Raw genomic sequence first — 55,397 nt, forward strand, 5'->3', positions numbered from 1 at the left:
CTGCATCTGCGCAGCAGCCAGCGGCATCTTAATTCAGCGTCGGCGCAGCAGGTGTTAAGCGAGGCGCTGAGTCAGCACGCCGGGCAGAGAGTTGAACTCTCGGTAGTTGAAGACGATAATTCATCGGTGTTGACGCCACTGGAGTGGCGTCAGGCCATTTACGAAGAGAAACTGGCGCAGGCGCGTCAGTCGATCACCTGTGATACCCACATCCAGACGCTACAGCGATTTTTCGATGCCGATCTGGATGAGGAGAGTATCCGACCTGTTTGAACACGCTGCTGCTATCGTCACGATAGCGTTGTAGCCTTAGCTGAGAGAGAAAACTATGTTTGGTGGTAAAGGCGGATTGGGCAACCTGATGAAACAGGCCCAGCAGATGCAGGACAAAATGGCCAAAGTTCAGGAAGAGATCGCCGCGCTTGAAGTGACCGGTGAGTCCGGTGCTGGCCTGGTAAAAGTCACCATTAACGGCGCGCACAACTGCCGTCGCGTGGAAATCGATCCCAGCCTGCTGGAAGATGATAAAGACATGCTGGAAGATCTGGTTGCCGCAGCGTTCAACGATGCCGCACGTCGCATTGACGAAACCCAGAAAGAGAAGATGGCTTCTGTCTCTTCAGGCATGCAGCTGCCGCCAGGCTTTAAGATGCCATTCTGATGCAAACCAGCCCACTGCTTGAATCATTGATGGAGTCGCTGCGCTGTCTGCCCGGCGTGGGGCCGAAGTCGGCTCAGCGCATGGCGTTTCAGCTGCTGCAGCGCGATCGCAGCGGGGGCATGCGGCTGGCACAGGCGCTGACCCGGGCGATGTCGGAGATTGGTCACTGTGCCGATTGCCGCACCTTCACCGAGCAGGAAATCTGCACGATCTGCGCCAACCCACGGCGTCAGCAGAACGGTCAGATTTGCGTGGTGGAAAGCCCGGCGGATATCCACGCCATTGAGCAGACCGGCCAGTTTGGCGGTCGCTACTTTGTCCTGATGGGTCATCTCTCGCCGCTCGACGGGATTGGTCCGGCCGACATCGGTCTGGATCGTCTGGAGCATCGTCTGGAGAGTGAAACCCTGCAGGAAGTGATCCTCGCCACTAACCCGACGGTGGAAGGTGAGGCGACCGCGAACTATATCGCGGAGCTCTGTGGCCAGTATGGCGTCAGCGCCAGCCGAATCGCGCACGGCGTGCCGGTGGGCGGTGAGCTGGAGATGGTCGATGGCACCACGCTCTCCCATTCACTGGCGGGTCGCCAGAAGTTTAAATTTTAATCACTTGCCGGTGTTGTGACAGACACCGGCTTGAAAATCCCCCCGTCATCCCCACATCAACCTCAACGTTTGTTCAACCTGTTTTGTTGAGGTAGCAATGACCATGAAAGGACAAGAGACCCGTGGCTTTCAGTCGGAAGTAAAACAACTTCTGCACCTGATGATCCATTCTCTCTATTCAAACAAAGAGATTTTCCTGCGTGAGCTGATCTCCAACGCCTCGGATGCGGCCGACAAACTGCGCTTCCGCGCCCTGTCAGATTCCAGCCTGTATGAAGGTGATGGCGAGCTGCACGTTCGTCTCTCTGTTGATAAGGACAACCGTACCCTGACGCTGAGCGACAACGGTATCGGTATGCGTCGTGATGAGGTGATTGAGAACCTCGGGACTATCGCCAAATCAGGCACCAAATCTTTCCTTGAATCCCTGGGTTCTGACCAGGCGAAAGACAGCCAACTGATCGGTCAGTTTGGTGTGGGCTTCTACTCCGCTTTTATTGTGGCGGATAAAGTGACCGTGCGCACCCGTGCCGCGGGCGCCTCAGCCGATGAAGGGGTTTTCTGGGAGTCAGCAGGAGAGGGTGAATATACCCTGGCGGAGATTGAGAAAGCCGACCGCGGGACCGCGATCACCCTGCATCTGCGCGAAGGTGAAGATGAGTTCCTGGATGTCTGGCGCGTTCGCAACATCATCAGCAAGTACTCCGATCACATCGCGCTGCCGGTTGAGATCGAAAGCAAAGATGAAGAGAGCGACACGACGCACTGGGAGAAGATCAACAAAGCCCAGGCGCTGTGGACCCGCAACAAATCTGACATCAGCGATGAAGAGTACAACGAGTTCTACAAGCACATCGCCCACGACTTCAGCGATCCGGTCGCGTGGAGCCACAACCGGGTGGAAGGTAAGCAGGAATATACCAGCCTGCTCTACATTCCGGCGCGTGCGCCGTTCGATATGTGGAACCGCGATCAGAAGCATGGCCTGAAACTCTATGTACAGCGCGTCTTTATCATGGATGACGCTGAGCAGTTTATGCCGAACTACCTGCGCTTTGTACGTGGCCTGATTGACTCCAGCGATCTGCCGCTGAACGTCTCCCGTGAGATCCTGCAGGACAGCCGCGTCACGCAGAGCCTGCGCGGTGCGCTGACCAAACGTACCCTGCAGATGCTGGAAAAACTGGCGAAAGATGACAGTGAGAAGTATCAGACCTTCTGGAAAGAGTTCGGTCTGGTGCTGAAAGAGGGCCCGGCAGAAGATCACGCGAATCAGGAAGCGATCGCGAAGCTGCTGCGTTTCGCGACCACCCAGAGCGACGGCGCGGCACAGACCGTTTCGCTGGAAGATTACGTCAGCCGCATGGTGGAAGGTCAGGAGAAGATTTACTACATCACTGCTGACAGCTATGCCGCTGCCAAGAGCAGCCCGCATCTGGAGCTGTTCCGCAAAAAAGGCATTGAGGTGCTGCTGCTCTCCGATCGCATCGACGAATGGATGATGAGCTACCTCACCGAGTTTGACGGGAAAACCTTCCAGTCAGTGAGCAAAGCGGACGAGTCGCTGAGCAAGCTGGCCGATGAAGAGACCGAAGAGCAGAAAGAGGCGGAAAAAGCGCTGGAGCCATTTGTTGAGCGGGTGAAAAATCTGCTGGGTGAGCGCGTGAAAGAAGTACGTCTGACTCACCGTCTGACCGACACACCCGCCATTGTCACGACCGACGCCAACGAGATGACCACGCAGATGGCGAAGCTGTTTGCCGCGGCCGGACAAGAGGTACCGGAAGTGAAGTACCTGTTCGAAATCAACCCGGATCACCCGCTGGTGAAACGTGTTGCCGATACTCAGGATGAAGCACGCTTCGGTGAGTGGGTTGAGCTGCTGCTGGATCAGGCACTGCTGGCTGAGCGCGGCACCCTTGACGATCCAAACCAGTTTATCCGTCGCATGAATCAGCTGCTGACGGCTTAAACCCTCAGACCGGTATTTTCACCGGTCTCAGTCGGCTGATAAAGCCAAAGCAGGATGATTCTGACCGCAACGCCTGCACCCGCTGCGCAGGGGACACGGTCAGAAGAGGAAAGCGTCCCGCGCCAGGGATGGCGCGGGTCGAGCGTGTCAGGGATGACGGCTTTTGCGTCTTTCCGATCTGACCGTGTTCCCTGTGCTAACTCGATCTGACAGCAGAGCAGAGCCGAGCAGAGTAGAGCAGGGCAGGGCAGAGCAGAGTCAACAACATCAAGCCGGTGATCATCACCGGCTTTTTTTATGGCTGTGCGGCATCCCGCAGCCAGTCCCGAAACAGGGTGATCTCGCTGTCGTCACGGCGACTCTGCTTCGTCATCATCCATGTTGCCCGATCGGTCGGGACAAAGCCGAGTGGGGCGATCAGCGATCCCTCCTCCAGCTCCCGCCGAACCAGCAGACGCGGCGCCATCAGCACGCCCAGACCACTGCGTGCCGCCTGAATAGCCAGCGTCAGCGTCTCAAAGTGCTTACCGCTGCTGAAGCGGCCGCTGACCCCTGCCTTTGAGGCCCACTCTGACCAGGCGTGGAGACGGGTATCCGCATGCAGCAACGGCATTGCCGATAAATCTTCGCCCACCCGCAGCTGTGAAGCGAAATGCGGAGCGCAGAGCGGTCCGATCTCATCCTCGCTCACCAGCATCGCGTCAATATCGGGTTCAGGTGACTCGCTATGGCTGAGGATCAGCACATCCACATGCTCGCTACGCAGTTGAGGAACCTGAGCCAGCGGCTGAAAGTGAACCTCAATCTCCGGATAGCGCTGATAGAAGCTGGAGATGCGGGGGATCAGCCATTGCGATAAAAAACTGGGGGCACAGGAGATGCGAATCTGCTGAAGCAGGCCGGTGCGGATATTTTCACAGCTGCTGCGTAATTCACTGAATGCCTGCTGACAGCTCAGCAGCAGCCGGTCGCCATGTGCCGTCAGCTTTACGCGGCCATTAGTGCGGACAAACAGCGGTTTACCCATCCAGCTCTCCAGCTGGCGAATCTGATGGCTGATGGCACTGTGCGTGACGTGCAGATGTTCAGCCGCCACGCTGAAGCTGCTGTGCAAGGCTGCCTGGTGGAAATAGTGCAGCGCTCTCAGTGGCGGCAGTCCGTTCATCCTTATCCCCTGTGCAAAAATCTAACAGGGATTGTCAATTTATATCATTTTAAAGTCCAGCCGCATTGGCCTACTCTACAGGACAAATTCTGGCGGGTTGACTCATCCTTATATCTGTGACTTTCCACAGCTATTCCGCCTGGCTTCACCTGCGTTCACGCCACACTATTATTCAAGCGAGACTGCCATGGCAAACGGCCCTTTATCCTCTGAAACGTCTGAAGAGGCGCGTCATCGGTTGCGCCTGGCGCTGTCACGTTATTATAAACTTGAGCAGTTTGACCTCTTCTTTACCCCCTCACTGCATGTGGCTCAGGTGCTGCTCTCTCAACTGTTTCTGCGCCAGGAGCAGACGCGCAATCAGACCCGCTACGCCTCACACTATCCGGTTACCGAACTCAGCGTTCTGCCCGCGATCCCCCTGATAGCCGGTAACATCACGCTGGTGCCGCACGTCGACTTACCGGATGGTCGGGTGCGCCCGTTGCGGGAGTGCCAGCGCCACGGCGTGACGGAAGCGAGCGAGAGCTTCGCCAGCGTGCTGCATCACAAACTGATCGACGAAGCCCGTCTGTTTGTGACCCGACTGGATCGGCATGCGGAGATCTGCAGCGATCTGGTGCTGGTGGCGCTAAGAACGCACGACTTCAGCACCCTGGTACGCAGTGAACTGCGTCTGTTTGAACAGGGGCTGACGCTGCCCGCCATCGACGAGGCGCTGCAGCGCCTCAACGATCCGCAGTGGCGGCCTTACAATGCCGCCACCGTCGATGCGCTTTCACTTTCAGGGCCGCTGTCGCTCAACTCCAGCCATCAGCCCGGTCTGCCCTTTGCCAGCTTTACGCTCCCGGCACCGCTGTTCGCCAGGCTGTCGGACGCCGATGATGTGGTGAAGTGGCCGCAGCAGGCGCGGCTGCAGCTGAATGCCAACGTGCGCGGCAGCGGTAAAAAAAGCGTGAATATGACCCATTATCTGAGCCGCCGGCTGCAGTATTTGCTCGGCACCGGCATGAAATCTGAAAAAGCGTCAGGCAGACCAGCCGGGTCTGGTTTCACGCCATAAAGCCAGTAAAGTAGCCCTGAGCGATCCGTGCCCTTCCTTGTGATGAGCGGGTCATAATGGTATGTTCTTCGCCTTCAAGATAGATCAATGCGATTCGCAAGGGGATTTACGCAATGCGTATTATTCTGCTCGGAGCTCCGGGCGCAGGTAAGGGGACTCAGGCCCAATTCATCATGGAGAAGTACGGCATTCCGCAAATCTCCACTGGCGACATGTTGCGTGCAGCAGTGAAAGCAGGCAGCGAGTTGGGCAACCAGGCGAAAGCCATCATGGATGCTGGCAAACTGGTGACCGATGAGCTGGTGATTGCGCTGGTTAAAGAGCGTATCACCCAGGAAGATTGCAAAAACGGTTTCCTGCTGGACGGTTTCCCGCGCACCATTCCTCAGGCGGATGCAATGAAAGAAGCCGGGATCACTGTTGATCACGTGCTGGAGTTCGCTGTACCGGACGAACTGATCGTCGAACGTATCGTGGGTCGTCGCGTGCATGCGCCGTCAGGCCGCGTCTATCACGTCACCTTCAATCCACCGAAAGTGGAAGGCAAAGATGATGTGACCGGTGAAGAGCTCACCACGCGCAAAGACGATCAGGAAGAGACCGTGCGTAAGCGTCTGGTGGAATACCATGAGATGACTGCGCCGCTGATTGCTTACTACAGCAAAGAAGCGGAAGCGGGCAACACCGCCTATCACAAAATCGACGGCACCCGTAAGGTGTCCGAAGTGAGTGCTGAGCTGGCTAAGATTCTGGGCTAAGCTCACCGGGGCCGGGATTACCGGCCCCTTTTGCAGTAATTGCTTTTACCTCCCACTAATTCCGCTACAATTTCCCTGTTTTCACGCATCCCCGTTGTTATCAAGGAACTCCAATGAGGCAAGATAAGCCCGGCGTGTTACTGGTTAATTTAGGTACGCCAGACGCCCCTACCACACCTGCTGTTAAACGTTATCTGAAACAGTTTTTAAGCGATCCTCGCGTGGTCGATGCGCCGCGCTGGCTCTGGTGGCCGGTTCTCAATGCCGTCATTCTGCCGTTTCGCTCACCGCGCGTATCGAAGCTCTACGCTTCGGTCTGGATGGAAGGGGGATCGCCGTTGCTGGTCTATAGCCAGCGTCAGCGCGACGCCCTGGCGGCCCGCGTCGATATGCCGGTTGAACTGGGTATGAGCTACGGCAATCCCAGCCTGAAAAGCGCCGTGGATAAGCTGATGGCGCAGGGCGTGACCCGCCTGATTGTGCTGCCGCTCTATCCGCAGTTCTCCTGCTCCACCGTGGCGGCGGTGTGGGATGGCCTGACCAGCGTCTTCAGAGCGTATCGCTCATTGCCTGAGGTGCAGTTTATCCGCGACTACGCCGAGCATCCGGCCTATATCGCCGCGCTGAAAGCCTCTGTCGAGCAATCCTTTGCGCGGCACGGCCAGCCCGATCTGCTGGTGTTATCCTTCCACGGCATTCCGCAGCGCTTTGCCAACGAAGGTGATGACTATCCGCAGCGCTGCGCGGATACCACAGCGGCCCTGGTGAAAGCGCTCGGCCTGCGTGAGGATCAGTACATGATGACCTTCCAGTCGCGTTTTGGTCGTGAGCCCTGGCTGATGCCTTACACCGACAAAACGATGGAAAGCCTGCCTGCGAAGGGGATTAAACATGTTCAGGTGATGAGCCCGGGCTTCTCGTCAGACTGCCTGGAGACGCTGGAGGAGATCAGTGGTGAAAACTGCGAAATCTTCATGCACGCCGGCGGCGAGAAGTTTGAGTACATTCCCGCACTGAACGCCGATGACGCGCACATCGACATGATGGTGCAACTGGTCAGCGCACGTCGTTAAAGCAGAGGCGGAGAGTGTGATATCATTCTCCGCCTGTTTTTCCAGACGGCACTCCCGATGAAATTTCCCGGCAAACGCAAATCTAAACACTACTTTCCCGTCAGCGCACGCGATCCCCTGTTACAGCCGACTCAGACCGACGTTGATGCGGGCAGCTGGGTGGTGGGTATCGACCAGACGCTGGTGGATATCGAAGCAAAAGTCGATGACGCTTTTCTGTCACGATACGGCCTGAGTGCCGGGCACTCACTGGTCATCGACAATGCTGTCGCGGAAGCGCTGTACAGCGAGCTGATGCGTGACGGGCTCATCACCCATCAGTTTGCCGGTGGCACCATCGGTAACACGCTGCATAACTTTTCAGTGCTGGCCGATGATCGCTCGGTCCTGCTGGGCGTGATGTGTAACAACATCCAGATTGGCGGCTACGCCTATCGCTATCTCTGCAACACCTCAAGCCGGGTAGATCTCAACTTCCTTCAGGGAGTGGATGGCGCGATCGGTCGCTGCTTCACGCTGATTGGCGAGCATGGCGAGCGCACCTTTGCTATCAGCCCCGGTCAGATGAATCAGCTTCATCCGGATAGTGTGCCGGAAGACGTAATTGCCGGGGCCTCGGCGCTGGTTCTCACCTCCTATCTGGTGCGCTGTGCCGAGGGTGAGCCGATGCCGCAGGCGACGCTGCGCGCGATTGAGTATGCCAAACGCCATCATGTGCCGGTGGTGCTGACGCTGGGCACCAAACATGTGATTGGCGACAACCCTCAGTTCTGGCGTGACTTCCTGCGTGACCATGTCAGCATCGTGGCGATGAATGAAGAGGAAGCGCTGGCACTGACCGGGGAGTCCGATCCGCTGCTCGCCGCGGATATGGCGCTGGAGTGGGTGGATCTGGTGCTCTGTACCGCTGGCCCAATCGGGCTCTATATGGCGGGGTACACCGAGGAAGAGTTCAAACGCAAAACCAACCATCCGCTGCTGCCTGGCGCGATTGCGGAGTTCAATCAGTATGAGTTCAGCCGGGTGATGCGCCAGCAGGATTGCCAGCAGCCGCTGCGTGTCTTCTCGCATATCGCGCCTTATATGGGCGGCCCGGAGAAGATCATGAACACCAATGGCGCGGGGGATGGGGCGCTGGCGGCGTTACTGCATGATATTACCGCCAACACCTATCACAGTCTGAACGTGCCCAACTCCAGTAAACATGCGCGTCCTTATCTGACCTACTCGTCGCTGGCGCAGGTGTGTAAGTACGCCAACCGTGTCAGCTATCAGGTGCTGAACCAGCATTCGCCGCGTTTAACCCGCGGACTGCCGGAACGCGAGGACAGCCTGGAAGAGTCCTACTGGGATCGGTAAAGCGGGTCGCGACAGGATATAAAAAAGGCCCTTCTGAACAGCAGGGCCTTTATGAACAGCAATCAGCGCACTACATCACAGGGCTGTAAATCCTCGCCCTGCGTCATCTCATCCTGCAGGATCTGCAGCATGCTGCTGGCGATCTCACGCTCACCCATCACGACGCGGGATGCACCGCGTTCCATGATGTATTCCACTTCATCGTCGTAGTGGGCGCGGGCGATAATCTCAATGTTCTGGTGTTTTTCGCGCGCGGCGGTGACCACTTCACCCGCCTCATAGCCATTCGGGATCGTGAGTAACAGCCAGCGGGCGCAGTCCAGTCGTGCCAGTTCCATGGTTTCAGCGCGGGCCGCGTTGCCCAGCACCGCTTTGATACCCTGCTCGCGCAGCGCTTCGACCCGCGGACGGGAGTTTTCAACCACCACCAGTGGTACATTCGCCTCCAGCAGCTTCTGACCAATCAGGCTGCCCACCCGGCCATAACCAACAATCACCGCGTGATTGCAGAAATCGACCGGAATCTGCTTCTCTTCTTCGATGGCCTCTTCCAGCGTCTGCTCTTCCATGGTTTCGGTTTTCGCCAGAAAACGCTCCAGAAGGGTAAACAGAATCGGGTTGAGCATAATCGACAGAATAGCGGCGGCCAGCACCAGGTTGCGCCCCTCATCGCTGAGCAGGCCGAGTGAGATACCCAGACCCGCCAGGATAAAGGCGAACTCACCGATCTGCGCCAGACTGACCGAAATGGTCAGCGCCGTGCGACGCGAATGGCCGAGCAGTGACACCAGCAGCCAGGCGGCGACTGACTTGCCGACCACAATAATCACCAGCGCACCCAGCACGGCCAGCGGCTGCGTTACCAGAATGGAAGGGTCAAACAGCATCCCCACCGAGACGAAGAACAGCACCGCAAAGGCATCGCGCAGCGGCAGGGTATCGCGTGCCGCGCGGTGGCTCAGTTCGGACTCGTTGAGCACCATACCGGCGAAGAACGCACCCAGCGCAAACGAGACATCGAAAAATTCAACCGCGCCAAACGCGATACCCAGCGCCAGGGCTAACACGGCCAGGGTAAAGAGTTCACGTGAACCGGTCGCCGCACTGCGGGCGAGGATCCAGGGCACAGCCCGGCGTCCCACGACCATCATCAGCACCATAAAGGCCGCCACTTTGCCGATGGTCCACAGCAGATCCCAGGCCAGCAGGCCGGCGCTGGCGTTGCCCTGTTCCATCATGCCGGCAATCGCAGGCAGCAGAACCAGCGTCAGCACCATTACCAGATCTTCAACAATCAGCCAGCCAATCGCAATCTGCCCGCGCTGGCTATCGATCAGCTGTCGCTCCTCTAACGCGCGCAGCAACACCACGGTACTGGCGGTAGAGAGGCAGAGGCCAAAGACCAGGCCGGTCATCCATGACCAGCCCAGCGTCCAGGACAATCCCATTCCCAGTAAGGTCGCGACGGCGATCTGCGCGATGGCACCGGGAATGGCGATCGACTTTACCGACATGAGATCTTTCATTGAGAAGTGCAGGCCGACACCGAACATCAGCAGGATAACGCCGAGTTCGGCCAGTTCAGGGGCCAGATTGGTATCGGCAACGAAACCGGGGGTAAAGGGGCCGGCCAGCACGCCGGCCATCAGGTAACCGACCAGCGGGGAGATACGCAGGCGATTCGCCAGCATCCCAAGGAGAAATGCCAGAACCAGCGCTCCGACAATGGTAGTGATCAACGGGGTGGTGTGATGCATGCCTGTCTCCTTGTATGCAAATGTATCCGCTTGTAACAAACGAGTTTAATGTAAAATCACACCTTCCGCTGAGCAATTTGCGGGAATAGCGTAAAAAAACCGGAAAAAAAGCCAATTACACAATCGGAAGGCCATTTCTGTTCATTATCAGCAATACTGGCTGAATTTGCGGTTCAGACAGAGCAGGATAAATAAAAATTATCATGAGTAAATGCCGGGAGTCTGACGCAAATAGCCGGTAAATGGCCTCTCAGAGCGGCTAAAACCCGTCAGCCCCTCTTTTTGCAGGAGTAAACAATCAGTTAACAATAGAGCGAACTGCCGGTTGAGGTGACGCTGGCAGACAGGGAGCCTGCGATACGGTGCCCGCTCCCGGTTCTGCTGGCGGCATTGCGCGGACCGGTGCAGCTGGCGTGATGCGCATTGGCCTTGAGTTCGCCGGGAGAATGTGCGACACAGTGGGGCAATGCGGCCGGGAATTCGGGCCAGGGGAAAATTAAGGAGAATATCAGTGGTGTTTTCAAAATGGACAGGGGCGGGCGTCGCGCTGCTGGTGGCGCTGTTTCCGCTGTTTTCACAGGCTGCCCAGGCCGATCGCAGCTATCGCTTCAGCGTGCTGCACACAAACGATGAGCATGGCCATTTCTGGTTCAATGAACAGGGCGAATATGGTCTGGCGGCACAGAAAACGCTGATGGACACGATGCGCTATGACGTGCAGGCCAGAGGCGGCGGCGCACTGATCCTCTCCGCCGGGGATGTGAACACCGGGGTGCCGGAGTCTGACGAGCTGGATGCAGAACCTGATTTTCGGGCGATGAACCTGATTGGTTATGACGCCATGGCGCTGGGCAATCATGAGTTTGATAAGCCGATTGCGGTGCTGCGTAAGCAGGAGAAGTGGGCGCGCTTCCCGCTGCTGGCTGCCAACGTCTATCAGAAAAGCACCGGTCAGCGGATGTTTAAACCCTGGGCGGTTTTTAACCGTCTCGGACTGAAAATCGCGGTTGTCGGGCTGATCACGCCTGACACGGCGAAGCTGGCTAACCCTGAAGGACTTAAAGATACCGACTTCCGCGATCCGATTGCTGAAGCCGTGAAGGCGGTGGCCGAACTGCGCGCCACAGAAAAGCCGGATGTGATTATCGCGCTGACCCATCTTGGTGACTATGACGATGGCGACCATGGCAGCAACGGCATTGACGATGTCACCCTGGCGCGCAGCCTGCCCGCCGGGACAATCAATCTGATTGTCGGCGGTCATTCGCATGACGCCGTCTGTATGGAAAAAGAGAACGTCAGCGTGAAAAATTATCAGCCTGGCCAGCCATGCCAGCCTGATAAGCAAAATGGCATCTGGATTATGCAGGCCGACAAGTGGGGCAGATATGTCGGACGCGGCGATTTTACCTTCCGCAACGGTCAGGTGACGCTGGAGGCGTATCAGCTGGTGCCGGTGAATCTTAAACACCGGGTGAAAAACGCCGATGGCAGCGAAACCTGGCTCACCTGGCAGGAGGAGATCCCTAAAAACAGCGCGATGATGAAACTGCTGATGCCGTTCCAGAAGCGGGCGGAGGCGAAGTTAACCGTCAATGTCGGCAGCGCCGACGGCGACTTCAGCGGTGAAAAAGAGCAGGTTCGCTTTGAGCAGACCAACCTCGGCCAGCTGATTCTGCGCGCCCAGATGGCGCACACGCAGGCGGACTTTGCCGTGATGAGTGGTGGCGGCATTCGCACCTCGCTGAAATCGGGCAAGCTCAGCTGGCGCGATCTGCTGCAGGTTCAGCCGTTTGGCAATCAGGTGGTCTCTGTCAGCCTGACCGGCGCGGAGATTAAAAAATATCTGGATGTGGTTGCCAATATTCAGCCGGACACGGGGGGCTACGCCCAGTTTGCCGGGCTCAGCCTGACCGCGGATGGAAAACAGGTCAGCGACGTCATGATCAACGGCAAGCCGCTGCAGGAGACGCAGCACTATCGTATGGCGACCAACAGCTTTAATGCGGCAGGCGGCGACGGTTATCCGCGTCTGGATAACCACGCGGGCTATCGCAATAGCGGAGCGGTGGATGCGCAGGTACTGCGTGAGTGGATTAGCGCCCATTCGCCGCTTAAAGCCAGCGACTATCAGCCCAAAGGCCAGATCGTACATCTGACCGATGAGCAGATCCGGGCGCGGGATGAGGCGGCCGAAAAAGCGCGTAAGCGTAACTACCCGAAAATGATTCTGGCGTGGATCTGGCCGTGGGGGAACGAAACAGCCCGCACGCATTGAACGCACCGGGAGGCGTCTGCGCCTCCCGATTTTCTCATGCCCGGCAGTGGCGACGCCTGAACCAGCGGGCGCGCAGCTGGTCCCAGCCCCAGTTATAAGCGAGGGTAAACGGCAGGAAGAAGAGGAAAAAGGCCACTTCTACCAGAAACGCCTGCCACAGGGTAATATCCAGCATCAGGGCGGCAATCGGCAGACCGATCAGGATAAAGCCGCCTTCAAATCCCAGCGCATGAACCGCACGCACGACAGGCCCGCGTTTCTCGCCCGGCGCATAGATCCGATCAAACCCGGCGTTGTAGATCATGTTCCACAGCATCGCCGCGGTTGAAAGCATAATTGCCAGCGATCCCATCTGAAACAGCGGCTTATTCATCACCCAGGCCGCCAGCGGCGAAACGGTCAGAATCGCCAGCGTCTCAAAACAGACGGCATGAAGAATACGTTCTTTAAGTGAGCGGGTACGCATTGTGTTTTCTCCTTCAATCATGCGGCGCATTTTCCCATCGCAGAATGCTAAGATAAAATGAACACCTATCGGAAAAAGCGATGGATCGAATGCGATACTCCCCGGAATCCCTTGAGGCTTTTATGCAGACGGTGGCGAGCGGCTCCTTTTCTGCGGCTGCGCGCGCGCTGGGCAAAAGCCAGTCCACCATCAGTGCAGCGGTGGCCAGTTTAGAAGACGATCTCGGCTTTGCGCTGTTTGACCGTGCCGGTCGTCAGCCCATCCTGACGGAACAGGGGCACCGCGTGCTGCCTCAGGTTCAGCAGATTCTGGCCGCCAGTGAACGGCTGGATGCGCTGGCGATACGCCTGTCGCAGGGGGTTGAGCCCCGGCTCAGTTTTGCCATGTCCGATTTCTGGCAAACCGATCATCATGAACAGCTGCTGAAACAGCTTGATGCCCGCTACCCGGAGCTGGAACTGGAGTGCATGATTGCGGAAGATGAGGATGTGCTGGACCTGCTGCAGGCCGGGCGGGTTCATCTGGGCGTCGTGCGGGCGCAACCCAATCTGCCGGTGGATATCGCGGTGGCGCGACTGCAGGTTGAAGCACAGATGGCCATCTTTTTACATCGCGATCACCCGCTGGCACAGGCGGAGATCCTCAGCGAAAGCCAGCTGGAGCCGGTTCGGCATCTGCGGCTTAACACCTGGGTTGAAGCGCACCAGCCGAAACCGATGGGGCGTATCTGGTCTGCGCCCACCTATCTGTTACTGCTGGAGATGGCGGAACAGGGATTTGGCTGGACGATTCTGCCGCGCTGGCTGGTGAAACAATTCGGGCATGGTGTGTTGAAAGAGCTGTCGCTGCCGGGCTGGCCGCAGCATATCGCTGTTGAGGTGGTCTGGTCACGCCGCACGCCACCCGGTCCGGCGGGGCGCTGGATGATCGACCAGCTCTGCGCTCAGCCACGGGTTTAATCGTGGCGGGCAATATCCGCAAACGGCGCATCCAGCAGTCGTGAAAGATCGCCGGGTGCCAGTTCGATATCCAGCCCCCGTTTGCCGCCGGAGATAAACATGGTGCTGAACGCGCTGGCGGAATGATCGATGACGGTAGGCAGCCGCTTTTTCTGTCCCAGCGGGCTGATCCCCCCCACCAGATAGCCGGTGACCCGTTGTGCCAGCTGCGGGTCGGCCATATCCGCTTTTTTTGCGCCCAGCGCCTTTGCCACCTTCTTCAGATCCAGCTGCGTCGAAACCGGCGTAATCGCCACCGCCAGCTGCTTCGCCTCGCCGTTAAGGGCGACCAGCAGCGTTTTATAGACCTGGCGGGCATCCAGATTGAGCTTGCGCACCGCTTCGTCTCCAAAATGGGTTTCGTTGCTGTCATGCTCATAGGGATGCAGGGTAAAACTGACCTTCTGTTTTTCCAGCAATTTTACGGCGGGCGTCATACGGGTTCCTTACTCAGAAAAATCTTATTACGCTTAATGATGGAAAAAGGTGGCGGAATTTTGTTCTTTGAGTGAAAATTGGCCGCGCGCCAGCAATTCGGTTGCTGAGCGATAACCAAAATCATAAACAAATTCCTCTTTGACGAGCCGATAATCTTATCGGCTCTCTTTTTTTTCAGGGCCTCTTCAGCATCTCAGGCAGGTTATCTTCGCCATAGAGGTGCAGCGCCCCCACCGCCACCACATAGTTGCCCGCCGCCAGACTCTGCAGGCTTTTACACCACTGCGCATTACGCTGACCGATCAGGGTATCGTTCAGCGTCTGGCTGAACGTGGAGGGCAGGGTGATATCTGGCTGACGGGGTGGCGTATCGAGCCACCAGCTCACCATCATCTGCAGCAGCCGGGCATTGGTGTGCCAGTGCAGCAGCGTATCCTGTAACAGGGCCATACCGTCATCGGGCAGCGCGGTCAGCAGGGCGATCTGCGCATCGGCGCCTTCCAGCTCAATCACCGGTTTGTTCAGACCTTTCGCGGCCTGCAACAGCTGATAATCAATGCCGTAATCTGGCCGTAATCCCAGCCTCTGCGCCTGCTGTGCCTGTAACATCAGCGCCACCTGCCACGCAGGCAGATGATCAAACTGGCTCAGCGTCAGACTCATCTCCTGACAGAGTGCGCTGAGCCTCTGCATCGCCTGGTCATCGAGCCGGGTGGCGAGGGCAGGGCGATCGCCAGCGTGATCAAAGGGTGAGCCGCCCTGGGTAATATCCGCTTCCACAATCAGCGCATCCGCCTGCTGCAGCTGACGCAACAGGCGGGCGGGCAGCGGCTGCATGTCGCGGGTCCCCATGTGGATGCTGCCAACCAGATGCAGCTGACGGTCGCCAAGCCGGACATCCATTGCCGGCCAGCGGTAACTGGCGGGGAAAAGCTGGCCGATAAAGCCGCGCAGTGAGCGCCAGAGGTTGCCTGTCATTCCCGGTCCTTTGCGATGTAAAACCCCATGCTAGCGACTTCGGCAAGGGAAAAACAGCGCCGGAACGACGATCACGGGCGCGGTGGCCGGTAACGCAGCAGGCGATTGGCATTGCTGACCACCGTAATCGAGGAGAGCGCCATCGCCGCACCGGCCACAATCGGACTGAGCAGCGTGCCGGTCAGCGGATAGAGCACGCCTGCCGCCACCGGAATACCGATGCTGTTATAAACAAAGGCTCCGAAGAGGTTCTGCCGGATATTGCGCAGTGTCGCCGATGAGAGGGCTAGCGCATCCGCCACGCTGTTAAGGTCAGCGCGCATCAGGGTAATCCCTGCGGTTTCGACAGCCACATCACTGCCGCCGCCCATGGCAATACCCACGTCGGCCTGCGCCAGCGCGGGCGCGTCATTGATACCGTCTCCGACCATCGCCACGCGATGCCCCTGCTGCTGTAACTGGGTAATCGCTGCCGCTTTGCCTTCCGGCAGAACGCCTGCAATGACCTCGTCAATGCCCGCTTCGGCAGCAATGGCGCGCGCGGTCGTTTCGTAGTCCCCGGTCAGCATCATCAGACGATAACCCTGCTGATGCAGTCGCTGGAGGGCGGCCCGGCTTTCCGGTCGCAGCCTGTCGCGCAGCGCGATTAATCCGACCAGCTCACCCTGTTCAGCCAGCAACACAGGGGTGACGCCCTGCTGCGTCAGGCGCACAATCTCTGCTTCCGCTATCCGGCAATCGACGCCGTTCTCCTGCATCAGTGCCGCATTACCCAGCAGCAGCGTTCTGCCATCCAGTATGCCGCTGACACCTTTGCCGCGTATTGTACGAAATTGCGCAACGGCAGGAGGCTGAGTCAGTTTCGCTTCAGCCACAATCGCTTTGGCCAGCGGATGCCCGGAGGTAAACTCCAGCGCGGCGGCGGCTGCGATCACCGATTCCCGGCTGGCTGTGCCCCAGGCCTGAACATCGCTGACCTGCGGCGTACCCGCGGTCAGGGTGCCGGTTTTATCAAATACCAGGGTGTCGATCTGGCTGGCGCGTTGCAGCGCATCGGCGTCACGAACCAGCACGCCCAGCTCAGCGGCGCGACCCACACCGGCAATGATCGACATCGGCGTCGCCAGTCCCAGTGCGCAGGGGCAGGCGATAATCAGCACCGTCGTCGCAATCACCAGCGTGTAGGCAATCTGCGGCTGTGGCCCGAACAGATACCACACGGCAGCGCTGAGAAGCGCAATCACCACCACCACCGGCACAAAGATGGCAGAGATGCGATCGGCCAGCCGGCCCACGTCGGGTTTACTGCTCTGTGCCTGCCGCACCAGCCGGATAATGCGCGACAGGGTCGTCTGCTCGCCGGTGGCTTTCGCGATGAACTCCACCGATCCATCCTGCACCAGGGTTCCGGCAAAAATCGCCGCACCCGGGCTTTTACTTTGTGGCACCGCTTCGCCGGTCAGCATCGCCTCATCAAACCAGCCTTCACCGCTGGCGATGTCGCCATCGACCGGCACCCGGTCGCCCGTGACCAGACGCAGCCGCATGCCGGGCTGCACCGCGCTGACCGGTATCAGCTGGTCACCCTGTTCGCCGACCTGGCGCGCCTGAGCCGGGGTCAGATCGAGCAGGCGCTCCAGCGCTTCTGACGAGCGCTGACGTGCGCGCTGCTCCAGGGCATGGCCCAGGTTGATCAGGCCCAGAATCATGACGCTGGCTTCAAAATAGAGATGGCGGGCCTGCGGCGGGAAGAAGCCCGGCCAGAGCACCACACTGAAAGAGTAGATCCAGGCCGCACTGGTGCCGAGTGCCACCAGCGTATCCATGGTGGCACTGCCGTTGCGCAGACTGCGCCAGGCACTGCGGTAAAAATGGCTGCCGGTAAGCACCATGATCAGCAGGGTAAGGCAGCCCAGCGTCAGCCAGAGAGTGTGGTTGCTGTCGGTGAGCATCATGTTGTCGCCCACCATGCCCCAGATCATCAGGGGCACGCCAAAGGCCAGCGCGACAGCCGCCTGCCAGCTAAAGCGGCGCATCGCGCTGCGGGCGCTCTGCTGCTGCTTTTCGCGCCGCTCCTGTTCATCATCAACCACCTGCGCGCCATAGCCTGCGGCATCGACAGCGGCCACCAGCGACTGCGGATCAGCATCACCCAGCACCAGCGCGCTGCGTTCACCGAGATTGACCCGCGCCTGAGTGACGCCGGCAACCTGCTGCAGTGCTTTTTCTACCCGGCTGACACAGCTGGCGCAGCTCATCCCGTCGATCAGCAGCACATGAGTGGGAGCGGTTTTTTCTGCCGGATGCGAGGCATTATCCGTTGTCAGCGCCTCCGGCGGCGGCTCCGATGCTGTCAACGGTTCAGACTTTGGGAAGGTGTCCGCCGGTTTCAGCGTCGCGTGATAGCCTGCCTGCTCCACGGTGGCGATCAGCGCAGCGGCCTCGGCGTGACCGGAAACCTGGGCTTCCTGCAGCGTGACTTCCGCGTGGTCGACGTCGTCGCGCTGTTCCAGTGCCTCTTTCACGCGTTTGACGCAGTGTCCACAGGACAAGCCGTCCAGGGCCAGGGAAAGGGTATGTGACATAATCAGCTCCTCAGGTGAACATATTTGACCGTTAAGCCAGTTTCGATTCATGCTTAAGCATAAACCTTCCATCAAGGGGAAGGTCAAGGGGATGAAAATGAACATCAGCGATGTGGCGAAAAAGACCGGGCTGACCAGCAAGGCGATCCGTTTTTATGAAGAGAAGGGGGTGGTCACGCCGCCAGTGCGCAGTGAAAATGGTTACCGCAGCTACAGCGGACACCACCTTGATGAGCTGAACCTGTTACGTCAGGCGCGGCAGGTGGGCTTTACGCTGGATGAGTGCCGTGAGCTGGTGGCGCTGTTTAATAATCCCTCGCGCCACAGTGCGGATGTTAAAGCCCGAACCCTGCAGAAAGCCGAAGAAATAGCCGCGCACATTGAAGAGCTGCACGCGATGCGGGCTCGTCTGCTGGCACTGGCAGACGCCTGTCCGGGCGATGAGAGCGCCGAATGCCCGATTATCAACAATCTGGCCGGGTGCTGCGCTCAGCGTGGCTGAATACGCAGCGTAATGCCTTCAATGCCAACCACGATCACCGGTGTGCCCGCCGGCAGATCCCGATCGGCCTCCACCCGCCAGCTGCTGTCTCCGATGCGCACGTGTCCGGTACGATTCTGCAAAGGGGTATCCAGCGTCAGGGTCGAGCCGATCATCTGACGACCCCGCTGATTCAGCGCATTCGGAGCCTGATGCGCTTCGCGGTGACGCATCCAGCGATACCATAAGAAGACGCAGACCAGCGTCAGCACAGCAAAAGTTGCCCCCTGTGCCGTCCAGCTGAGCGGAACAAACCATTCAAAGACACCGACCAGCACCGCCGCCAGCCCGATCCAGAGCAGATAACCGCTGGTGCCCAGCATCTCCGCCGCCAGCAGTAATCCTCCCAGCGTCAGCCAGAACCAGTGCGGATGCGCAATGATATCGACCAGCATCAGCGTTTCGACTCAGAGCGGGTTTCTTTCAGCAGTTCGCCGATGCCCGCAATCGAACCGAGCAGGCTGCTGGCATCCAGCGGCATCATCACCACTTTGCTGTTATTGCCTTCGCCGATTTTCTGCAGTGCATCGGTATACTTCTGCGCGACGAAATAGTTGATCGCCTGAATGTCGCCCGCGGCGATCGCTTCAGAGACCATTTTCGTGGCGTTGGCTTCCGCTTCTGCCTGACGTTCACGCGCTTCAGCCTGCAGGAAGGCCGAGGTCCGTTCCCCTTCGGCCTTGAGGATTTGCGACTGCTTATCCCCTTCAGCCCGCAGGATAGCCGCCTGACGCACCCCTTCGGCGGTCAGGATATCAGCGCGTTTGGTGCGCTCCGCTTTCATCTGCGCATTCATCGCGCCAACCAGCTCCTGCGGTGGACGGACATCGCGGATCTCTATACGGGTAATCTTGACGCCCCACGGATTGGTCGCTTCATCCACAATGTGCAGCAGGCGGGTGTTAATGCTGTCGCGCTGAGAGAGCATTTCATCCAGCTCCATGCTGCCCAGCACGGTGCGCATGTTAGTCATGGTGAGATTCAGAATCGCCTGCTCAAGATTGCTGACCTCATAGGCGGCGCGCGCCGGGTCAACGACCTGAATAAAGCAGACCGCATCGATGGTGACGTTAGCATTGTCTTTGGAGATGATCTCCTGGGAGGGGATATCCAGCACCTGTTCCATCATGTTGATCCTGCGACCGACACGATCCATGAACGGCACCACTAGGCTCAGTCCGGGTTGCAGGGTGCGGGTATAACGGCCAAAACGTTCAACCGTCCATTGAAAACCTTGTGGCACGACCTTGACTGTCGCCCAGACAGCCACCAGTGCCAGCACAATCAGGGCAGGAATTACTGTTATCATACAACCTCCGCATTGTCAGAATAACGGGCCGAGTCGCTTCGGCCCGGGGTCTGCCGGTCAGTAAAGCAGGGAGTAAAGCTGACGACGGTAGCGCGCGGCAAGTGCATCGCCGGTGCCCAGCGCAGCCAGAATCTCCTGCAGCATTTTACGCGCCTGGCCATCCGCTGCATTCAGATCGGATTTCAGGAAGCTGAACAGCAGTTCCAGCGCCTCTTCATTCCGGCCCACCTGATGCAGCTGTAACGCAAGTTTAGCAGCCAGCCCGGCGTTAGCCGGCTCCGCTTCCAGCTGGGATTGCAGCTGCTGGATCTCCGGCGTGTCCGCCGCCTGTTTCAGCAGATCGATCTGCGCCATCAGGCTCTGATAACGGGTATCCTGATCCTGCAACGGCACCACTTTCAGCACCGCTTCCGCTTCATCGCTGCGGTTCAGCGTAATCAGTACGTCCGCCAGCAGGAAGCCGATTTCGCTGGACTGTTTACTTAATTGCCACGCCTCTTTCAGCAGCGGCAGCGCTTCCAGCGGTTTACCTTCCTGCATCAGCGCCATCGCCTGCTGGGCTTTCAGCTCTTCTTCGCGCGGCAGGACTTTTTCCAGCAGGGCGCGGATCGCCTCTTCCGGCTGCGGACCCTGGAAGCCGTCGACCGGCTGACCATCCTGGAACAGGTAGACGGTCGGGATAGAGCGCAGACCAAACTGCGCCGCCACGCGCTGCTCTCTGTCGCAATCGAGTCGGGCGAGAATAAACTGACCCGCATACTCCTGCGCCAGCCGCTCCAGCAGCGGCGTCAGTTCCTGACAGTGCTGGCTGCGCTCAGACCAGAAGTAGAACAGCACCGGCAGCTGCATCGACTGCTCAAGGGTCTGCTGCAGGTTAGATTCGTTGATGTCGATGATCGAAGCATGTGGTGACATGGAGAAGTCTCTTTGCAAAAAGTGTTCTAAGAATATGGGGCCAACGGGCCCGGCTTCAAGCGCTAATGCCTGCGGCTGATTAATGGCTGCGCAAAATGCGATCCAGCATCCAGCCAGGCAGCAACCGTTTCAGCAGGCTCATCACGTGTGCGACCAGGGTCACCGGATAACGTAAACGGGGATGCTGACTCTCGAGTGCGTGACGAAGTTTCGGCAGAATGGCTTCCGGTGGCAGGGTAAAACGGGCCGCGATGCCGGGATTGCGCACCGGATTGTGCTGTTCGCCCTGCGTCACGTTGTCGGTAAAGCGGGTCTGGATCGGGCCGGGCTCAATCAGGCTGACCCGGATGCCGCTGCTGCGTACTTCCAGCCGCAGCGCATCGCTCCAGGCTTCCAGTGCATATTTACTGGCGGCATACGCCCCGCGGCCGGGGGTCGAGATCAGTCCCAGCACCGAACTGGTGTTAACAATGCGTCCGTCGCCGCTGGCCTGCAGCGCGGGTAACAGCCGCAGCGTCAGCTGATGGACACCGAAAAAGTTGCTGGAAAACTGCTGTTCCAGCTGCTGGCGGGTCAGCGTCCGAAGCGGGCCATAGAGGCCAAAGCCGGCGTTGTTAAACAGCGCGTACAGACGGTTGTCGCAGAGTGCAATGACCGTGTCTGCGGCCTGATCCACGCTCTGCGGATCGTCAAGATCCAGCTGAAGTCCGGTAAAGCCCAGCGAACTCATGCGCGCGACATCGTCTGCTTTGCGACAGGCGGCGATCACCCGATAGCCGCGTGCCAGCAGATCCTGTGCGGCGACCAGGCCGATGCCACTGGAACAACCTGTAATCAGGATGGTTTTTTGCATTTCTTTACCCTTTTTGCCTATCCGGTCGCGCTACGGCTGCTTAACTAAAGGGGCCAGCTCTTTCGCCATGAACCGGGCGATAAAAGGCTGGGCATCGGGATTGGGGTGGATGCCGTCCTGCTGCATCCATTCAGGTTTCAGATAGACCTGCTCCATGAAGAAGGGCACCAGCGGAATATTGTGTTGCTGCGCTAATCCCGGGTAGATGCCGCTGAACGCCTCGGTGTAGCGGCGACCATAGTTGGCCGGCAGGCGAATCTGCATCAGCAGCGGTTTCGCATTGGCGGCTTTGACATCTTCGATCACCTTACTCAGCGTCTGCGTAATGGTCGCAGGCGGGAAACCACGCAGGCCATCGTTACCGCCCAATTCGATTAACACCCATTGCGGCTGATGCTGTTTTAATAGCGCGGGCAGACGCGCCAGCCCCTGAGCGGACGTATCTCCGCTGATACTGGCGTTGATGACTTCAGGCTGCTGCTGCCACTGCTTGTTAAGCAGGCTGGGCCAGGCGGCCGTGGCGGGCATACGATAGCCCGCACTCAGGCTGTCGCCCAGCACCATCAGGGTATCGGCAGCCGCAAACCGCGACACCAGCAGAAGAACCAATAACAGGAAGGGATAATGCCAGCGGAAAACATTGTTGAAGTTCATCATCTTACTAAGTCCGTCGGTCAGGGAGAGCATCAGTTAACCATCCTTACCGGAGTTGAGCTGGTTGTCAAACCAGCTGAGACCATTGCGCTGATAGGCGAGTCAGGTTCCGGTAAGTCAACGCTGCTGGGCATTCTGGCGGGGCTGGATGATGGCAGCAGCGGCGAAGTCCATCTGCTGGGGCAGCCGCTGCACCAGATGAACGAAGAGCAGCGAGCGGCCCTGCGCGCCCGGCAGGTCGGCTTTGTTTTTCAGTCTTTTATGCTGGTGCCAACCCTCAACGCGCTGGAGAACGTGCAGCTGCCCTCGCTGCTGCGTGGCGACAGTGACCGTCAGAGCCGTGAACAGGCGCGTGAACTTCTGACGCTGCTGGGGCTGGGGGAACGTCTGCACCATCTGCCGGCTCAGCTTTCCGGCGGCGAACAGCAGCGGGTCGCGCTGGCACGCGCCTTCAGTGGGCGGCCGGGTCTGCTGTTTGCCGATGAGCCGACCGGCAATCTCGACCGCAAAACCGGCGATCGCATCGCCGATCTGCTTTTTTCCCTTAACCGTGACTTTGCCACCACCCTGATTCTGGTGACACATGATGAGCAACTGGCGGCGCGCTGCGACCGTCGTCTCCGGCTGCGTGACGGTAAATTGTGGGAGGAGCAATGATCTGGCGCTGGTTCTGGCGCGAGTGGCGGTCGCCCTCGCTGCTGATTGTCTGGCTGGCCCTGACGCTGGCGGTAGCCTGCGTGCTGGCACTGGGATCGATCAGCGATCGGATGGAAAAAGGGCTGAATCAGCAGAGCCGTGATTTTATGGCGGGTGACCGCACGCTGCGCAGCACAGATGCGGCACCGGAAGCCTGGCTGGAGAAAGCGCAGCAGAGCGGTCTGACGGTCAGCCGTCAGCTGACCTTTATGACGATGACCTTTGCCGGTGAGTCGCCTCAGCTCGCCGCCGTGAAAGCGGTAGACGATCGCTATCCGATGGCTGGCACGCTGCAGACAGCCCCGCCGGGGCTGAAACCGCAGGCGGGCACCGCCCTGGCCGCGCCGCGTCTGATGGCGCTGCTGAATCTGAAAGTGGGCGATATGCTGGACGTGGGGGACACCCGGCTGCGGATAACCGGGGAGCTGATCCAGGAGCCGGATGGTGGCTTCAACCCCTTTGAAATGGCGCCGCGTCTGCTGATTAATCTGGCGGATGCCGCAAAAACCGATGCAATTCAGCCCGGCAGTCGCCTGACCTGGCGCTATAAGTTTCTGGGTAATCCTGAAGCGCTGGCCCGCTATGACCGCTGGATTGAACCGCAGCTGAAAACGGACCAGCGCTGGATCAGCGTCGACAATTCCGAAGATGCGCTGGGGCGATCCATGCAGCGGGCGCAGCAGTTTCTGCTGCTCTCGGCGCTGCTGACGCTGATGCTGGCGATAGCCGCCGTGGCGGTCGCCATGAGTCACTACTGTCGCAGCCGCTACGATCTGGTGGCGGTGCTGAAAACCCTGGGCGCTACGCAGGGCGCATTGCAGCGCCTGATTATCGGTCAGTGGCTGGCTGTGTTGCTGCTGGCGGCGATAGCCGGTGGCCTGGTGGGGCAGGGCGTGGAAGCAATGCTGATGGCGATGCTGAAACCGGTCCTGCCCGCCAGCTTACCCGCCGCCAGCCTCTGGCCGTGGATCTGGGCTGTGGGATCGCTGTTTGTGATTTCGCTGCTGGTCGGCCTGCGCCCCTACCGGCTGCTGCTGGCGACGCAGCCACTCCGCGTTCTGCGGCGTGATGCAGTCGCCAGCCTCTGGCCGCTGAAAATCTATATTCCGCTGATGGGCGGCGTGGTCGTTGCGCTGCTCGCTCTGCTGGTCGGCGGCAGTAAAATGCTCTGGGCGCTGCTGGCAGGCGTGGTGGTGCTGGCGGCACTGCTGGCCCTGCTCGGGTGGGGAACCCTGCTGCTGCTGCGCCGGCTGGTGGTGCGCAATCTGGCGTTACGGCTGGCTATCAACCGGTTGTTGCGCCAGCCCGGCATGACGCTGAGCCAGCTCGCGGCTTTTTCGTTCTCGTTTATGCTGCTGGCACTGCTGCTGGTGATGCGCGGCGATCTGCTGGATCGCTGGCAGCAGCAGCTACCGGCGGACAGCCCGAACTTCTTCCTGCTGAATATGACGGCCGATCAGGTGCCGCAGGTGCGCGATTTCCTGCAGTCGCACCAGATCAGGCCCGAAACCTTTTATCCGATTGCACGGGTGCGGCTCACCGGACTTAATGGCAAACCTGCCGACCCCGAACGGGATAACGCTCTCAACCGTGAACTTAACCTGACGGCCCTGGCGGAGCGCCCGGATCACAATCCGCTGGTGGCCGGCAGCTGGCCGCCTGGCGCGGGTGAAGTATCGATGGAAGTGGAACTGGCGGACAGGCTGGGCCTGAAGCTGGGTGATACCCTGACATTTGAAGGCGATACGCAGACCTTCAGTGCCCGCATCAGCAGTCTGCGCAAAGTGGACTGGGAGAGCCTGAAGCCAAACTTCTTTTTTATCTTTCCACCTGGGGCGCTCGACAGCCAGCCTCAGACCTGGCTCACCAGCTTCCGCATGGCGTCCGATCCCGCTCTGCTGGCCGCGCTTAACCGGGCCTTTCCGACGCTAAGCCTGCTGGATATCGGCGGCATCATGCGGCAGGTCGGTCAGGTGCTGACGCAGGTCAGTCAGGCGCTGGAGATTATGGTGGTGCTGGTCACCGCCTGTGGCATCCTGCTGTTGCTGGCGCAGATTCAGGTCGGTATGCGCCAGCGTCGTCAGGAGCTGGTGGTCTATCGCACGCTGGGTGCCGGCAGGCGACTACTGCGCACCACGCTGTGGTGTGAGTTTGCACTGCTGGGGGTAGTTTCAGGTGTGGCGGCGGCCATAGGCGCGGAGGCGGCGCTGTGGGGATTGCAGCGTAAGATTTTCGACTTCCCGTGGCAGCCGGACTGGACACTGTGGCTGGCGTTGCCGTTGTGCGGTGCCCTGCTGTTATCGCTGTGCGGCGGCTGGCTGGGGATCCGGTTACTGAAAGGAAAGGCGCTGTTCAGGAAGTTTGATGCGGCGTAAGGGATAATGGCTTAAAGGCGGCACCAGGCCGCCTTTAAGCTTCATCCGGACCGTACCCGCGAGCGGGTAACGGGGAACTACAGTTTTTCAACGGCCCAGGCGATGCCGCTGGCATACTCTTCCGGTAACTGCGGTACCAGCGCATCCAGCGCGGCCTTAAGCCGTTCTGCATCGCTGTCGGTCAGATTGAGATGACCCACCTTACGGCCCGGACGTACCTCTTTGTCATACCAGTGCAGATGCACCAGCGGCTGCTGCAGCCAGCTGAGGTTCACCGCAGTGCCGATCAGATTGACCATCACCGACGGGGCAAACACCACCGGCTGCGGCAGGGGCAGGCCAAGAATGGCACGCAGATGCAGCTCAAACTGGCTGACTGACGCGCCGTTCTGCGTCCAGTGGCCGCTGTTGTGCACACGCGGAGCCAGCTCGTTGATCAGCAGTCCGGCAGGCGTAACAAAACACTCCATCGCCATCACGCCCACGTAATTCAGCGCCTGCATGATCGCACTCAGCATCGCCTCGGCCTGCTGTTGCTGCGCCTGATCTGCCTGCGGCAGCGCCACGCTGGTGCGCAGTATGCCGTCCTGATGCAGGTTATGCGTCAGCGGATAGAACACAACGTTGCCATCGTGGCCGCGTGCGCCTACCAGGGAGACTTCACCGGAAAAGTTAATGCCCTGCTCAACGATGCAATCACCGTAGCACTCCTCCGGCAGGGTGTGCGTCTCACCGGCGCGCAGACGCCACTGACCGCGCCCGTCGTAACCCCCGGTGCGGCGTTTTACAATGGCCAGTTCGCCCAGCGAGTTAAACACCGCCGGCCATTCGCTTTTATCCGCCAGCAACTGCCACGGCGCGGTGGCGAGCCCCAGCTCATCCAGCAGCTGTTTCTGCGTCAGGCGGTCGGCCAGACGTGGAAAAATATCGCGATTCACAAAGGCCGGATGACGGGCCAGTTCCCGCGTCAGCGCCGTTTCCGGCCAGCGCTCGATTTCGGCGGTGATCACGCTGTCGGCGATAGGAAGCGCGGCAGGGTCGGCGTCCAGACCCACCGGATAGACCGCAATGCCCAGCGGTTCACCGGCCTGACGCAGCATACGGCCTAACTGGCCGTTGCCCAGAACGCAGACCGGCTTCATGCATCCACCCGCGGATCGGGATGGTTCAGCACCTCATCGGTCTGGCTCTGCCGCCAGTGATCGAGACGTGACCCCAGCGCGCCGTCATGCAGGGCCAGAATCTGCGCCGCCAGCAGGGCGGCATTGGCTGCGCCCGCTTTGCCAATTGCCAGCGTACCGACCGGAATACCGCGCGGCATCTGAACAATCGAGTAGAGGCTATCCACGCCGCTCAGTGCCGCGCTCTGCACCGGTACACCCAGTACCGGCACCAGGGTTTTCGCCGCCAGCATACCCGGCAGATGTGCCGCGCCACCTGCGCCGGCAATGATCACCTGAAAACCGTTATCGGCTGCCGATTCGGCGAAGCTGAACAGTTTATCCGGGGTGCGGTGCGCAGAGACCACTTCGACATGAAATGGGACGTCCAGGCTGGTAAGGATTTCAGCGGCGAACTGCATGGTGGCCCAGTCACTTCTGGAACCCATGACAATGGCGATGCGGGCCGGGGCGTTGGATGACATGCGGTCAACTCCTGTGAATGAACAAACAGACCTGGCCGGGCGGACAGGTTTTGAAGGGCACAGAGAATAGCATGAGAAGGGCGCAAGGAAAACGGTTGCGTCGAGCTGATATCGGGGATTTACCCGCCGGTTAAAAGTCGAAATCGATAAGCTGAATGCCAGCAGCGTCAAGCTGGATCATGGAGCCGCGGCTGTGCCAGGCGCCGAGTACCGCGCGTTGCGCCGTCTCACTCTGCAGGGTCAGCGTATGAATCGCCGGACGATGGGTGTGCCCGTGGATCAGCAGCGGCACCTGATGGCGCTGCATCGTCGCGACCACCGCATCCTGATTCACATCCATGATGCTCTGTGATTTGTGCTGATTAGCCTGTTTACTGTCGGCGCGCATCCGGGCAGCAATGCGTTTGCGGACCCACAACGGCAGGGCCAGAAACAGCCGCTGAATCCACGGATTGTGCACTTTGGCGCGAAAGCGCAGATAACCGGCGTCATCGGTACAGAGCGTATCGCCATGCATGATCAGCAGGCGATGGCCATACAGCGTCAGCACCTGTTCTTCCGGCAGCAGCGTCATCCCGCTGGCGCGCGCGAAGTGTCGGCCCACAAGGAAGTCGCGATTGCCGTGAATAAAGTAAACCGGAACCGGCAGGGCGCGCAGGGCGCTGGCCACCTGCTGATGCAGAGGATTGGGATCGTCGTCGCCAATCCAGGCCTCAAACAGATCGCCGAGAATATAGAGCGCGTCGCAGTGGGGCGCTTCGCGCTGTAAAAAATGCAGAAAACCGGCGGTAATCGCCGGTTCTTCCTGACACAGATGGAGATCTGCGATAAACAGGGTGCGCGACATTACTCGCTGACGGTCACTTTCTGGATAACGACGTCATCTTTCGGTACATCCTGATGCATGCCGCTGCGACCGGTAGAGACCGCTTTGATCTTCTCGACTACATCCATGCCTTCAACCACTTCAGCGAATACGCAGTAGCCCCAGCCCTGAACGCTTTCGTCACGGAAGTTCAGGAAGTCGTTGTCAGCCACGTTGATGAAAAACTGTGCCGTCGCGGAGTGCGGCGCAGAGGTGCGAGCCATAGCCAGCGTGCCTTTGGTGTTTTTCAGGCCGTTGTTCGCTTCGTTTTTGATTTCGTCTTTGGTCGCTTTCTGTTTCATGCCCGGCTCAAAGCCGCCGCCCTGAATCATAAAGCCGTTGATTACGCGGTGAAAAATGGTGTTGTCGTAAAAACCTTCACGGCAGTAATCCAGGAAGTTCTGTACGGTTGCTGGCGCTTTATCATCGAAGGTTTTGATTACGATATCGCCATGGTTCGTCTGGAAAGTTACCATTTTTGTCGTCCTGTAAAGGTTGTGATCAGTAGCCGGGGTCGCTCTGTCGGATGGCGTCCCCCTTTTTGTCGACCGTTCTTATATCATAATTTCCAATGACGCGTCAGCAGCACGGCGCAGTTGGCTTGCTTTGCGTCGCGCGAGCGATAAAAATACGGCACAATGTCTGGATACTTAAAAGTGTCAACCACACGCGAAAACGGAACCGTTCAATGCTTAAGATTTATAACACCCTGAGTCGACAGAAAGAGGAATTCAAACCCATTCATGCCGGGAAAATCGGCATGTATGTTTGCGGCATCACGGTGTATGACCTCTGTCACATTGGTCATGGGCGGACGTTCGTGGCGTTTGACGTGGTGGCGCGCTATCTGCGCTATCTGGGTTACCAGCTCAATTATGTGCGCAACATTACGGACATTGATGACAAAATCATCAAACGCGCCAATGAAAACGGCGAGAGCATCGAAACCCTGACCAACCGCATGATTGGCGAGATGCACAATGACTTCGCCGCGCTGGGGATTCTGCCGCCGGATCAGGAGCCGCGTGCGACCCGCCACATCCCGGAAATCATTGCGCTGGTGGAGACGCTGATCGCCCGTGGTCACGCCTATGTGGCAGATAACGGCGACGTGATGTTTGATGTGCTGAGCGATCCTGACTACGGCGCGCTGTCGCGCCAGGATCTGGAACAGCTGCAGGCAGGCGCACGGGTTGAAGTCGCTGACGTGAAGCGTAACCCGATGGATTTCGTGCTGTGGAAGATGTCTAAAGCGGATGAACCGGCCTGGTCATCACCGTGGGGCAACGGTCGTCCTGGCTGGCACATCGAGTGCTCGGCCATGAACTGCAAACAGCTGGGCAGCCATTTCGATATTCACGGCGGCGGCTCCGATTTGATGTTCCCGCACCATGAAAATGAAATCGCCCAGTCGGGCTGTGCCCATGACGGTCCGTACGTTAACTACTGGATGCACTCCGGCATGGTGATGGTTGACCGTGAGAAGATGTCTAAGTCACTCGGCAACTTCTTCACCGTACGTGATGTGCTGCAGCACTATGACGCGGAGACGGTGCGTTACTTCCTGATGTCCGGTCACTATCGCAGCCAGCTCAACTACGGCGAAGATAACCTCAATCAGGCACGTGCGGCGCTGGAGCGTCTCTATACGGCGCTGCGCCACACCGACAGCAGCGTGCCAGCCAGTGGCGGTGAAGCGTTTGAAGCGCGTTTCCGCAGCGCAATGGATGATGACTTCAATACCCCGGAAGCCTACTCGGTGCTGTTTGATATGGCGCGTGAAGTGAACCGCCTGAAAAGCGAAGAGGGCGCTTCAGCGCATGGACTCGCGTCGAAGCTGCGTGAGCTGGCCAGGGTGCTGGGTATTCTGCAGCAGGACCCGGAGCTGTTCCTTCAGAGCGGCGCGCAGGTGAATGATGAAGAGGTTGCCGAGATTGAGCATTGGGTGAAAGCCCGTGCCGATGCGCGCGCGGCCAAAGCCTGGGCGGAAGCGGATATCGCTCGCGACAAACTGAACGCGCTGGGCGTGATTGTTGAGGATGGGCCTCAGGGCTCCAGCTGGCGTCGAAAATAAACCGGAGAGGGCGAGCAATCGCCCTTTTTTATTATGACGATTGAGCAGATCGAGATTCGTGGCTTCCGTTCAGTCCGTAACCTGAGGCTGATTGCGCCGCATACGGCAGTGAATCATATTGCACGGGAACAGCGGGAAGGGGAGAGACGATGCTGTAACAGCGTCCCCGCAAGGACGCCTGAAGGTTACGCGACCACAGTAATGCGGTAACCCGCGAACTCAACGGTCTGACCGGCCACGATTTTGCAGCGCTTACGGGTTTCCACCGCCCCATCGACCCTGACTTCACCGTCGGCAATCACGACTTTCGCCTGTGCGCCGCTCTGAACCCAGCCTTCCAGCTTCAGCAGGTCACACAGATCGACATGCGGGAATTTTCCCAGTGAAAACGTTGCCATTTAATCTACCTCTTTATCGTGAAACTCTTCACACGCCTGCAGCGTGTTTTGTATCAGTGTTGCGACGGTCATCGGTCCCACACCGCCCGGTACTGGCGTGATGTAGGAGGCGCGTGCTGATGCGCTCTCAAAATCAACGTCGCCCACCACTTTGCCGCTCTCAAGACGGTTGATACCCACGTCGATGACGATAGCACCGGGTTTAATCCAGTCACCCGGAATAAAGTTGGGTTTGCCCACCGCGACCACCAGCAGATCGGCGTGTTCAATGTGGTGACGCAGATCTTTAGTAAAACGGTGGGTGACGGTTGTAGTGCAGCCCGCCAGCAGCAGTTCCATGCTCATCGGACGACCGACGATGTTGGACGCGCCGACCACCACGGCATTCAGGCCGTAGGTGTCGATGTTGTAGCGCTCCAGCAGCGTGATGATACCGCGCGGCGTGCAGGGACGCAGTGTGGGTGCACGCTGACACAGGCGACCCACGTTGTAAGGGTGGAATCCATCGACATCTTTATCAGGCGTGATGCGCTCCAGTACCTTCACGTTATCGATGCCCGCTGGCAGCGGCAGCTGAACCAGGATGCCATCGATGTCGTCATCCTGATTGAGCGTATCGATCAGTGCCAGCAGCTCATCTTCGCGGGTGGTGGCGGGCAGATCGTAAGAGCGCGAGTGGAATCCGACCTCTTCACAGGCACGGCGTTTGCTGGCCACATAGATTTGCGAGGCCGGGTTTTCACCCACCAGCACGACAGCCAGTCCCGGGGCGCGTTTTCCGGCCGCCAGGCGCTGCTTCACTTTTTCCGCAACCTCAACGCGCACCTGCTGCGCAATCGTTTTACCGTCAATAATTTTTGCTGCCATCAGAGAGGAAATCCACTGTGTTGTGTTGAATCGGGGAAGGGGGCTATTTTGTCAGAAGCGCGGGCTGCTGTCAGTCACAGTTTCAGCCGTGTATGCGCCTTCCGGCTTTTTCGTCGCGACGAGAGCCAGCCTGCATGCGTATGATATCGGCAGGACAACCCGGGGACGATGTCATGATTTGGATAATGCTTGCTACGCTGGCGGTGGTATTTGTCGCTGGATTTCAGCTGCTCACCGCTGGCTCACGCCACGCCGCCCAGCGGCTCAGCAAACGGCTGCGTCTGCCACCAGTACAGGTGGAATCGATGATCTCTATGATGGGCAAAGAGGCGGCGAAAGAATTTACCGACTATCTCAGCAGCGACAATGAAACGCATCTGCATAATGGTGCAGCGGTGCTGCTGATCTGGCAGGTATTGATTGTTGACGGCAGCGAGGAGAACAGCCAGCGCTGGCATACGATTCTCAGGCATGCCGGTTTTCCACCGCTTATCAGCCGCCAGCAGCTGATGCTCGCGCTGGGCTTTCTGCGACAGCTGGAGCCAGATAGCCAGGAGCTGCACGCACTTCGTGAGCAATACAATGCGCATTTCACATCACAAGGGATTGAGCTGGAAGGAGAATTCACCGGCACCAGTAAACTCGTGTCGCTCAGCGAATGGCGCAAGCGTCACTAACGCTAATTGGTCATTACAGCAGCACTTCGCAGCCGGGAGGCGGCAAAAACGTTGACGTACCCGCTTCCCGACGTATAATCCGTGCCATCTCCATGCGCCCTTAGCTCAGCTGGATAGAGCACCGGCCTTCTAAGCCGTAGGTCACAGGTTCGAATCCTGTAGGGCGTGCCAAATTCCGTCAATGACATACGCCAGCTTCAATCCCACCTGATTTTCTCCTTGTGTCGTATTTGTGTCGTTCTCACCCAAAAACTCTCGCGGGCGGCTTTTCTGTGCAAACAGGCTCACTTTCTGAAAGATAAAAATGCAATGACATATCCAACTGTAGTGAATGGTATGGACCTCCCTTAGCTGGTATTCCTGACCGGCGCGGAGTCATCCACTAACACTTTTAAAGTGGCGCTGACATTTGGCAAGAACCACAACGACGTGCTCCGAAAAACACGAAGCGTTATCAGTCAGTGCTCAACAGAGTTCGTGGAGCGCAATTTTATGCTTTGCCATGAAAACAGTAAGGCAAAGGTTCGCCAGCTACAGCGCCATTGAAGCGGCAAGGCGACAGGCAAAAGCCGAGTAGCGCACTCAGATGGACTTTTTGCTAGCCAAACCTGTCTTTGAATTTACGGTCGCTGTTTCTACGGTTCATCTTGCTATTGCAATACGGGCAAAGATGCTGCTTTTTACCATCTATCTTCCAGGTGAAGTATTTCTTTTTAAATCCAGTACCGCAAATATCACATCGCCTTGGTTTAAATACTCCTGCGATGATCACAAGGACAACGATGCCAATAATCCATTCCATAACATTCTCCTTTTTTAAATACCAAACAAAGCGGGTGACATTTTGCTCCAGGTTCTCATGCATTGGGCACGTTGGGCCACTTCTTATAAGCGAAGACATAGAGGGTGAGGAAGTGCAAGCCGGGGAATGATAGTAGCAAAGCCATTTTCCATCCAAATCCCGCTTTCTGAGCCATACGAAAGCATGGAATAAACATGAAAAACCAGATTATGAACGTGATCGCTGCGAGTGGGTTTGGTTGTTCCATTGTGATTTCTCCTTGATTTGCTTTCTCTGGTATATCGGCAGTCGCGCTATGACTTTTAGCAAAATTGACCATTTTCTACTTTGTTGCGACCATTCCATACCATGATTCATCTCATCTTTTTCGGGGATAGGGATATGAAGGGGCTGGTTTTTTGTTCGGTATTTGAAACATTTCTTTCCGGCTGCGTCTATACAGGCATTAACTTCGCTAAATTAAAGATAGCTAATGTGAACAAAGGGAAGGCCACAAAGCAGGAGATCATTTCCTGCTTTGGCAATCCATCGATAACTACGTTAGATTCAGAACAGAGACGGTATTGACCAGAGATATAGACATAGCCTCTGCTGTCCAGCAGATAAAATCGAGCATTACTTACTGCGAGGTTCACCGTCCAAAGCATGTCTTTGTGAATTTTTCCGGTTTTAAAACACAGCGTGTTGTCTCTGATGCAGGTTGACCCGTGCAATGTGATACCTTAAGCCAACACAGAAATATCACACATGGATTCCTATGGATAACATTGATAATGCCAGACGAGTTTTAGAGGAAAATACTAAAGTGCTCTACGGTATCTTTGGCATCATTGATGTTTCAGGCTATTTTCCTCCCTTGCCATTCCTGAATGAATTTTTCATCGCTGGCAGTGATCCCTGTGACCAGGATGGCAGGATGAGTTGCTGGCGTCCCTTTACACTTACGATCTCCGAATATGAAGAGGTGAAGGCATGGTGGGTTTCATCTCGCCCAGGCACGGTTGAATCTCCACTTAACAGCGAGTGCTGGAGTGACTGGATTCAGGAGATCCTGGAATAATCAATCTGCTATCAATGCGAACCTGAGTGAGCATTTGTTCAGTTGACAGAAATTTCCACTCGCAGACCTATTGCCCTGTAGTGAGAAAAAATTAAAGGGAGACCTATGTGTAATTGCAGACAGTTGCCACCCTGTGTGGCTGAAATTGAATCTATGGAGCGGGATTTTGCATTTTCAGGGGCTTTAATTCATAAGCACTATTTCGAAACACCGGAAGGAGACTATCTTGAACCACAGCTTGATCATTCTCATTTCCGGTATCGCTGTCTGGAATGCGGTCAGGAATGGTATATTGAGTGTTCTCCGGAACAGACACCTTTTCCAGCGTTTGCCTTCAAGGTAAACGAATTAATGCGGCTACCTTCAGAGAACGAGGTACAGGCGGCCAAACAGTATCTATGCATACTTGCGCATGGTGGATTTAGTTCAGAAAAGTGCAGGATGGCTGGGTGCAAAAATCACAAGGTTCTGGGGCGCGAGTTATGTCATTTACATATTCCATTTCCATAGGAATGCTTAATAGGTTCAAATGTGGTTCATTGACAGGGCGATAAAATCGCCCTGCAAAATGCCGGGTATACTGTTGGGAAATCGACGAGGTAGGCTTATTTTTCTTAACTGATTTAAAAAATCCTGGCCAGGGAATATAGAGATGCTGAGCTTAATCCAGAACACCTGACTAAAGAAAAAGGATTTAAATAACGGATTATTAGCATACAGGCCTCATCATCATTTGTTACACTACCGTCCTCAATCTGCCGCTCCCTAACAAGAAGCGGCATCCCTTCACCTCAACGCCACTAACCCGCAGCCACATCCGACAACGCCATCACCTGCTTCTGTTTCCGGACGGGCAGCTTGTTCAGCTGCACTAGCGCGTTAACCAGTTGTTTATAGACAGGCTCGGGTGGCTTCACGATTAGCACAATACGGCCCTCTGTGACATTCACCTCGACTCCGGTTCCGGTGGTGAACCCGGCGGCTGCCAGCCATTGGCATTTCATAATGGTCGACGGAATACGGATATAGTCTGGATACCGGCTGGCGTAACTTACCGTTAATTTTCGCCGGGTAATGGAAGGCTTCTGGATTTAAACTAACTGCATTACACTCTGACTCAGTCATAATCTCTATTCTCGCTAAATAGTGGTTGTGATTAGCGATCCAGAGGTGCTCCAACACCTCTGTAGCGCGCTAAATATCTGCACATATAATCAACTATTACGAATAAATCCCAGCTGAAAATTGATGTGAATCAGCGAGTTTTCTCACAATTAAAACGCTATTATTTGCGGCGCAGATCGCAAAATAAAGTAATTAACTGCAACGCGAAAGCCAGTGCAAAACAGAGTGCCGATTTATCTATAGCATAAATAAAATAACGATTTTTACCTGATTATGTTTAATTATAAAAGCCGTAGATCCTGACGTCATCGGACTGATTATCTCGCTCATAACAATTCCTGAAACCATAAACGCAGCCAGCCAGCATCCGGAGTAAAAAAACTGCCACACCCTGTCCGGACTCAAAAAATTAAAGACACTTTTTTTCCTCTCGCCGCAGTGCCATGATAACCGCCTCATAACCATCCTTTCCGGCCAGCCCGCCACACAGCGCATAAACAGGGAACTCACCACCATGGAAAATAACCATCTGACAGACATCGCTGACGCCTTTCCTCAGTTAGCCATCGATCTGAAATACGCCACCGCCGACAACCTCACCGGGCAGCCAATCTACCGCGATGCGCGCTGTCTGCTGCACGTTGATGCGGCGAAAGCGCTGGCGAAAAGTATCGATATTGCAGAGGTCGCGGGCTATACGCTGCTCATTCTCGACGCATACCGGCCTCCTGAAGCGCAGGCGATCCTCTGGCAGGCGTGCCCGAATCCGGACTATGTTGTTCCCCTGGCACTCGGCTCTAATCACAGCCGGGGCACGGCGGTGGATGTGACGCTGATCGACGAGCGCGGCGAGATAATGGATATGGGCACCGGCTTTGATGAGATGAGCGAGCACTCCCATCCTTATCATCCTGCGGTAGCCGTGCAGGCGCAGCGCAACCGGCTGCTGCTCAATGCCATCATGCTGGGAGGTGGGTTTACCGGCATTGCAACTGAATGGTGGCATTTTGAACTGCCCGATGCCGGGCGCTATCCACTCATCGAAGGGGTATTCGGCTGCTATGCAGCAACGCGAATGGAAAATATCAGCCTGTCTTCGTAAAGGACACAGGTTTTATTAGCGGCGAAAAGTTTATGCAGTAATAAATTTAAAGGGATAGAGAGAACGGCCGGGGCAGGGCGCAGAAACAGGGACGTGAAATAAATACGCCGTGGCGGGAGCCACGGCGACGATATTATGCAGACTGCCACTCACTTTCAACGTCAGCTTTGGCTTTAGAAAGGATGACTTTATTATCGTCAACCTCTTTCACCCAGCTGAAAGGAATAATGTGGTGTTTGCCGCCCGCTTCCGGATCGCTTTTCGCCAGCTTAATTTTGTCGTCACCTTCGAAATGGTCGACGATACCGACATGTTCACCGTTAACATCAACAACCTGGGCGTGATCTAAAATTTCTGATTTATCTACCATGGTGGCTTAATCCTTATATTTAATGAGTTCAGTTGCCGTCAGACAAAACAAGTCTGGCTGTTAAATGCCGTTTTAGCCAGGCGATTAACAAAATGAAATAGTTAAGCTGACTGGCCCTGATGGCGATGATGATCAGACCGATGACCTCGCTGCAGGCCAGCCTGCAGGCGTTTTACCTTACTGAAAGGAGTGACCATGAGAGCAGTCAGTTCAATAACGGCCGAAGGCGGCGTCTGGATTAATCAGCCGCCGGTGCACAGTCTGGATGGTGATACATTGCAGTTTGAAACCGCGTTAAACAGCGATTTCTGGCAGCGTACCTGGTACGGCTTCGAACGGCACAGCGGCCATGCATTTGGCTTCTGGGTGGAACATGACTTTACCGTTCAGGTGCAGGTGAGGGCGGACTTCAGCCAGCTTTATGACCAGGCCGGTCTGTTTATTCAGGACAGTGAAACGCACTGGGTTAAAGCAGGCATTGAGTTTAACGATGACCAGCCTGCCATCGGCAGCGTAGTCACGCGCGAGTTTTCTGACTGGTCTACCGGTGTTTTTCCCGGTGATGCGCGTCAGTTCTGGATGCGCGCCACGCTGGAAAAGGCGGCATTGCGAATCCAGTACTCCACCGACGGCCTGACCTGGCCACTGTTGCGGCTCTGTCCCTGGCCCGGTCAGGCGCGGCGTTTTGTCGGCGTGATGGGCTGCTCGCCGGAGCGGCAGGGACTGGCGATCCGTTTTTCCGACTTCAGGCTGGGGACTCCCCTCAGTAAAGAGCTGCACGACCTGTCATAACCGGGGCGGCACATTGCATATCGTCGCGGAATCGGCTTAATTGTCAGGTCAGAATTTGCGGTGACGCGTCGTCCATGCAGGACGACGCCTTTTCAGGGAAAGCTATGCGCTGTGCCACCTCGTTTACCACACTGCTGGTTATCAGCTGCTGCGCCGGATGGGCTCAGCAGGCCGCCGCGGATACCGTCTGGCTGAATAATGGCGACCGGCTCACCGGCACCATCCGTTACCTGAGCGATGGCAAGCTGGCGATAGAGACACATTACGCCGGCACGGTCACGCTGGACTGGAATGCGGTCAGCACCCTCGCCAGCGACAATCCGGTGAATGTTGAAAACAAAAAAACCGGTGAACATTATCAGGTGCGGCTCTCCTCCTCGGATCCCGGCTACGTCTGGGTGGAACGCGACGAGCAGGAGCAGCAGGTCTCCGTCAGGCGCATTGATGAGTTTATGAAAGCCAAAGTCCGCAGCGATCAGCTCGCCTGGACCGGTAACATCGACGCCGGTATGAAGGTCAAAAAGGCCTCCACCAAAACGGACGACTACAGTTTTGCGCTCAACACCAAGCTGAACCAGGGAAAATGGCGGCATGATATTGGCGCAACCTACAATCGCGAGCAGGAAAACGCGAGTGTCAACACCGACAACTACAGCCTGCGCTACGCCGTTGACTATCTGTTCCGGGAGCAGTTCTTCTGGCAGGCCCGCGCCACCTACAAGCGCGACTGGGTGGAGAATCTGTCGCGCCAGGCACTGATTGGCACCGGTCCCGGCTATCAGCTGTGGGACACCGAACTCAGCAGCTTCTCACTCTCCCTGCTGGGTGGCGCCTTTGAGTATGGTTACAGCGATGACCGGGAGGAGCGCCACTTTGGCGGTTCGCTGCGCTGGAACTATCAGCGCTATCTCCTGGGCAAATCGGTCACGCTCTACAGCAACGGTGATGTCGGTCATTCGCTGGATGACGACGGCGTATTCATGCTGGATGCGGAAGTTGGCCTGCGCTACAGCCTGACCTCCTGGTCGACCCTGCACGTTGGCTACCATCGTAATCTGGTCAGCGGCATTCCTGATACCCTGAACGAAGGGATCTTCTCCACCGGATTAGGCCTGAAGTGGTAACCCGCTGACGACACACTGTTGCAGCAAATCCTTACGGTTTTTATCCGGTTACGGGCGCGGGATTGGCTAAGCTGCTTCTATTGTCACAACGGGAACACAGAAGATGATCGTAAGCAGCAGGGTATATCGTCCGGGAAGCGCGGGCGAAGAGATAGACGTTGAGGATATCAGCGACGTGATTAAAGAGCCGGAGGCGTTTATCTGGCTCGGCCTGTGGCAGCCAGACGCGGCGTTTATGGCAAAGATCAAAGAAGAGTTCGGACTCCACGAACTGGCCGTTGAAGATGCGCTGAATGCGCACCAGCGGCCCAAGATCGAACATTATGGCGAGTCGCTGTTTATCGTGGTGAAAACGGTGCGTGCGAAAGATGACAGCTGTGAACTGGGCGAAACCCATTTCTTTGTCGGAAAAAATTTCCTGATCAGCATCCGTCACGGTGCCTCGGAGAGCTACAGTCCGGTGCGCGAGCGGGCGGCTGAAAATCCGGCGCTGCTGAAACTGGGGCCGGGTTATCCGCTCTACTGCCTGCTCGATTTTATTGTCGACCGTTATGCCGAACTCTCCACCTCGCTGAACGAACGCGTCGGGCAGATGGAGAACGATCTCTTTACCAGCGAATTTGACCGCCGATCGGTACAGGCGGTCTATACCGTGCGGCGGCAGCTGCTGAAGCTGCGCAATGCGGCACTGCCGCTGGAGGAGATCTGCAACCAGCTTATTCACCTGCATGAGGATCTGATCCCACGCCCGCTGCGCGCCTATATCCGGGACGTGCAGGATCACGCCCGCCATGTAGTGACCGATGCGGAAGATATGCGCGAGATGCTCACCAGTGCCATGCAGGTCAATCTGGCGCTGGTGACGGTGCAGCAGAATGAGGTGGTGAAAAAGCTGGCGGGGTGGGGTGCCATCCTGGTGATCCCGACCGTGGTGTTCAGCATGTATGGCATGAACTTCGAACATATGCCGGAGCTGAAGTCGCATTATGGCTATCCGCTGGCAGTCGGTCTGACGCTGCTGGCCTGCGGCGGATTGTGGGCCAGGCTGCGTCGCTCCGGCTGGCTGTAGGGCAATCCAGAGGCGGACGAATTAATTCTCCGCCTCGCTTAATGCTTATTTTCGTTATTTAAGCGTAGCGCATCCGATAGGGCGATAATATCTTTTTTATCGCTGTTCACCGGATGGCAATTAATGTGGTTCTGCACGTGCTTTTATTCTTTCCCGGTCGATGCTGGCTGAACTTTTATTTCTTCACTACGATAAACTGACAAAACGAGAGGCGACTTACCGTCTGGCGAAATAAGCCTGACGCTGATGAGAGGCAATAAGATCAGGAGAGAGTCAGATGAAAGAACGGCTTGCGGCGGCGTGTCTCTCCTCATCCGTCACGCACTCCGGCGGATCTGAGGATTCGGGACGATACTGCCATGAATGACAGCGACTGGGTGCTGGCAATTGCCCGGACGCAGTTTGCGCTGACCATGGGCATGCATATTACGCTGGCGGCGCTGACGCTGGGACTGGCCCCCTTTCTGGTGTGGTTTGAGGCGCGCTGGCTGTGGGGAAAGCAGCAGGCTGCACGGGATGCGCTGCACTTCTGGCTGACGCTCTTTTCCCTGACGGTGGCGATAGGTGCCGCCTCCGGCGTCGTCATGGAGTTTCAGTTCGGCACGCACTGGGCGCGCTTTTCACAGCAGGCCGGCGGCGTGATTGGGCCATTAATGTTCTATGAGGTGCTTGTCGCGTTTTTTCTCGAATCGGCCCTGACCGGAGTGATGCTGTTCGGTTTCAACAAAATCCGGCCCGGCGTGCATTTTGCCGTGACCTGTCTGGTGGCGTTCGGCGCGCTGCTCAGTGCCTTCTGGATTCTGGCCGCTAACTCATGGATGCAGACGCCGGTCGGCTTTACGCGGGATCCGAACGGGGTTTTTCTGGCGGACAGCTGGCGGTCGCTTTTGCAGGCACCCTCCTTTCTGTGGCGCTTCAGCCATATGGTGGTCGGGTCCCTGATTGCCGTGGCGGTGATGATCGCGGGCGTGGCGGCGTGGCGACTCCGCCATTTCAGCGGGGAGGCGGCTTCGCGTCTGATGCTCAATAGCGCGCTGACGTTGCTGCTGTTTGCGGTGCCACTACAGATCGTTCTCGGCGATCTGCACGGTGAAAACACCCGCGACTACCAGCCCGCTAAACTGGCTGCGATGGAAGGCAGCTGGCACCAGCCAGCCCCCGGCGAGGGGGAGCCTCTGCGGCTGTTTGCGCTGCCGGACCAGCAGGCGCAGCGCAACATTCTGGAGGTCACTCTGCCCGCACTCGGATCGCTCTATCTGCGCCACAACCTCTCCGGCCACATTAAAAGCCTGAGCGAATTTCCTGCGGATGCCATCCCCCCGGTGCTCCCGGTCTTTTTCGCTTTTCGCCTGATGGTGGGGCTGGGGGTGATTATCCTGGCGACCACGCTGGCGGCGAATCTGCAGCGCTGGCGGGGAGGGCTGACCATGTCGGGGCGCTTTCTGCGCTGGCTGACATGGCTCTCACCGGCGGGCTTTATTGCCCTGTTGTCAGGCTGGGTCGTGACCGAAGTCGGGCGTCAGCCGTGGACGGTCTATGGCCTGTTACGCACCGCACAAAGCGTCTCGCCGCTGTCACTCAGCAGCACGCTGGGCATCTTCGTGGCGGTGCTGCTGATCTATGCGCTGACCTTCGCCCTCGGCTTACGCTATCTGCTGCGCCGGGTTAAAGGTGAGATGCCATCGGGAGAACCGGTGGTGATTGCGCTGAAAACGCCCCATTAGGAGAGTGACATGGCCGAACTCTCTGCGCTGATTATCTGTCTCTCTCTGCTGCTCTACCTGCTGCTGGATGGCACGGATCTGGGCGTGGGGATGCTTTTCTGCTGGTTTCACGATGATGAACAGCGTGAACTGATGACGCACAGCATTCTGCCGGTGTGGGATGCGAATGAAACCTGGCTGGTGCTGGCGGCGGGTGGGCTGCTGGCGCTGTTTCCGCCGGTCTATGCGCTGCTCTTCAGTCAGCTGAGTGTCCCGCTGTTTGCCATGCTGCTGGCGCTGCTGGTGCGGGCGATGGCACTGGAGTATCGCGCTCAGAGTTCTCCCCGCCTGCGTCGCTGGCTGGATCGCCTCATGGCGGGCAGCTCCGCGCTGGCGACCTTTATTCAGGGCTGGTGCGCCGGCATGATCATCAGCGCTCAGCCGCAGACCGGCCTGCCGGATGGGCTGAGCCTGGTGCCGCTGCTCAGCGGCGCAGGCCTGATCGCGATCAATTCGCTGATGGCCTGCTGCTGGATTGGCTGGCGCATTGGTGAGCGGGTACAGCCGCTGGCGGCGGCACTGAGCTGGCTGTGGTGGCTGCTGGCGCTGGTTATTTTTCTGGCCGACCTCTATCTCAATGCCGATCTCTGGCGGCAGAGCTGGCAGCGACCACCGGGCAGGATCGCGGCAGGCGCGATAGTATTGCTCTGGATCGCCCTGCCGGTGGCCTTGTGGCGCGCCAGGCCGCTACTGCAACTCATTCTGACGCTGATGCTGATTAGCGCACTCTTTAGCGGCGTATTGTGTGGCCTCTATCCGTGGCTGGTGCCCTATCAGTTTACGCTCAGCGACAGCGCCGCCTCGCCGGTCACGCAGGGTTTTGTGCTGGTGGGGGCGGTGATTGCGATGCCGCTCACGCTGCTCTACCACAGCTGGTCGTTCTGGGTTGAGCGCCGCGCGAAATAATGCCCGTCCGCTATGCTTCAGGCAGCGTGCTGCAGAGGCGGGTACTCTTACCAGAGGGAATGAGAGTGAAGAGAGATCGCATTGTGAGTCGGGACTACCCGATAAAAGAAGATCTTCGCTGGGTACGGCGTGAATGGCTGATTCAGCGGGCAGGGGAGTATCTGTTAATTCTGCTGGTGATTCTGGGGGCGTGCGGCCTCTTTTCTAAAGGGGTGCTGAGCGAGGGTCATAGCCTGTCGCCAGACGGCACACTTCAGGTTGAATATGAACGGTTCGGCCGGACCGAAAGCAATATGGATATGCGGATTGGCTACAACGCACCCGCCGGCGATCGCTTCACGATCACGATTGGCGGCGGCGCGCTGAATAATCTGCAGATCCAGACGCTGCAGCCGCAACCGCTGGAAGCCGTGACGATCGGCAGCGATCTGCGGCTGACCTTTTCCACCGGTGACACCGGGGCGGATCACGCAATCTGGCTCGGCCTGCAGCCACGCGATGCGGGCCTGATCCACGTCACGATTCAGGGCGATGATCACGCGCCGGCCCGATTTACCCAATGGATCTATCCCTGACAGAGGCACTTTATGGAAACGGTTTTACGCGCTGCAGCGATCTACCTGGTTCTGATGGTGGTGTTTAAAATTGCGGGCAGACGCACGCTGTTGCAGATGACCTCTTTCGATCTGATTCTGCTGCTGATTATCAGCGAAGCCACGCAGCAGGCGCTGCTGGGCGATGATTTCTCGGTGACGGGCGCGGCGCTGACGATTATCACGCTGGTGACGATCGACATCGTACTGGGAAAACTGAAAAGCCGCTTTCCGGTGGTGGAGCAGGCAATCGATGGCGGTCCGGTGATTCTGGTGGAAAACGGCAACCTGCTGACCGAACGCATGAAGATGACCGGGATTGATCCTGACGATGTGCTGGAGGCGGCGCGTTCCGGACCGGGACTGGAACGGTTTGATCAGATTAAGTATGCCGTGCTGGAGGTCAACGGACATATTTCGGTTATCCCCCGCGCGGACAGCTGACCGCCTCAGACGGCAGGTTTCGCCGGGCTGCAGATGCCACGCCCGGCGGGCAGGGTGAATCTCGCTTCGCTTGCTATTCAGCCGATCTGCGCCAGGCTGAGTAACCGAACCGTGTTTTATTTTCTGAGCTGGCCTGACACTCAATCAGCGTTATGCTTAACAAGTCAGGTATATAGTGAATGATTTTAACCGTTTTACGTTCTATCCGGTCACCGGCTGGCACATCGGCCCGTTAAGCGGGCACGCCGCGCTGGTGCTGCAGTTCAGCTATCTCGATCCTCAGGTCCCGCGCGCGCGATCGGCGCAGGAGTCGCTGTTTTTCGGCCTGACCATCGAGATGGCGAAAGAGCTGGTCAGCAGCCTCACCACGCAGATCAACGACGCCGAAAAGAACGGCACTCAGCATTAACCCCGCGATGTGACATCCGCTATTCCGCTGTCGGACCGGCAGGGGCATAAACCTGTATGGCCCCTGCGATCAGGCGGAAATGGGCGGGCGTCTGTCCGATAATCTCGCCGTCTGCATTGATGTAGTGGGGGCGGCGCGTTTCGATGGTGAGCGCCGTCGTGCTGAAGGTGCGCACGTTGCGCCAGCGACCCTGCGTACCCCGTCGCAGAAAGGGCAGCAGCGCAATCAGCTGCCAGCTGTGCCGGACCTCCAGGCTGTAAACGTCCAGCAGCCCGTCGTCCGGTGCGGCGCGCGCTTCGACCGTCATCCCTCCGCCATAAAAACGGCCGTTGCCCACGGAAACCTGAACGGTCCGGATGGGCGTGCGCTGCTCCTCATGGATCAGGGTGGCGCTGAACGGACGGCTCTGACGCAGCAGCCGCAACGCCGCCAGAGCATAACCGCCGACCCCCCAGCGTTTTTTTGATTCTGCGGTGAGATTGCGCGCCAGCTCGGCGGAAAAGCCGATGCTGGAGACGTTGAGGAACAGATGCTGATTCACCTCCCCCAGATCGACTGCGCGCAGCTGCCCGTCAGTGATAATCTGCACCGCCTGCTCCAGCGTGGCAGGGATGCCGAGCGTCCGGGCAAAGTCGTTGGCGGTGCCCAGCGGCAGGATCCCCAGCGGCAGGCCGGTCTGCATCACGCCCGGCGCGGCGGCGTTAAGCGTGCCGTCGCCCCCGCCAACGATCACCGCATCAATTCGATGGGCATAAGCCGCGATGAGTTCGCAGTAGCTGCGGCTCTCCTCCTCAGCCGGTTGCAGCAGGTTGATACCCGCCTGAGTCAGCAGCGTCCTGGCCCGGCTGGCCGCCGCGCGGCCTTTACGCGAACGCGGATTGATCAGCAGCAGGGCGGTTTTCAGAGGGTGAGACATATTTTTCCGTCATCCTGATGTCAAAATGGCTGGCATGAGGCGGAAAGTACAGCATCGGTATGCGCGGTGAACAACCCTGCTTGCGCTACTTTACGTAACCACCGGCGTGCCATAAATGGCGATAAAAATCGTCTACACTACCAGGGTCGGTTCCATATCGAGGAGTGACAATGACAGAAGATGAATTCAGAAAACGATTAGCCGGAGAAGGGTTTGACGAGCCACTGCTGGTGGAACGTGCGCCCGCCACCGAGCTCGACAATCATGTCCATCCCTTCGAAGCACTGGCCCTGATCCTCAGTGGTGATATCACCATCAGTACAGAACAGGGCGAGACCACTTACCATCCTGGAGAGACGTTTCACCTGCAGCCGAATGAGCTGCATCGTGAGGCGTTCGGGCCGCAGGGCGTGCGCTACCTGGCGGGCCGGAAATATGAGTGACGGGCGGGCAGTATGACGGTTTCTGACGATCTCTTTGCCCGCCTGGCGCGCTCGCCATTCCGCCAGCGCTTTCGACTGGGGCGCGCGGAGTATGATTATGCGCTGAGCAAAGGCGAGCCGGTGTTGCGTGAGCATGCCGCAGAGTTTGTTGCACAGCGGCTGGCGCCTGCCCGGCCCGCGCGTGATGGCAAACAGACGCCGATGCGCGGTCATCCGGTGTTTATCGCCCAGCATGCCACCGCGACCTGCTGTCGCGGCTGTCTGAGCAAATGGCACAATATTGCTCAGCAGCAGCCCCTGAGCGCAGAGCAGCAGGCCTATGTGGTGTCAGTGCTGTTGCAGTGGATCAGCGATCAGATGCAGCGTCCCGCACCGCCCGCGCGGGTGGACAGAAAGACGACGAAGCCGGATGACGATCCGCAGCTCGCGCTCTGGTAGCGGACGATCAGGCTGCCCCGGAGGGAATTTTCTGGTGAAAACTGGCCCTTTTTCATTCCTGGTTTATTCTTAAATCTTTCCTGGAATCGCTATGCCAGGATTAAAACCTACACGGCAACAATGAATACAGAGGGAATTATGAAGAAATCAATTATTGCACTGTCTGCTATTTTGCTGGCCTCGCCGGTATTTGCTGCTACCACTACCGATAACACCGTTGCGGAAGCGCACAAAGGCGCGGATACCGCTAAAGAAAAACTGCATCATGCGCAGAATCAGGGCGAAGAGCTGAAGCTGAAATCTGAGCACGCGGCGGAAGGCAAGAGCCACACCACCGGCAGCAAAATCAGCGAAGGCACCCAGAAGGGCTGGCATAAAACGAAAGAAGGTGCCGAGAAAGGCTGGGATAAAACCAAGCAGGGCGCTGAAGATCTGAAAAACAAAGCGACCAACTGATTCGCTGCCATTTCAGATAAAAAAGAACCCACCGAAAGGTGGGTTTTTTTATGGCTGCAATGCCAGGGCAGATTGCTTTGATATTGAGCCTGCCCCGGGAGCAGGGGCAGATCGGAAAGTCGCTTATGCCATCCATGGCCGCTCGGCCCGCACCGTCCCTGGCGCGGGACGCTTTCCTCTTCTGACCCTGTTCCCGACGCGTTGCGCGTTTTCATTGCTGCCTGATTAACCGGGTCTTAAATTTTGTAGCCTCTGAAAACCCACCGAAAGGTGGGTTTTTTATTTCCAGAGAAAATCAGGCTTTGCTGGCGGCGGCTTTTTCTTTCTCTGCCGCCGCTAAGGCTGAGACTTTCATCTCCGCGTCAGCCGCTGCTTCGGCCGCAACGGCGGCGGCTTCTGCCGCGGCCTCGGCGGCGGTCTCAGACTGTTTCTTGCCCTCTTCGATCACCTCTTCGTCGATGACTTCGATGTTCTCGCGATTATCGCGACCGGAGAGCAGGTTCCAGCAGGCGATGAACAGCGCCGCAATCACCGGACCGATGACAAAACCGTTGATGCCGTAAATCTCCATCCCGCCCAGCGTGGCGATCAGGATCAGGTAGTCAGGCATTTTGGTGTCTTTACCGACCAGCAGCGGACGCAGGATGTTATCCACCAGCCCCACAATCACCACGAAGAAACCGACCAGGAAGAGGCCTTTCCACACGGCACCGGTGGCGAAGAAGAAGACCGCTGCAGGCACCCAGATAATGGCGGAGCCGACGGCCGGGATCAGGGAGAGGAACGCCATCAGCGCCCCCCACAGCAGGCTGCCGTCAATGCCGGTGAACCAGAAGGCCAGCCCGCCGAGAATACCCTGCACGATGCCGACCACAACCGTGCCTTTGACCGTCGCACGCGCCACCGCGGCAAACTTCACCAGCAGGTGATGCTTGACGTAGGTCGAAAGCGGCAGCGCTTCCAGGATCAGATGCACCAGATAGGAGCCATCTTTCAGCAGGAAGAACAGCAGATAGAGCATCACGCCAAAACCGACGGTAAAGCTGAAGGTGCCCCTGCCGATGATGAATGCGCTGCCTGCCAGGTACTGGCCGCCCTTGAGGGCAAACGAGGAGAGCTTCTGCTGAATCTCTCCGGCGGTATCGAGATTATTTTCAGCCAGATAATGTTTTGCCCAGCGCGGCAGATGCTGCAGCAGGTCGGCGAAAACCGCCGGGAACTGCGCCGAGTTGGTCTGCAGTTTGTGATAGACCGCATTGGTTTCGACCACCAGCGATGAGGCGATAATGGCCAGCGGCGTAAACACAATCAGACAGATGCAGAGCAGGGTGAGCAGTGCGGCCAGGCCATTGCGTTCCCCCAGCCGGCCCCGCAGATAACTTTTCAGCGGATGGAAAATGACCGCCAGAATTGCCGCCCATAAAATCGGCGAGAAATAGGGCGAAAGCACCTCAAAAAAGGCGAACGTGGCGATCGCCAGAATCAAAATGAAAAATCCGATGTTCAATCCTTTAAAACGCATGGAAAAACCTCATCTGGAACATACTCTGATAAACCCGAAGCACGAATTTTCCGTGTCTGGCTTCGCTTGCACTGACCGCTCATCACTGAATATCGATCAGGCTTTACTCTTTCAACGCTGCCGGTGGCAGCTTCATGCAGGCTAACGCGTTGAAATTCAGGGCAGAAGCGGGGAACGGCGGATGTGCGTTCACGGCGTCGCGCCCGGACAGTCACGCACGGCAACTGACCATCACGCGCGGGATCCTACCTTAGCGTAGCGGTTTCAACCATTATTGGTAGGTCAGTCACTCATGATCGCGACGGAATCTGCCGATAACCCGGTTAATGAGGTGAACATCGGGCGATGAAAAATGCATAACAGGATAATTCTGGCGGCGCTGCTGGCGCTGTCGCTGACAGGCTGTGCCACCAAGCACTATCCGCAGGCCACGGCGGTGACGCCGGAAGAGACGGCGATGCTCAGTTGTGGCGCGCTGGATCAGGAGCTGGTGAAAGCGCACGGCGTACAGAGCGATATTGAGCAGACCGGGCGGTTTGACGCCCTGACCGTGCTGGGCTTCGTCGGCGATTTTGGCCTGGGCAATGGCATTGCGAAATACAATGCCAGCCAGAAGGTGGCGCGGCGCGTCAGCCAGTTGCAGTCGCTGAAAGCCGCGAAGTGCAGCCAGCCTCTTGCGTAGCTGGCTGCGTCGGGTCAGCCGCGCGTCCGCTCGCTGACATGCTGCAGCCGGACATTTTCGGCGGCGCGCTTACCGGCGAGGAAAGCGTGGTCGGAATTGTAATATTCCCACTCACTGTAGCGGCCTGACAGATGGATATCCTGCGTCAGCAGCCACTGCCGGATCAGCGCCACGTTCGCACTGCGCGCATGGTCGTAGATGACGTAGGCGTAGGGCATATCGACCTCTGAGGCGCAGAGCAGCGGATCGCTCTCGCTGATCATCCCGACCCGGATGCAATCCTGACGGCAGCGTTCAATCAGCGCATCGCCCGTCAGCGGCAGCGGATGGGCGGCGTTGTAGGTGATTTCACAGGTTAAGCCGAACCCGCCGGGGGGATTGCAGTGCGGGCTGGCATTGCCCTGCACAAAGATGCGGTGAAACAGCGTGTCGCCCGGATAGTAAATCCAGTGTTTTTCGGTCAGGTCAGCCCGGCCAATGCCCAGGTTCACGCAGCGCACCGAGACAAACTGCAGCTGCTGTGCCGCCCGCTGCACATTCTCCGGCGCCTCATCGCCCATCAGTTTAATCAGTTCCGGCAGCGGCATGGTGCTGATCAACTGCTCATAGCGGTAGTGGCGTCCATCCGCCAGCAGCGCGACATGCGCCTGCGGATAAATCCGGCTCAGGGTGGCATCCGTTTCCAGTTTGCACTTCAGGTGCGGCAGAAAGCCGGACATCAGCGCCTGGAAGCCACCGTGCAGCGGATAGCCGAAGCGGGCGTTAGGCCCCACCGGTTTTGCCAGCGGCTGCAGTGCGCCATCGATAATCTGCGCCAGGTCGGGCAGCGGTACGCGTCCGCCCAGCCACGAGGTCTCCATCTCAGTCAGCGGCACTTTCCACAGTTTCTGGTTATAGGGCAGGGCAAAGTGACGTGCGATCCCTTTCCCCCAGGTGCGCAGGATAAAGTGCTGAAAATCCTCTTCGCCTTCCACTTCACCGGCCAGGCTGCCCTCATCCGCTATCGCGCCATCGGCACAGCAGTCCCGTCGCGCCCGCGCCCGATCCAGCGGCACCGCGGGCGCGGCCGTTTCGCCATAGCGCGCCTCGATTGCGCCCAGCACGCACTCTTTTACGACCTCAACCGGCAGACCGTGCAGCGCCGACTGGAAGGGATAGCGGGTATAGATGCCGTCGTTCCAGACCCAGGCCTCACGCGCCTGCCAGTGCAGATTGTCGCCGAGCAGCATCTCGTAGAGCTGCAGGACATAGGGGTCCTGCGAAAACATAATGTGACCGGCATAGTCGAAGGTAAAACCCCGATCGTCGATGGAGCGGCACCAGCCGCCCGGCGTAGCATTTTTCTCCAGCAGCACCGCGCCTTCACCATAGTGATAACCGGCGCTCAGTCCGGTTGGCCCGGCACCGACAATCAGGCAGGGCACCGCTTCGCTCTCCAGCATCGCCGGGGTTAACGGCGTCACGTTCGCCTGGGCACTGGCTGGCGTGACCGGCTCACCGGCAGGCTGCGGATGCGTCAGAGCCTGCTGGATCAGGGCCTGTATCTGTTCTGCCGTACGATCCCAGGAGGTCGCGTCCACTCTTACCTGCATCCGGCCCGCCAGCGTCAGTCGCTCAGCCGCACTGAGGGTCATCGCCTCTTCACAGGCGGCAATAAAGGCGGCAGGGGTCTCTGCCACCGCCACTTCTTCAGCGTAATGCCGCGCCACGTCCACGATGGCGGTACTGACAATCGGCAGCTGTGCCGCCATATACTCCAGCACTTTGGTGGGCGAGATGAAACGCGTCGAGGCGTTAATGGCAAAAGGCATCAGGCAGACATCCCAGCCCGCCAGGAACTGCGGCAGCGCCTGGTAGGGCTGCTGGCCGAGCCAGTGAATATTGTCGCGCTGCGGCAGGCTGGCGGGATCGATTTTCACCACCGGCCCGACCATGATGATCTGCCATTCCGGATGGCTGTCCGCCAGCGCGGCAATCAGCAGCAGATCGATACGCTCATCCAGTACGCCGTAATAGCCAAGCCGCTTTGCCGGGATCGCATCCTGAAGCGGATGATGGTTACTGCGATCGCGTGCCTGCTCAAAGTGGACGGCATCCACGCTGCTGGGGAAGCAGTAAACCTGATGATGTTTATCGCGCTTTGCTTCATAGAGGCTGGAGCCGCCGGTGAACACCAGATCGGCGCGGGTCATCAGCGCCGATTCGCGCTGTTGCAGCTGGCGCGGGGCGTTGTGGAAGGCGGAGAGTTCATCCATGCAGTCGTAGATCACCAGCCGGGGTTTGAAAGGGGTGAGCAGCGGCAGGGCCATGGGGGTATAGAACCAGATCAGCGGCTCCTCATCCTCCTCCAGCAGCGGGGCGAGCAGCAGCAGCAGTGGGGCAATCTGGCTGTCGTGAAAACCGGGTGCGTCGTGGGGGGTATGCGGCTGGATCACGGTGATATTTGCTGCGGGCGAACTCTGATGCAGGCCAGGTGGTCCCGCCTGCCAGACCGGCTCCTCGACGAACAGCACGCGATAGTGCTGTGCCAGACGGGTCAGAAGCTGCTGCGGGCGCTGGAAAACAAAGCCCCAGCGTAAATGACTGAAAACGATAAGAGCGGGTTTGTTCATGACAGACTCCTGACAGGGGGATGAGGAAGGGACGATGTGCTGCAAAAAGCGTTGCGCCTGGCGCAGGGCGTCGGCATAAGGCTGCTGTAACTGGCGGGCGTAAGGATCGGGCCCTGACAGGTCCAAATCCCATAACCCGCTGCGGGTCCAGAAGGTGGTCTCCTCCCAGAGGGGACGATCGAGAATCGGATAGAGGCAGATGCCGAGCATCTCCACGCCCGCCAGCTGCGCCTGCGCCACCTGGGCGGCGATCTCGCCGATCCAGGCGCCGCGTCCGCTGCCGACATGGCTGGTTTCTGCCAGCAGCAGCGGCCGCTGATAACGCTGCCAGACCTGCTGCAGCATCTGATGCAGCGGCAGGCGGCGGCTGTCGCCCAGATGCCACCAGAGTCGCTGGTTCGAACCCTGCTCCCACTGGTTGTCGTGGTAATAGTTGACGCCCACCAGATCGAGATAGCGGGGCGCGCCGCCCAGTTCCGGATGACGTCTGCCACTCAGCATGTCCCACGCCTGGTACTGGGTATCACACAGGGCGCGTGCCAGCCCGTCGCTGTCGGGATCGGCGGGATCGGGCACGATATGGATCAGCGGATCGCAGTGCAGCAGGCGGGCGCGCGGATCCGCCTGCCAGATCGCATCACAGGCCGCCAGCGTAGCCCGCACCAGCTGACGCTTGGCGGCATCAGCCCGATCGGGTTCAGGGATCGCCTCACAGGGGAAAACCCCGACGGAGATGCCCCAGCTGAGGAAAGAGATCTCATTCATCGGTGAATAGACCGGCGCAGACGAATACCAGGGGGCGAGAAAGTGGGCCAGGGCGCCGCAGAAGGCGGCAAACCGGCTGACAAAGTCGTCACTGAACAGCGTGACGTCAGCGGGCCAGCCGTAGTGACAGAGTGTCCAGCTGAGCTGAATACCCTGCTCACGTGCGGCCATCATCCGCGCTGCGATGGTCGAGAAGTCATAGCGTCCATCGCGTTCGCACAGCCGCCAGCCCACGCTTTCACGCACCGTGCGAAGAGAAAAGGGGGCCAGGGCGGCATAATCCGCTGCTGCACGGCTCTGATGCTGATTCAGATCGTTCATCGACAGCGCAAGACCGGCAGGATTGATATGATCGGCTCCTTCGTAACCTGCCTGCCAGAAACTGGAAAAAGGCGTCATGGCATCTCCCGAAAAAAAGCAACACGCTTCCCGCTGACGCGCCGTCGTGAAACGGGTCAGGGCGTTATGGGTATGCAAAGCAGACTGGCCGGTCGGGCCACTCTCACGAACGGGCGATCCCTGCTATAAGCCACAGACGCTGAATGGCAGGCATCAGCACCTGTTGCAAAATGGACGAGTGAGATAGCAGGTATCACAGACAGCGCTATCGGCAGGAAAAAGAGTGGCTTCTCTGAATGTTAAGTGATGAGGTGGAAGCCTTACTGGAAAGTATAGGCTGGGTAATGTTCTTGGCAAATTATTGAAGTAAAAAGAAAAAACGCAGCGGCAAAAAGCAGCCAGCCAGAAACAGGAAATTTTTGCTTCCGTTTCAGTCGCCAGCAAAATAAGCGCAGCGTGAGGCGAGGCTGTCCCTTTTTCAGCTTTGTTAACCTTTTCCGCAGCCTGCAGAACGGTCAGACTCGCCCGCTTCAGGCTTACAGCTTCGCTTGCCTTTTGGCGAACAGGCGACAAGCTTGACGTATCGCTGGCCTGGATCTGCGGGCCAATCAATCGGCGGCGGTGAAGAGACGCCCCCTTTAAAACAGGATGTTTAGCAGACTATGTTCTCATTCGACTGGCACCGTTTTTTGCTCAACGATCAGCCCGCCACCTTTTTGTTTGAGGTGGTGGCGCGTGTCCTGATCGCTTATCTGGTGGTATTTACCTTTCTCAAAGTCTCCGGGCGGCGCGGCGTGCGTCAGCTGTCTCTGTTTGAACTGGTGGTGATCCTGACGCTGGGTTCCGCCTCGGGTGACGTGACGTTTTATGATGATGTGCCGGTGCTGCCGGTCATTATGGTGTTTGTGGTTCTGCTGTCGCTCTACCGTCTGACCACCTGGCTGACGGCGCTCAGTCCGCGCTTTTCACGGCTGATTCAGGGGGATGTGATTACCCTGATTAAAGACGGGCTGTATGTGCTGGAAAGTCTGGATCGGCTGAATATTTCCGAAGATGAGTTCTATATGGAGTTGCGGCAGAGCGGCGTGGAACATCTGGGGCAGATCCGCCTGGCGCTGGTGGAGGTCGATGGCCAGCTCAGCCTCTATTTCTATGACGACGATGCGATGCGCGCCGGGTTAAGCGTGCTGCCTCCCGCGCACCGGCAGGATTACAGCACGGTCCCGACGAGCGGGCTTTATGCCTGCACCCATTGCGGCCAGACCCGGACCATTGAGGCAGAGCAGCAGGCGGTCTGTCCACGCTGCCAGCGCCAGCGCTGGTCTGTGGCGCTGACCGTGCGCCGGTTGCACTGATGGCCTCAGCCTGGAAAGCTGAACCGCAGCTAAACGCGTTGCAGCTTGTTCCCGGTTGCCACATAACTTTGCCTGTTACTGACAGAAAATGAAAACGCTTCGGGCAGCATAGCGTCACCGTTATCAAAGAGGTGTGCGTATGAAAGTGAGGCTGGCCAGTGGGTTACTCTTTTTACTGTTATCGTTTGGCGCGTTTTCACAACAGGTGATCAGCGAAAGTCATCCCCATTCACGCAGTGCGCGACTGCTGGAACAGGGGAGCCAGGTGGATACGGCGGATACGCCGGATGAACATCTGCTGGAGGGACGGGAGGGGCGGAGCACTCTGCAACGCAGGCCGTTTTAAGATAACGCCCCGGCAGAGCACGCTGCCGGGGCACCAGAGAGCCGAATCTGAACGCGTCAGACCCGTAGGTTACAGGGTGGCCTGCGTGGGTGACAGGCCAGGCACCAGAATCACCTTGCGGCACTCCTCTTCCCGTTTGTTGAAAATATCGTAGCCGCGGGCCGCATCCTCCAGCGGCAGATGATGGGTCACAATCTCTTCCGGTGTCAGGTGGCCCTGCTCAATCAGCTTAAGCAGGTCAGGCAGATAGGCGTGAACGTGGGTCTGCCCCATCTTAAAGGTCAGCCCTTTGTCGAAGGCGTCACCAAACAGGAAGCCGTGAATAAAACCGGCATAAACGCCCGGCACGCTGACGATACCGCCACGCCGCACCGCCGCAATACACTGGCGCAACGCTTTACCGCTGCTGCCCTCCAGTTTGAGGTTGCTGAGTACGGTTTCCGTCAGGCTGCCTTTCGCCTCAAAACCCACGGCATCAATCACCGCATCCACCCCGCGATTGCCGGCGCTCTGTTCGATGATCCAGCCTGCCGGGTCATCAATTTCATCGAAGTTAATCGGGATAACGCCATAGCGTTCACGGGCAAAGTTTAAGCGGTAGCTGTTGTGGTCGATCATGTAGATCTGTTCGGCCCCCTGCTGGCGGGCGCAGGCGGCGCTGAGCAGCCCCACCGGCCCGGCACCGAAAATAGCCAGGCTGGAACCGGGTCTGACCTCGGCATTTTTCACCGCCTGCCAGGCGGTCGGCAGGATATCGGAGAGGAACAGCACTTTCTCATCCGACAGCACCGGCGGCACTTTAAACGGGCCGGTGTTGGCTTTAGGCACCCGGACATACTCAGCCTGTCCGCCGGGCACACCACCGTAAAGTTTGCTGAAGCCAAACAGCGCGGCCGGCGGAGTAATATTTTTGCGGTTCAGGATGGCACCGCGGCCGCTGTTGGTGTTCTCACAGGCGGCATACTGATTAAGCAGGCAGAAAAAGCAGTCGCCACAGGCGATAACGAACGGGATGACCACCCGATCGCCTTTGGCGACGGCCGTGACCGCACTGCCTGTCTCAACCACTTCGCCCATAAACTCATGGCCAAAGATATCACCGTGGCCGGTGCCGGGAATTTTGCCGCGATAGAGGTGGAGGTCTGAACCACAAATGGCCGTGGCGGTCACACGCAGAATAATGTCATCTGCGGCTTCCAGGCCGGGATCGGGGACGTTATCCACGCTGACTTTATGCGGGCCGTGGTAGGTTAATGCTTTCATCTGTTCATCTCCTGCTGACAAGGGGAGGGCGGTCAGACCGTGAGCCGTGACCACTCGCGGGGAAGTGTTGCGATATCTGAGCCTTAGCCTGCGTGAAGTGTAGTCACCCTCAGAAGAGTAAGCAGAGCGGTACAGGAGAAAGCCCCGTCTCAGCCGGGCTGGCAGGGAGGGGGGGTCCGGGTGTCAGCAACCGTGACGAGGGGCGCATCGGGCTGCCACCGCATCAGATCGGCAAAGGCGCGACGATAAGCCGTGTCGATTTGCGCCGGCACCTGTTCAATGTAGCGGAAAGCGTGTTCCCGCGTTTCACCGCTCAGCTGCTGCAGATAGTGCCGCGCCTGACTCAGCGTCGTTATCTGGCCTTCGACACCGGCCATGCGGGCGGGCAAATCAGTCCAGATGAGACCTTCAATCCCTCTGGCCTGCGCCCACGCCGCCAGCGGGCCTGTGGCGTTATCTGTCACCGTGATCATCCCGACGCCATCAACGCGGTTGTCCGGAATGGCCTCACGAAGCCGCAGCGCCTGGCAGGCCCGCTCCAGTGAAGCGGTATTCAGCCAGGCCCAGCACACCGGCACCGGACTGGCATTCAGGCAGATCGCTGTGGAGAGCTCACCGCCATCACTGATGCGCACAAATTCCACCGGTACGGCGGGACCATCATGATGCCACTCAC

Annotated in this window: 56 protein-coding genes, 1 tRNA gene and 1 pseudogene (2 of these 58 running past the window's edge); 32 read left to right on the plus strand and 26 right to left on the minus strand. The window is 58.0% G+C overall.

Annotation, left to right across the window (positions count from 1 at the left end):
* The 4 genes from dnaX to htpG form a co-directional block, all read left to right on the plus strand.
* Positions 1–273, plus strand: partial view of a DNA polymerase III subunit gamma/tau gene (dnaX, locus tag AC1V0D_RS01230; RefSeq protein WP_140923302.1) — the 3' end only. 1,797 nt of this gene lie to the left of the window's left edge; the window shows 273 of its 2,070 coding nt (coding positions 1,798–2,070); the start codon falls outside the window, past its left edge; the stop codon is at positions 271–273.
* 55 nt (positions 274–328) lie between these two features.
* Positions 329–661: a YbaB/EbfC family nucleoid-associated protein gene (locus AC1V0D_RS01235; protein ID WP_009091641.1), complete on the plus strand. Its 333-nt coding sequence runs from the start codon at positions 329–331 to the stop codon at positions 659–661.
* Positions 661–1,266: a recombination mediator RecR gene (recR, locus tag AC1V0D_RS01240; RefSeq protein WP_482906879.1), complete on the plus strand. Its 606-nt coding sequence runs from the start codon at positions 661–663 to the stop codon at positions 1,264–1,266. Before AC1V0D_RS01235 ends, recR begins: the two co-directional genes overlap by 1 nt.
* A 97-nt stretch (positions 1,267–1,363) precedes the next feature.
* Complete coding sequence (htpG, locus tag AC1V0D_RS01245; protein WP_482906880.1) at positions 1,364–3,238, plus strand: molecular chaperone HtpG; 1,875 nt, start codon at positions 1,364–1,366, stop codon at positions 3,236–3,238.
* A gap of 295 nt (positions 3,239–3,533) precedes the next feature.
* On the opposite strand, the gene AC1V0D_RS01250 is transcribed toward htpG, so the two are convergent.
* Positions 3,534–4,403: a LysR substrate-binding domain-containing protein gene (locus tag AC1V0D_RS01250; protein ID WP_009091634.1), complete on the minus strand. Its 870-nt coding sequence runs from the start codon at positions 4,401–4,403 to the stop codon at positions 3,534–3,536.
* A 187-nt stretch (positions 4,404–4,590) separates the two neighbouring features.
* On the opposite strand from AC1V0D_RS01250, the gene AC1V0D_RS01255 reads away from it, so the two are divergent.
* The 4 genes from AC1V0D_RS01255 (at position 4,591) to AC1V0D_RS01270 (ending at position 8,656) form a co-directional block, all read left to right on the plus strand.
* Positions 4,591–5,466 (plus strand): DUF6024 family protein, encoded by an 876-nt coding sequence (locus AC1V0D_RS01255; RefSeq protein ID WP_482906881.1) that lies wholly within the window; start codon positions 4,591–4,593, stop codon positions 5,464–5,466.
* Between the two features lie 113 nt (positions 5,467–5,579).
* The gene (gene adk, locus AC1V0D_RS01260) at positions 5,580–6,224 is read left to right on the plus strand and encodes an adenylate kinase (protein WP_009091630.1); all 645 of its coding nucleotides are present in this window, start codon (positions 5,580–5,582) and stop codon (positions 6,222–6,224) included.
* Between the two features lie 113 nt (positions 6,225–6,337).
* Positions 6,338–7,297, plus strand: coding sequence for a ferrochelatase (gene hemH, locus AC1V0D_RS01265; RefSeq protein ID WP_482906882.1), 960 nt, complete (start codon positions 6,338–6,340; stop codon positions 7,295–7,297).
* Between the two features lie 57 nt (positions 7,298–7,354).
* Complete coding sequence (locus AC1V0D_RS01270; protein ID WP_009091626.1) at positions 7,355–8,656, plus strand: inosine/guanosine kinase; 1,302 nt, start codon at positions 7,355–7,357, stop codon at positions 8,654–8,656.
* 62 nt (positions 8,657–8,718) lie between these two features.
* Here AC1V0D_RS01270 and ybaL read toward each other — a convergent pair whose 3' ends face one another.
* The gene (gene ybaL, locus AC1V0D_RS01275) at positions 8,719–10,413 is read right to left on the minus strand and encodes a YbaL family putative K(+) efflux transporter (protein ID WP_009091623.1); all 1,695 of its coding nucleotides are present in this window, start codon (positions 10,411–10,413) and stop codon (positions 8,719–8,721) included.
* Between the two features lie 511 nt (positions 10,414–10,924).
* Between ybaL and ushA the strand changes: the two genes are divergently transcribed.
* A complete protein-coding gene (gene ushA / locus AC1V0D_RS01280; protein WP_482906883.1) occupies positions 10,925–12,691 on the plus strand; it encodes a bifunctional UDP-sugar hydrolase/5'-nucleotidase UshA in 1,767 nt (588 codons plus the stop codon).
* Positions 12,692–12,725: 34 nt separating this feature from the next.
* Here ushA and AC1V0D_RS01285 read toward each other — a convergent pair whose 3' ends face one another.
* Positions 12,726–13,157, minus strand: coding sequence for a multidrug/biocide efflux PACE transporter (locus AC1V0D_RS01285; RefSeq protein WP_482906884.1), 432 nt, complete (start codon positions 13,155–13,157; stop codon positions 12,726–12,728).
* Between the two features lie 89 nt (positions 13,158–13,246).
* Here AC1V0D_RS01285 and AC1V0D_RS01290 point away from each other — a divergent pair, with 89 nt between their 5' ends.
* Positions 13,247–14,116 carry a LysR family transcriptional regulator gene (locus AC1V0D_RS01290; protein ID WP_009091617.1) on the plus strand — a complete coding sequence of 290 codons (870 nt, stop codon included), beginning with the start codon at positions 13,247–13,249 and terminating at the stop codon, positions 14,114–14,116.
* Here the strand turns inward: AC1V0D_RS01290 and ybaK are convergent.
* The 3 genes from ybaK to copA all read right to left on the minus strand — a co-directional run bounded on the left by ybaK (position 14,113) and on the right by copA (position 18,156).
* On the minus strand, positions 14,113–14,592 hold the full coding sequence (gene ybaK / locus AC1V0D_RS01295) for a Cys-tRNA(Pro)/Cys-tRNA(Cys) deacylase YbaK (RefSeq protein WP_426607403.1): 480 nt from the start codon (positions 14,590–14,592) through the stop codon (positions 14,113–14,115). The genes AC1V0D_RS01290 and ybaK overlap by 4 nt on opposite strands.
* 175 nt (positions 14,593–14,767) lie before the next feature.
* Positions 14,768–15,571, minus strand: a complete 804-nt coding sequence (locus tag AC1V0D_RS01300; RefSeq protein ID WP_337021348.1) for a TraB/GumN family protein — start codon at positions 15,569–15,571, stop codon at positions 14,768–14,770.
* 71 nt (positions 15,572–15,642) lie between these two features.
* Positions 15,643–18,156, minus strand: coding sequence for a copper-exporting P-type ATPase CopA (gene copA / locus AC1V0D_RS01305; protein WP_482906885.1), 2,514 nt, complete (start codon positions 18,154–18,156; stop codon positions 15,643–15,645).
* A gap of 97 nt (positions 18,157–18,253) precedes the next feature.
* Between copA and cueR the strand changes: the two genes are divergently transcribed.
* A complete protein-coding gene (gene cueR, locus AC1V0D_RS01310) occupies positions 18,254–18,658 on the plus strand; it encodes a Cu(I)-responsive transcriptional regulator (RefSeq protein WP_009091609.1) in 405 nt (134 codons plus the stop codon).
* On the opposite strand, the gene AC1V0D_RS01315 is transcribed toward cueR, so the two are convergent.
* The 5 genes from AC1V0D_RS01315 to tesA form a co-directional block, all read right to left on the minus strand.
* Complete coding sequence (locus AC1V0D_RS01315; protein ID WP_325937024.1) at positions 18,646–19,092, minus strand: NfeD family protein; 447 nt, start codon at positions 19,090–19,092, stop codon at positions 18,646–18,648. The genes cueR and AC1V0D_RS01315 overlap by 13 nt on opposite strands.
* Positions 19,092–20,006 (minus strand): SPFH domain-containing protein, encoded by a 915-nt coding sequence (locus AC1V0D_RS01320; protein ID WP_482906886.1) that lies wholly within the window; start codon positions 20,004–20,006, stop codon positions 19,092–19,094. The genes AC1V0D_RS01315 and AC1V0D_RS01320 overlap by 1 nt, the downstream gene beginning before the upstream one ends.
* A 57-nt stretch (positions 20,007–20,063) precedes the next feature.
* Complete coding sequence (locus tag AC1V0D_RS01325; protein ID WP_009091602.1) at positions 20,064–20,921, minus strand: co-chaperone YbbN; 858 nt, start codon at positions 20,919–20,921, stop codon at positions 20,064–20,066.
* 79 nt (positions 20,922–21,000) lie between these two features.
* On the minus strand, positions 21,001–21,774 hold the full coding sequence (locus AC1V0D_RS01330; protein ID WP_046101375.1) for an SDR family oxidoreductase: 774 nt from the start codon (positions 21,772–21,774) through the stop codon (positions 21,001–21,003).
* Positions 21,775–21,804: 30 nt separating this feature from the next.
* Positions 21,805–22,431 carry a multifunctional acyl-CoA thioesterase I/protease I/lysophospholipase L1 gene (gene tesA / locus AC1V0D_RS01335; RefSeq protein ID WP_482906887.1) on the minus strand — a complete coding sequence of 209 codons (627 nt, stop codon included), beginning with the start codon at positions 22,429–22,431 and terminating at the stop codon, positions 21,805–21,807.
* Here tesA and ybbA point away from each other — a divergent pair.
* Both ybbA and ybbP read left to right on the plus strand, forming a co-directional pair.
* The gene (gene ybbA / locus AC1V0D_RS01340; RefSeq protein WP_009091595.1) at positions 22,399–23,085 is read left to right on the plus strand and encodes a putative ABC transporter ATP-binding protein YbbA; all 687 of its coding nucleotides are present in this window, start codon (positions 22,399–22,401) and stop codon (positions 23,083–23,085) included. The two genes, tesA and ybbA, sit on opposite strands and share 33 nt — an antisense overlap.
* Positions 23,082–25,499, plus strand: a complete 2,418-nt coding sequence (gene ybbP, locus AC1V0D_RS01345; RefSeq protein WP_482906888.1) for a putative ABC transporter permease subunit YbbP — start codon at positions 23,082–23,084, stop codon at positions 25,497–25,499. The genes ybbA and ybbP overlap by 4 nt, the downstream gene beginning before the upstream one ends.
* A 77-nt stretch (positions 25,500–25,576) precedes the next feature.
* Here ybbP and purK read toward each other — a convergent pair whose 3' ends face one another.
* The 4 genes from purK to ppiB all read right to left on the minus strand — a co-directional run bounded on the left by purK (position 25,577) and on the right by ppiB (position 28,485).
* The gene (gene purK, locus AC1V0D_RS01350) at positions 25,577–26,641 is read right to left on the minus strand and encodes a 5-(carboxyamino)imidazole ribonucleotide synthase (protein WP_058956345.1); all 1,065 of its coding nucleotides are present in this window, start codon (positions 26,639–26,641) and stop codon (positions 25,577–25,579) included.
* Positions 26,638–27,144 carry a 5-(carboxyamino)imidazole ribonucleotide mutase gene (gene purE / locus AC1V0D_RS01355; RefSeq protein WP_154927996.1) on the minus strand — a complete coding sequence of 169 codons (507 nt, stop codon included), beginning with the start codon at positions 27,142–27,144 and terminating at the stop codon, positions 26,638–26,640. The genes purK and purE overlap by 4 nt, the downstream gene beginning before the upstream one ends.
* 130 nt (positions 27,145–27,274) lie before the next feature.
* Positions 27,275–27,991, minus strand: coding sequence for a UDP-2,3-diacylglucosamine diphosphatase (gene lpxH / locus AC1V0D_RS01360; RefSeq protein WP_482906889.1), 717 nt, complete (start codon positions 27,989–27,991; stop codon positions 27,275–27,277).
* Positions 27,991–28,485, minus strand: coding sequence for a peptidylprolyl isomerase B (gene ppiB / locus AC1V0D_RS01365; protein WP_009091583.1), 495 nt, complete (start codon positions 28,483–28,485; stop codon positions 27,991–27,993). Before ppiB ends, lpxH begins: the two co-directional genes overlap by 1 nt.
* Before the next feature lie 212 nt (positions 28,486–28,697).
* On the opposite strand from ppiB, the gene cysS reads away from it, so the two are divergent.
* The gene (gene cysS / locus AC1V0D_RS01370) at positions 28,698–30,083 is read left to right on the plus strand and encodes a cysteine--tRNA ligase (RefSeq protein ID WP_167428997.1); all 1,386 of its coding nucleotides are present in this window, start codon (positions 28,698–28,700) and stop codon (positions 30,081–30,083) included.
* A 185-nt stretch (positions 30,084–30,268) separates the two neighbouring features.
* Here cysS and ybcJ read toward each other — a convergent pair whose 3' ends face one another.
* Both ybcJ and folD read right to left on the minus strand, forming a co-directional pair.
* Complete coding sequence (gene ybcJ / locus AC1V0D_RS01375; RefSeq protein WP_046101383.1) at positions 30,269–30,481, minus strand: ribosome-associated protein YbcJ; 213 nt, start codon at positions 30,479–30,481, stop codon at positions 30,269–30,271.
* Positions 30,482–31,348 carry a bifunctional methylenetetrahydrofolate dehydrogenase/methenyltetrahydrofolate cyclohydrolase FolD gene (folD, locus tag AC1V0D_RS01380; protein ID WP_009091578.1) on the minus strand — a complete coding sequence of 289 codons (867 nt, stop codon included), beginning with the start codon at positions 31,346–31,348 and terminating at the stop codon, positions 30,482–30,484.
* A 173-nt stretch (positions 31,349–31,521) separates the two neighbouring features.
* Here folD and AC1V0D_RS01385 point away from each other — a divergent pair, with 173 nt between their 5' ends.
* Both AC1V0D_RS01385 and AC1V0D_RS01390 read left to right on the plus strand, forming a co-directional pair.
* Complete coding sequence (locus AC1V0D_RS01385) at positions 31,522–32,025, plus strand: DUF1198 family protein (RefSeq protein ID WP_482906890.1); 504 nt, start codon at positions 31,522–31,524, stop codon at positions 32,023–32,025.
* A gap of 94 nt (positions 32,026–32,119) precedes the next feature.
* Positions 32,120–32,196 (plus strand) — tRNA-Arg (locus tag AC1V0D_RS01390).
* A gap of 427 nt (positions 32,197–32,623) precedes the next feature.
* Here AC1V0D_RS01390 and AC1V0D_RS01395 read toward each other — a convergent pair.
* Positions 32,624–32,827, minus strand: a complete 204-nt coding sequence (locus AC1V0D_RS01395; RefSeq protein ID WP_046101385.1) for a hypothetical protein — start codon at positions 32,825–32,827, stop codon at positions 32,624–32,626.
* 55 nt (positions 32,828–32,882) lie between these two features.
* Positions 32,883–33,074, minus strand: a complete 192-nt coding sequence (locus AC1V0D_RS01400; RefSeq protein ID WP_046101386.1) for a hypothetical protein — start codon at positions 33,072–33,074, stop codon at positions 32,883–32,885.
* Positions 33,075–33,584: 510 nt separating this feature from the next.
* Between AC1V0D_RS01400 and AC1V0D_RS01405 the strand changes: the two genes are divergently transcribed.
* Entirely contained in the window at positions 33,585–33,887 is a 303-nt protein-coding gene (locus AC1V0D_RS01405; protein WP_046101387.1) for a hypothetical protein, read from the plus strand.
* Positions 33,888–34,687: 800 nt separating this feature from the next.
* Here the strand turns inward: AC1V0D_RS01405 and AC1V0D_RS01410 are convergent.
* Positions 34,688–35,012, minus strand: a pseudogene (locus tag AC1V0D_RS01410) (SymE family type I addiction module toxin).
* Between the two features lie 514 nt (positions 35,013–35,526).
* Between AC1V0D_RS01410 and ddpX the strand changes: the two are divergent.
* Positions 35,527–36,114: a D-alanyl-D-alanine dipeptidase gene (gene ddpX / locus AC1V0D_RS01415; protein WP_140924621.1), complete on the plus strand. Its 588-nt coding sequence runs from the start codon at positions 35,527–35,529 to the stop codon at positions 36,112–36,114.
* Between the two features lie 133 nt (positions 36,115–36,247).
* Here ddpX and AC1V0D_RS01420 read toward each other — a convergent pair whose 3' ends face one another.
* Entirely contained in the window at positions 36,248–36,484 is a 237-nt protein-coding gene (locus AC1V0D_RS01420) for a DUF2171 domain-containing protein (RefSeq protein WP_003854080.1), read from the minus strand.
* 195 nt (positions 36,485–36,679) lie between these two features.
* Between AC1V0D_RS01420 and AC1V0D_RS01425 the strand changes: the two genes are divergently transcribed.
* The 8 genes from AC1V0D_RS01425 (at position 36,680) to AC1V0D_RS01460 (ending at position 43,584) form a co-directional block, all read left to right on the plus strand.
* Positions 36,680–37,276 (plus strand): DUF1349 domain-containing protein, encoded by a 597-nt coding sequence (locus AC1V0D_RS01425; RefSeq protein ID WP_312830308.1) that lies wholly within the window; start codon positions 36,680–36,682, stop codon positions 37,274–37,276.
* A gap of 104 nt (positions 37,277–37,380) precedes the next feature.
* Positions 37,381–38,400: a DUF481 domain-containing protein gene (locus AC1V0D_RS01430; protein ID WP_058956336.1), complete on the plus strand. Its 1,020-nt coding sequence runs from the start codon at positions 37,381–37,383 to the stop codon at positions 38,398–38,400.
* Positions 38,401–38,503: 103 nt separating this feature from the next.
* The gene (locus AC1V0D_RS01435) at positions 38,504–39,469 is read left to right on the plus strand and encodes a magnesium and cobalt transport protein CorA (RefSeq protein ID WP_058956335.1); all 966 of its coding nucleotides are present in this window, start codon (positions 38,504–38,506) and stop codon (positions 39,467–39,469) included.
* A 359-nt stretch (positions 39,470–39,828) separates the two neighbouring features.
* On the plus strand, positions 39,829–41,193 hold the full coding sequence (locus tag AC1V0D_RS01440; RefSeq protein ID WP_482906891.1) for a cytochrome ubiquinol oxidase subunit I: 1,365 nt from the start codon (positions 39,829–39,831) through the stop codon (positions 41,191–41,193).
* A 9-nt stretch (positions 41,194–41,202) separates the two neighbouring features.
* Positions 41,203–42,138, plus strand: coding sequence for a cytochrome d ubiquinol oxidase subunit II (locus AC1V0D_RS01445; RefSeq protein ID WP_167429004.1), 936 nt, complete (start codon positions 41,203–41,205; stop codon positions 42,136–42,138).
* A 59-nt stretch (positions 42,139–42,197) separates the two neighbouring features.
* Positions 42,198–42,713, plus strand: a complete 516-nt coding sequence (locus tag AC1V0D_RS01450) for a hypothetical protein (RefSeq protein ID WP_325953294.1) — start codon at positions 42,198–42,200, stop codon at positions 42,711–42,713.
* Between the two features lie 12 nt (positions 42,714–42,725).
* The gene (locus AC1V0D_RS01455) at positions 42,726–43,175 is read left to right on the plus strand and encodes a DUF421 domain-containing protein (RefSeq protein ID WP_009091550.1); all 450 of its coding nucleotides are present in this window, start codon (positions 42,726–42,728) and stop codon (positions 43,173–43,175) included.
* Between the two features lie 175 nt (positions 43,176–43,350).
* Positions 43,351–43,584 (plus strand): hypothetical protein, encoded by a 234-nt coding sequence (locus tag AC1V0D_RS01460; protein WP_150029393.1) that lies wholly within the window; start codon positions 43,351–43,353, stop codon positions 43,582–43,584.
* Between the two features lie 19 nt (positions 43,585–43,603).
* Here AC1V0D_RS01460 and AC1V0D_RS01465 read toward each other — a convergent pair whose 3' ends face one another.
* On the minus strand, positions 43,604–44,500 hold the full coding sequence (locus AC1V0D_RS01465; RefSeq protein WP_312829477.1) for a lipid kinase: 897 nt from the start codon (positions 44,498–44,500) through the stop codon (positions 43,604–43,606).
* A gap of 170 nt (positions 44,501–44,670) precedes the next feature.
* Between AC1V0D_RS01465 and AC1V0D_RS01470 the strand changes: the two genes are divergently transcribed.
* The 3 genes from AC1V0D_RS01470 to AC1V0D_RS01480 all read left to right on the plus strand — a co-directional run bounded on the left by AC1V0D_RS01470 (position 44,671) and on the right by AC1V0D_RS01480 (position 45,837).
* Complete coding sequence (locus tag AC1V0D_RS01470) at positions 44,671–44,943, plus strand: cupin domain-containing protein (protein ID WP_009091548.1); 273 nt, start codon at positions 44,671–44,673, stop codon at positions 44,941–44,943.
* Between the two features lie 12 nt (positions 44,944–44,955).
* Entirely contained in the window at positions 44,956–45,381 is a 426-nt protein-coding gene (locus AC1V0D_RS01475; protein ID WP_009091547.1) for a DUF4186 domain-containing protein, read from the plus strand.
* Positions 45,382–45,519: 138 nt separating this feature from the next.
* The gene (locus AC1V0D_RS01480) at positions 45,520–45,837 is read left to right on the plus strand and encodes a hypothetical protein (RefSeq protein WP_033736382.1); all 318 of its coding nucleotides are present in this window, start codon (positions 45,520–45,522) and stop codon (positions 45,835–45,837) included.
* 295 nt (positions 45,838–46,132) lie between these two features.
* Here the strand turns inward: AC1V0D_RS01480 and AC1V0D_RS01485 are convergent, their stop codons facing one another.
* A complete protein-coding gene (locus AC1V0D_RS01485) occupies positions 46,133–47,359 on the minus strand; it encodes an AI-2E family transporter (RefSeq protein WP_009091545.1) in 1,227 nt (408 codons plus the stop codon).
* A gap of 352 nt (positions 47,360–47,711) precedes the next feature.
* Between AC1V0D_RS01485 and AC1V0D_RS01490 the strand changes: the two genes are divergently transcribed.
* On the plus strand, positions 47,712–48,041 hold the full coding sequence (locus AC1V0D_RS01490) for a hypothetical protein (RefSeq protein ID WP_009091543.1): 330 nt from the start codon (positions 47,712–47,714) through the stop codon (positions 48,039–48,041).
* A gap of 14 nt (positions 48,042–48,055) precedes the next feature.
* Here AC1V0D_RS01490 and AC1V0D_RS01495 read toward each other — a convergent pair whose 3' ends face one another.
* Positions 48,056–51,817 carry an NAD(P)-binding protein gene (locus AC1V0D_RS01495; RefSeq protein ID WP_482906892.1) on the minus strand — a complete coding sequence of 1,254 codons (3,762 nt, stop codon included), beginning with the start codon at positions 51,815–51,817 and terminating at the stop codon, positions 48,056–48,058.
* Between the two features lie 602 nt (positions 51,818–52,419).
* Between AC1V0D_RS01495 and AC1V0D_RS01500 the strand changes: the two genes are divergently transcribed.
* Together AC1V0D_RS01500 and AC1V0D_RS01505 are read left to right on the plus strand one after the other, a co-directional pair.
* A complete protein-coding gene (locus AC1V0D_RS01500) occupies positions 52,420–53,112 on the plus strand; it encodes a DUF421 domain-containing protein (RefSeq protein WP_046101399.1) in 693 nt (230 codons plus the stop codon).
* Positions 53,113–53,251: 139 nt separating this feature from the next.
* On the plus strand, positions 53,252–53,458 hold the full coding sequence (locus AC1V0D_RS01505) for a hypothetical protein (RefSeq protein ID WP_009091537.1): 207 nt from the start codon (positions 53,252–53,254) through the stop codon (positions 53,456–53,458).
* Positions 53,459–53,527: 69 nt separating this feature from the next.
* Here the strand turns inward: AC1V0D_RS01505 and AC1V0D_RS01510 are convergent, their stop codons facing one another.
* A complete protein-coding gene (locus AC1V0D_RS01510) occupies positions 53,528–54,721 on the minus strand; it encodes a zinc-dependent alcohol dehydrogenase (protein ID WP_046101401.1) in 1,194 nt (397 codons plus the stop codon).
* A gap of 149 nt (positions 54,722–54,870) precedes the next feature.
* Positions 54,871–55,397, minus strand: partial view of a hypothetical protein gene (locus tag AC1V0D_RS01515; protein ID WP_482906893.1) — the 3' portion only. Its footprint extends 64 nt past the window's final position; the window shows 527 of its 591 coding nt (coding positions 65–591); the start codon falls outside the window, past its right edge — the gene reads right to left on this strand; it ends in the stop codon at positions 54,871–54,873.

This window comes from Pantoea sp. PA1 (assembly GCF_056856975.1).

Bases quoted from the DNA above. Each gene is read 5' to 3' on its own strand.
- AC1V0D_RS01285 (WP_482906884.1), bottom strand. From the start codon at position 13,157: ATGCGTACCCGCTCACTTAAAGAACGTATTCTTCATGCCGTCTGTTTT.
- recR (WP_482906879.1), top strand. From the start codon at position 661: ATGCAAACCAGCCCACTGCTTGAATCATTGATGGAGTCGCTGCGCTGT.
- AC1V0D_RS01450 (WP_325953294.1), top strand. From the start codon at position 42,198: ATGAGAGTGAAGAGAGATCGCATTGTGAGTCGGGACTACCCGATAAAA.
- AC1V0D_RS01495 (WP_482906892.1), bottom strand. From the start codon at position 51,817: ATGACGCCTTTTTCCAGTTTCTGGCAGGCAGGTTACGAAGGAGCCGAT.
- AC1V0D_RS01470 (WP_009091548.1), top strand. From the start codon at position 44,671: ATGACAGAAGATGAATTCAGAAAACGATTAGCCGGAGAAGGGTTTGAC.
- AC1V0D_RS01440 (WP_482906891.1), top strand. From the start codon at position 39,829: ATGAATGACAGCGACTGGGTGCTGGCAATTGCCCGGACGCAGTTTGCG.
- AC1V0D_RS01425 (WP_312830308.1), top strand. From the start codon at position 36,680: ATGAGAGCAGTCAGTTCAATAACGGCCGAAGGCGGCGTCTGGATTAAT.
- AC1V0D_RS01385 (WP_482906890.1), top strand. From the start codon at position 31,522: ATGATTTGGATAATGCTTGCTACGCTGGCGGTGGTATTTGTCGCTGGA.
- AC1V0D_RS01455 (WP_009091550.1), top strand. From the start codon at position 42,726: ATGGAAACGGTTTTACGCGCTGCAGCGATCTACCTGGTTCTGATGGTG.
- AC1V0D_RS01325 (WP_009091602.1), bottom strand. From the start codon at position 20,921: ATGTCACCACATGCTTCGATCATCGACATCAACGAATCTAACCTGCAG.
- AC1V0D_RS01485 (WP_009091545.1), bottom strand. From the start codon at position 47,359: ATGCGTTTTAAAGGATTGAACATCGGATTTTTCATTTTGATTCTGGCG.
- AC1V0D_RS01270 (WP_009091626.1), top strand. From the start codon at position 7,355: ATGAAATTTCCCGGCAAACGCAAATCTAAACACTACTTTCCCGTCAGC.
- ybaL (WP_009091623.1), bottom strand. From the start codon at position 10,413: ATGCATCACACCACCCCGTTGATCACTACCATTGTCGGAGCGCTGGTT.
- cueR (WP_009091609.1), top strand. From the start codon at position 18,254: ATGAACATCAGCGATGTGGCGAAAAAGACCGGGCTGACCAGCAAGGCG.
- AC1V0D_RS01500 (WP_046101399.1), top strand. From the start codon at position 52,420: ATGTTCTCATTCGACTGGCACCGTTTTTTGCTCAACGATCAGCCCGCC.
- AC1V0D_RS01445 (WP_167429004.1), top strand. From the start codon at position 41,203: ATGGCCGAACTCTCTGCGCTGATTATCTGTCTCTCTCTGCTGCTCTAC.
- AC1V0D_RS01405 (WP_046101387.1), top strand. From the start codon at position 33,585: ATGGATAACATTGATAATGCCAGACGAGTTTTAGAGGAAAATACTAAA.
- AC1V0D_RS01315 (WP_325937024.1), bottom strand. From the start codon at position 19,092: ATGCTGGTCGATATCATTGCGCATCCGCACTGGTTCTGGCTGACGCTG.
- AC1V0D_RS01290 (WP_009091617.1), top strand. From the start codon at position 13,247: ATGCGATACTCCCCGGAATCCCTTGAGGCTTTTATGCAGACGGTGGCG.
- AC1V0D_RS01330 (WP_046101375.1), bottom strand. From the start codon at position 21,774: ATGCAAAAAACCATCCTGATTACAGGTTGTTCCAGTGGCATCGGCCTG.
- AC1V0D_RS01300 (WP_337021348.1), bottom strand. From the start codon at position 15,571: ATGACAGGCAACCTCTGGCGCTCACTGCGCGGCTTTATCGGCCAGCTT.
- AC1V0D_RS01395 (WP_046101385.1), bottom strand. From the start codon at position 32,827: ATGGAATGGATTATTGGCATCGTTGTCCTTGTGATCATCGCAGGAGTA.
- ybcJ (WP_046101383.1), bottom strand. From the start codon at position 30,481: ATGGCAACGTTTTCACTGGGAAAATTCCCGCATGTCGATCTGTGTGAC.
- ybaK (WP_426607403.1), bottom strand. From the start codon at position 14,592: ATGACGCCCGCCGTAAAATTGCTGGAAAAACAGAAGGTCAGTTTTACC.
- copA (WP_482906885.1), bottom strand. From the start codon at position 18,156: ATGTCACATACCCTTTCCCTGGCCCTGGACGGCTTGTCCTGTGGACAC.
- AC1V0D_RS01250 (WP_009091634.1), bottom strand. From the start codon at position 4,403: ATGAACGGACTGCCGCCACTGAGAGCGCTGCACTATTTCCACCAGGCA.
- AC1V0D_RS01320 (WP_482906886.1), bottom strand. From the start codon at position 20,006: ATGATAACAGTAATTCCTGCCCTGATTGTGCTGGCACTGGTGGCTGTC.
- AC1V0D_RS01475 (WP_009091547.1), top strand. From the start codon at position 44,956: ATGACGGTTTCTGACGATCTCTTTGCCCGCCTGGCGCGCTCGCCATTC.
- lpxH (WP_482906889.1), bottom strand. From the start codon at position 27,991: ATGTCGCGCACCCTGTTTATCGCAGATCTCCATCTGTGTCAGGAAGAA.
- AC1V0D_RS01505 (WP_009091537.1), top strand. From the start codon at position 53,252: ATGAAAGTGAGGCTGGCCAGTGGGTTACTCTTTTTACTGTTATCGTTT.
- htpG (WP_482906880.1), top strand. From the start codon at position 1,364: ATGACCATGAAAGGACAAGAGACCCGTGGCTTTCAGTCGGAAGTAAAA.
- AC1V0D_RS01480 (WP_033736382.1), top strand. From the start codon at position 45,520: ATGAAGAAATCAATTATTGCACTGTCTGCTATTTTGCTGGCCTCGCCG.
- AC1V0D_RS01255 (WP_482906881.1), top strand. From the start codon at position 4,591: ATGGCAAACGGCCCTTTATCCTCTGAAACGTCTGAAGAGGCGCGTCAT.
- AC1V0D_RS01435 (WP_058956335.1), top strand. From the start codon at position 38,504: ATGATCGTAAGCAGCAGGGTATATCGTCCGGGAAGCGCGGGCGAAGAG.
- purE (WP_154927996.1), bottom strand. From the start codon at position 27,144: ATGTCATCCAACGCCCCGGCCCGCATCGCCATTGTCATGGGTTCCAGA.
- ybbA (WP_009091595.1), top strand. From the start codon at position 22,399: ATGCCAGCGGAAAACATTGTTGAAGTTCATCATCTTACTAAGTCCGTC.
- AC1V0D_RS01400 (WP_046101386.1), bottom strand. From the start codon at position 33,074: ATGGAACAACCAAACCCACTCGCAGCGATCACGTTCATAATCTGGTTT.
- ppiB (WP_009091583.1), bottom strand. From the start codon at position 28,485: ATGGTAACTTTCCAGACGAACCATGGCGATATCGTAATCAAAACCTTC.
- ddpX (WP_140924621.1), top strand. From the start codon at position 35,527: ATGGAAAATAACCATCTGACAGACATCGCTGACGCCTTTCCTCAGTTA.
- AC1V0D_RS01465 (WP_312829477.1), bottom strand. From the start codon at position 44,500: ATGTCTCACCCTCTGAAAACCGCCCTGCTGCTGATCAATCCGCGTTCG.
- AC1V0D_RS01490 (WP_009091543.1), top strand. From the start codon at position 47,712: ATGCATAACAGGATAATTCTGGCGGCGCTGCTGGCGCTGTCGCTGACA.
- cysS (WP_167428997.1), top strand. From the start codon at position 28,698: ATGCTTAAGATTTATAACACCCTGAGTCGACAGAAAGAGGAATTCAAA.
- AC1V0D_RS01420 (WP_003854080.1), bottom strand. From the start codon at position 36,484: ATGGTAGATAAATCAGAAATTTTAGATCACGCCCAGGTTGTTGATGTT.
- hemH (WP_482906882.1), top strand. From the start codon at position 6,338: ATGAGGCAAGATAAGCCCGGCGTGTTACTGGTTAATTTAGGTACGCCA.
- AC1V0D_RS01510 (WP_046101401.1), bottom strand. From the start codon at position 54,721: ATGAAAGCATTAACCTACCACGGCCCGCATAAAGTCAGCGTGGATAAC.
- AC1V0D_RS01235 (WP_009091641.1), top strand. From the start codon at position 329: ATGTTTGGTGGTAAAGGCGGATTGGGCAACCTGATGAAACAGGCCCAG.
- folD (WP_009091578.1), bottom strand. From the start codon at position 31,348: ATGGCAGCAAAAATTATTGACGGTAAAACGATTGCGCAGCAGGTGCGC.
- purK (WP_058956345.1), bottom strand. From the start codon at position 26,641: ATGAAGCCGGTCTGCGTTCTGGGCAACGGCCAGTTAGGCCGTATGCTG.
- tesA (WP_482906887.1), bottom strand. From the start codon at position 22,431: ATGATGAACTTCAACAATGTTTTCCGCTGGCATTATCCCTTCCTGTTA.
- ybbP (WP_482906888.1), top strand. From the start codon at position 23,082: ATGATCTGGCGCTGGTTCTGGCGCGAGTGGCGGTCGCCCTCGCTGCTG.
- AC1V0D_RS01430 (WP_058956336.1), top strand. From the start codon at position 37,381: ATGCGCTGTGCCACCTCGTTTACCACACTGCTGGTTATCAGCTGCTGC.
- adk (WP_009091630.1), top strand. From the start codon at position 5,580: ATGCGTATTATTCTGCTCGGAGCTCCGGGCGCAGGTAAGGGGACTCAG.